The organism is Paenibacillus sp. BK720 (assembly GCF_011761545.1).
Classification (GTDB): domain Bacteria; phylum Bacillota; class Bacilli; order Paenibacillales; family Paenibacillaceae; genus Pristimantibacillus.
In genome coordinates, this window is the sequence record NZ_JAASRQ010000001.1 from 829,536 (window position 1) to 887,206 (window position 57,671).

General features: G+C 51.0%; 48 protein-coding genes and 1 riboswitch (2 of these 49 cut by a window edge). Of the genes, 23 read left to right on the top strand and 25 right to left on the bottom strand.

What is annotated here, in order from left to right:
* Both FHT67_RS03525 and FHT67_RS03530 read left to right on the top strand, forming a co-directional pair.
* A protein-coding gene (locus tag FHT67_RS03525; RefSeq protein WP_167195745.1) for an FAD-dependent oxidoreductase crosses the window boundary here: on the top strand, positions 1–1,345 show its 3' portion. The gene continues 38 nt to the left of window position 1, outside the view; only the last 1,345 of its 1,383 coding nucleotides appear in the window; the start codon falls outside the window, past its left edge; it ends in the stop codon at positions 1,343–1,345.
* Positions 1,346–1,619: 274 nt separating this feature from the next.
* Positions 1,620–7,367 carry a DUF7507 domain-containing protein gene (locus FHT67_RS03530; protein ID WP_167195748.1) on the top strand — a complete coding sequence of 1,916 codons (5,748 nt, stop codon included), beginning with the start codon at positions 1,620–1,622 and terminating at the stop codon, positions 7,365–7,367.
* 57 nt (positions 7,368–7,424) lie between these two features.
* Here the strand turns inward: FHT67_RS03530 and ptsP are convergent, their stop codons facing one another.
* From ptsP to FHT67_RS03555, 5 genes are all read right to left on the bottom strand, one after another.
* Positions 7,425–9,188, bottom strand: coding sequence for a phosphoenolpyruvate--protein phosphotransferase (gene ptsP, locus FHT67_RS03535; protein WP_167195751.1), 1,764 nt, complete (start codon positions 9,186–9,188; stop codon positions 7,425–7,427).
* 12 nt (positions 9,189–9,200) lie between these two features.
* On the bottom strand, positions 9,201–9,464 hold the full coding sequence (locus tag FHT67_RS03540; protein WP_207918095.1) for an HPr family phosphocarrier protein: 264 nt from the start codon (positions 9,462–9,464) through the stop codon (positions 9,201–9,203).
* A gap of 100 nt (positions 9,465–9,564) precedes the next feature.
* Complete coding sequence (nagE, locus tag FHT67_RS03545; protein ID WP_127493934.1) at positions 9,565–11,016, bottom strand: N-acetylglucosamine-specific PTS transporter subunit IIBC; 1,452 nt, start codon at positions 11,014–11,016, stop codon at positions 9,565–9,567.
* A gap of 24 nt (positions 11,017–11,040) precedes the next feature.
* Positions 11,041–11,526 carry a PTS sugar transporter subunit IIA gene (locus FHT67_RS03550; protein WP_132303984.1) on the bottom strand — a complete coding sequence of 162 codons (486 nt, stop codon included), beginning with the start codon at positions 11,524–11,526 and terminating at the stop codon, positions 11,041–11,043.
* Positions 11,527–11,567: 41 nt separating this feature from the next.
* The gene (locus FHT67_RS03555; protein WP_132305274.1) at positions 11,568–12,461 is read right to left on the bottom strand and encodes a PRD domain-containing protein; all 894 of its coding nucleotides are present in this window, start codon (positions 12,459–12,461) and stop codon (positions 11,568–11,570) included.
* Positions 12,462–12,996: 535 nt separating this feature from the next.
* Between FHT67_RS03555 and FHT67_RS03560 the strand changes: the two genes are divergently transcribed.
* The 4 genes from FHT67_RS03560 to FHT67_RS03575 all read left to right on the top strand — a co-directional run bounded on the left by FHT67_RS03560 (position 12,997) and on the right by FHT67_RS03575 (position 17,302).
* Entirely contained in the window at positions 12,997–14,058 is a 1,062-nt protein-coding gene (locus FHT67_RS03560; protein ID WP_167195754.1) for an LLM class flavin-dependent oxidoreductase, read from the top strand.
* A gap of 91 nt (positions 14,059–14,149) precedes the next feature.
* Positions 14,150–14,311: riboswitch (FMN riboswitch) on the top strand.
* Positions 14,312–14,490: 179 nt separating this feature from the next.
* Positions 14,491–15,423: a DMT family transporter gene (locus tag FHT67_RS03565; RefSeq protein ID WP_167195757.1), complete on the top strand. Its 933-nt coding sequence runs from the start codon at positions 14,491–14,493 to the stop codon at positions 15,421–15,423.
* A gap of 76 nt (positions 15,424–15,499) precedes the next feature.
* Positions 15,500–16,486 carry a Gfo/Idh/MocA family protein gene (locus tag FHT67_RS03570; RefSeq protein WP_167195760.1) on the top strand — a complete coding sequence of 329 codons (987 nt, stop codon included), beginning with the start codon at positions 15,500–15,502 and terminating at the stop codon, positions 16,484–16,486.
* A gap of 249 nt (positions 16,487–16,735) precedes the next feature.
* On the top strand, positions 16,736–17,302 hold the full coding sequence (locus FHT67_RS03575) for an NUDIX domain-containing protein (RefSeq protein WP_167195763.1): 567 nt from the start codon (positions 16,736–16,738) through the stop codon (positions 17,300–17,302).
* A gap of 256 nt (positions 17,303–17,558) precedes the next feature.
* Here FHT67_RS03575 and FHT67_RS03580 read toward each other — a convergent pair whose 3' ends face one another.
* The 4 genes from FHT67_RS03580 to FHT67_RS03595 all read right to left on the bottom strand — a co-directional run bounded on the left by FHT67_RS03580 (position 17,559) and on the right by FHT67_RS03595 (position 21,859).
* Positions 17,559–18,503, bottom strand: coding sequence for a ribose-phosphate diphosphokinase (locus FHT67_RS03580; protein ID WP_132303994.1), 945 nt, complete (start codon positions 18,501–18,503; stop codon positions 17,559–17,561).
* Positions 18,504–18,643: 140 nt separating this feature from the next.
* Complete coding sequence (locus tag FHT67_RS03585; protein ID WP_167195766.1) at positions 18,644–19,957, bottom strand: ABC transporter substrate-binding protein; 1,314 nt, start codon at positions 19,955–19,957, stop codon at positions 18,644–18,646.
* Between the two features lie 183 nt (positions 19,958–20,140).
* Complete coding sequence (locus tag FHT67_RS03590) at positions 20,141–20,971, bottom strand: carbohydrate ABC transporter permease (RefSeq protein WP_132303998.1); 831 nt, start codon at positions 20,969–20,971, stop codon at positions 20,141–20,143.
* Positions 20,972–21,859 carry a carbohydrate ABC transporter permease gene (locus FHT67_RS03595; protein ID WP_208403101.1) on the bottom strand — a complete coding sequence of 296 codons (888 nt, stop codon included), beginning with the start codon at positions 21,857–21,859 and terminating at the stop codon, positions 20,972–20,974.
* Between the two features lie 130 nt (positions 21,860–21,989).
* Between FHT67_RS03595 and FHT67_RS03600 the strand changes: the two genes are divergently transcribed.
* Both FHT67_RS03600 and FHT67_RS03605 read left to right on the top strand, forming a co-directional pair.
* Complete coding sequence (locus FHT67_RS03600; protein ID WP_167195769.1) at positions 21,990–23,822, top strand: cache domain-containing sensor histidine kinase; 1,833 nt, start codon at positions 21,990–21,992, stop codon at positions 23,820–23,822.
* Positions 23,819–25,432: a response regulator gene (locus FHT67_RS03605; RefSeq protein WP_167195772.1), complete on the top strand. Its 1,614-nt coding sequence runs from the start codon at positions 23,819–23,821 to the stop codon at positions 25,430–25,432. The genes FHT67_RS03600 and FHT67_RS03605 overlap by 4 nt, the downstream gene beginning before the upstream one ends.
* A gap of 294 nt (positions 25,433–25,726) precedes the next feature.
* Here the strand turns inward: FHT67_RS03605 and FHT67_RS03610 are convergent, their stop codons facing one another.
* Positions 25,727–26,488 carry an SDR family oxidoreductase gene (locus FHT67_RS03610; RefSeq protein ID WP_167195775.1) on the bottom strand — a complete coding sequence of 254 codons (762 nt, stop codon included), beginning with the start codon at positions 26,486–26,488 and terminating at the stop codon, positions 25,727–25,729.
* Positions 26,485–26,859: a MerR family transcriptional regulator gene (locus tag FHT67_RS03615; protein WP_132304008.1), complete on the bottom strand. Its 375-nt coding sequence runs from the start codon at positions 26,857–26,859 to the stop codon at positions 26,485–26,487. Before FHT67_RS03615 ends, FHT67_RS03610 begins: the two co-directional genes overlap by 4 nt.
* Positions 26,860–27,004: 145 nt before the next feature.
* Here FHT67_RS03615 and FHT67_RS03620 point away from each other — a divergent pair, with 145 nt between their 5' ends.
* Entirely contained in the window at positions 27,005–27,526 is a 522-nt protein-coding gene (locus tag FHT67_RS03620; RefSeq protein WP_167195778.1) for a GNAT family N-acetyltransferase, read from the top strand.
* Between the two features lie 14 nt (positions 27,527–27,540).
* On the opposite strand, the gene FHT67_RS03625 is transcribed toward FHT67_RS03620, so the two are convergent.
* The 5 genes from FHT67_RS03625 to FHT67_RS03645 form a co-directional block, all read right to left on the bottom strand.
* Entirely contained in the window at positions 27,541–27,768 is a 228-nt protein-coding gene (locus tag FHT67_RS03625) for a hypothetical protein (RefSeq protein ID WP_132304012.1), read from the bottom strand.
* 208 nt (positions 27,769–27,976) lie between these two features.
* Positions 27,977–28,861, bottom strand: coding sequence for an oxygen-dependent tRNA uridine(34) hydroxylase TrhO (gene trhO / locus FHT67_RS03630; protein WP_167195781.1), 885 nt, complete (start codon positions 28,859–28,861; stop codon positions 27,977–27,979).
* Positions 28,862–28,865: 4 nt separating this feature from the next.
* Positions 28,866–29,120, bottom strand: a complete 255-nt coding sequence (locus tag FHT67_RS03635; RefSeq protein ID WP_132304016.1) for a DUF1450 domain-containing protein — start codon at positions 29,118–29,120, stop codon at positions 28,866–28,868.
* A gap of 6 nt (positions 29,121–29,126) precedes the next feature.
* Positions 29,127–30,047, bottom strand: coding sequence for an oxygen-dependent tRNA uridine(34) hydroxylase TrhO (gene trhO / locus FHT67_RS03640; protein WP_167195785.1), 921 nt, complete (start codon positions 30,045–30,047; stop codon positions 29,127–29,129).
* A gap of 189 nt (positions 30,048–30,236) precedes the next feature.
* A complete protein-coding gene (locus FHT67_RS03645) occupies positions 30,237–31,130 on the bottom strand; it encodes a LysR family transcriptional regulator (protein ID WP_167195788.1) in 894 nt (297 codons plus the stop codon).
* Positions 31,131–31,237: 107 nt separating this feature from the next.
* On the opposite strand from FHT67_RS03645, the gene aroC reads away from it, so the two are divergent.
* From aroC to FHT67_RS30295, 3 genes are all read left to right on the top strand, one after another.
* Positions 31,238–32,293, top strand: coding sequence for a chorismate synthase (gene aroC, locus FHT67_RS03650; RefSeq protein WP_167195791.1), 1,056 nt, complete (start codon positions 31,238–31,240; stop codon positions 32,291–32,293).
* Positions 32,294–32,419: 126 nt separating this feature from the next.
* Entirely contained in the window at positions 32,420–33,085 is a 666-nt protein-coding gene (locus FHT67_RS03655) for a TerC family protein (protein WP_481856670.1), read from the top strand.
* A gap of 268 nt (positions 33,086–33,353) precedes the next feature.
* A complete protein-coding gene (locus FHT67_RS30295) occupies positions 33,354–37,034 on the top strand; it encodes a rhamnogalacturonan lyase family protein (RefSeq protein ID WP_167195794.1) in 3,681 nt (1,226 codons plus the stop codon).
* Positions 37,035–37,083: 49 nt separating this feature from the next.
* On the opposite strand, the gene acnA is transcribed toward FHT67_RS30295, so the two are convergent.
* A complete protein-coding gene (acnA, locus tag FHT67_RS03665; protein ID WP_132304026.1) occupies positions 37,084–39,792 on the bottom strand; it encodes an aconitate hydratase AcnA in 2,709 nt (902 codons plus the stop codon).
* 271 nt (positions 39,793–40,063) lie between these two features.
* Between acnA and FHT67_RS03670 the strand changes: the two genes are divergently transcribed.
* Positions 40,064–41,083 (top strand): LLM class flavin-dependent oxidoreductase, encoded by a 1,020-nt coding sequence (locus FHT67_RS03670; RefSeq protein ID WP_167195797.1) that lies wholly within the window; start codon positions 40,064–40,066, stop codon positions 41,081–41,083.
* 277 nt (positions 41,084–41,360) lie between these two features.
* On the opposite strand, the gene fabV is transcribed toward FHT67_RS03670, so the two are convergent.
* Complete coding sequence (gene fabV / locus FHT67_RS03675) at positions 41,361–42,551, bottom strand: enoyl-ACP reductase FabV (RefSeq protein ID WP_132304030.1); 1,191 nt, start codon at positions 42,549–42,551, stop codon at positions 41,361–41,363.
* Between the two features lie 194 nt (positions 42,552–42,745).
* Positions 42,746–42,952, bottom strand: coding sequence for an alpha/beta-type small acid-soluble spore protein (locus FHT67_RS03680; protein ID WP_132304032.1), 207 nt, complete (start codon positions 42,950–42,952; stop codon positions 42,746–42,748).
* A gap of 195 nt (positions 42,953–43,147) precedes the next feature.
* Here FHT67_RS03680 and FHT67_RS03685 point away from each other — a divergent pair, with 195 nt between their 5' ends.
* Positions 43,148–43,447: a phasin family protein gene (locus FHT67_RS03685; RefSeq protein ID WP_132304034.1), complete on the top strand. Its 300-nt coding sequence runs from the start codon at positions 43,148–43,150 to the stop codon at positions 43,445–43,447.
* A gap of 14 nt (positions 43,448–43,461) precedes the next feature.
* Positions 43,462–45,129, top strand: coding sequence for an ABC1 kinase family protein (locus FHT67_RS03690; protein ID WP_132304036.1), 1,668 nt, complete (start codon positions 43,462–43,464; stop codon positions 45,127–45,129).
* 64 nt (positions 45,130–45,193) lie between these two features.
* On the opposite strand, the gene FHT67_RS03695 is transcribed toward FHT67_RS03690, so the two are convergent.
* The 4 genes from FHT67_RS03695 to FHT67_RS03710 all read right to left on the bottom strand — a co-directional run bounded on the left by FHT67_RS03695 (position 45,194) and on the right by FHT67_RS03710 (position 48,121).
* Positions 45,194–45,367 (bottom strand): hypothetical protein, encoded by a 174-nt coding sequence (locus FHT67_RS03695; RefSeq protein WP_167195800.1) that lies wholly within the window; start codon positions 45,365–45,367, stop codon positions 45,194–45,196.
* A gap of 53 nt (positions 45,368–45,420) precedes the next feature.
* Complete coding sequence (locus FHT67_RS03700; protein ID WP_132304038.1) at positions 45,421–46,113, bottom strand: metal-dependent hydrolase; 693 nt, start codon at positions 46,111–46,113, stop codon at positions 45,421–45,423.
* A 12-nt stretch (positions 46,114–46,125) separates the two neighbouring features.
* Positions 46,126–47,013 carry a VOC family protein gene (locus FHT67_RS03705; RefSeq protein WP_167195803.1) on the bottom strand — a complete coding sequence of 296 codons (888 nt, stop codon included), beginning with the start codon at positions 47,011–47,013 and terminating at the stop codon, positions 46,126–46,128.
* A gap of 331 nt (positions 47,014–47,344) precedes the next feature.
* Positions 47,345–48,121: a Cof-type HAD-IIB family hydrolase gene (locus FHT67_RS03710; protein WP_132304042.1), complete on the bottom strand. Its 777-nt coding sequence runs from the start codon at positions 48,119–48,121 to the stop codon at positions 47,345–47,347.
* A 214-nt stretch (positions 48,122–48,335) separates the two neighbouring features.
* On the opposite strand from FHT67_RS03710, the gene FHT67_RS03715 reads away from it, so the two are divergent.
* Positions 48,336–49,265, top strand: a complete 930-nt coding sequence (locus FHT67_RS03715) for a manganese-dependent inorganic pyrophosphatase (RefSeq protein ID WP_132304044.1) — start codon at positions 48,336–48,338, stop codon at positions 49,263–49,265.
* 118 nt (positions 49,266–49,383) lie between these two features.
* Here FHT67_RS03715 and FHT67_RS03720 read toward each other — a convergent pair whose 3' ends face one another.
* Positions 49,384–49,887, bottom strand: a complete 504-nt coding sequence (locus FHT67_RS03720) for a GNAT family N-acetyltransferase (protein WP_167195806.1) — start codon at positions 49,885–49,887, stop codon at positions 49,384–49,386.
* A 107-nt stretch (positions 49,888–49,994) separates the two neighbouring features.
* Positions 49,995–50,450 carry a C40 family peptidase gene (locus FHT67_RS03725; protein WP_243866891.1) on the bottom strand — a complete coding sequence of 152 codons (456 nt, stop codon included), beginning with the start codon at positions 50,448–50,450 and terminating at the stop codon, positions 49,995–49,997.
* A 354-nt stretch (positions 50,451–50,804) separates the two neighbouring features.
* On the opposite strand from FHT67_RS03725, the gene FHT67_RS03730 reads away from it, so the two are divergent.
* The 7 genes from FHT67_RS03730 to FHT67_RS03760 form a co-directional block, all read left to right on the top strand.
* Entirely contained in the window at positions 50,805–51,290 is a 486-nt protein-coding gene (locus tag FHT67_RS03730; protein ID WP_132304050.1) for a MarR family winged helix-turn-helix transcriptional regulator, read from the top strand.
* Positions 51,284–53,011 (top strand): ABC transporter ATP-binding protein, encoded by a 1,728-nt coding sequence (locus tag FHT67_RS03735; RefSeq protein WP_167195812.1) that lies wholly within the window; start codon positions 51,284–51,286, stop codon positions 53,009–53,011. The genes FHT67_RS03730 and FHT67_RS03735 overlap by 7 nt, the downstream gene beginning before the upstream one ends.
* Positions 53,008–54,870 carry an ABC transporter ATP-binding protein gene (locus FHT67_RS03740; protein ID WP_167195815.1) on the top strand — a complete coding sequence of 621 codons (1,863 nt, stop codon included), beginning with the start codon at positions 53,008–53,010 and terminating at the stop codon, positions 54,868–54,870. The genes FHT67_RS03735 and FHT67_RS03740 overlap by 4 nt, the downstream gene beginning before the upstream one ends.
* Positions 54,871–55,264: 394 nt before the next feature.
* Entirely contained in the window at positions 55,265–56,002 is a 738-nt protein-coding gene (locus FHT67_RS30485; protein WP_132304054.1) for a DUF3221 domain-containing protein, read from the top strand.
* Positions 56,003–56,638: 636 nt separating this feature from the next.
* Positions 56,639–57,040: a DUF4362 domain-containing protein gene (locus FHT67_RS03750; protein WP_167195819.1), complete on the top strand. Its 402-nt coding sequence runs from the start codon at positions 56,639–56,641 to the stop codon at positions 57,038–57,040.
* 11 nt (positions 57,041–57,051) lie between these two features.
* Positions 57,052–57,525 carry a GNAT family N-acetyltransferase gene (locus tag FHT67_RS03755; protein WP_167195822.1) on the top strand — a complete coding sequence of 158 codons (474 nt, stop codon included), beginning with the start codon at positions 57,052–57,054 and terminating at the stop codon, positions 57,523–57,525.
* A 15-nt stretch (positions 57,526–57,540) separates the two neighbouring features.
* On the top strand, positions 57,541–57,671 hold the 5' portion of the coding sequence (locus FHT67_RS03760; protein WP_132304060.1) for a hypothetical protein. It continues 169 nt past the right edge of the window; only the first 131 of its 300 coding nucleotides appear in the window; it begins with the start codon at positions 57,541–57,543; its stop codon lies beyond the right edge, outside the window.

Genomic DNA, 57,671 nt, shown 5'->3' on the forward strand with positions numbered 1-57,671 from the left:
CGGATTTGGCAAGGGCGGAAAAACGCTGGCGCCATTCCTGGCTTCGCAAGGATTAAAGGTAACTCTCGTAGAAAAATCTCCGACGATGTATGGAGGAACTTGCATTAATGTGGGTTGCATTCCGACTAAGGCATTGGCGCATGAAGCCCATTTCATTTCGCTGAACGAAGAGCATACCCTCGATGAAAAGAAGAGTAAATATGCCAAAGCGATTATGGAGAAAGATGCTCTTGTTTCCCTCCTCCGCACAAAGAATTTCAACAATGTAAACGAACAGCCAGGAGTAAAGGTAATAACCGGAACGGCTTCTTTTTTGTCGCCTAATGAAGTGCAAGTCGATACGACTGATGGAACAATAATTGTGGAAGCGGACCGAATCTTTATTAATACCGGGGCTAAGCCGGACGTACCGGGAATCCCTGGCATTACGAGCGATCTTGTCTATACAAGTGCGGAGCTGTTGGATTTAAATCAATGGCCTGCTCGCTTGGCCATCATTGGCGGTGGCTACATCGGAATGGAATTTGCCTCGATTTATGCGGGCTTTGGTTCGAAAGTGACGCTCCTGATAAGAGGTAATCGCTTCATGCCCAAAGAGGATTCCGACATAGCCACGGAAGTGCGGCGCACTCTCGAAAACAAAGGCGTTCAAGTCTTATTAGAGACAGAAGTTAGCGAGATCGTAGATACGGGACCGACGGCGAAGCTAATTGTGAAATCTGCCGATGGAACAGTGGGAGAACTGGAGGCGGAAGCCGTTCTGACAGCAACGGGACGTTCGGCCAATACCGAAGGGTTAAACCTCCAAGCTGCAGGCGTGGAAGTTACGAACCGCGGGTTTATTAAAGTTGACGATAAACTCCGGACAAATGTTCCGCACATCTGGGCGATCGGCGATGTTAACGGAGGACCTCAGTTCACGTATATCTCTCTTGATGACTATCGCATCATAAAGGATCAATTGTATGGCAAGGATCTCCGCACAACGGAGGATCGTAAAAACATCCCGTATTCCGTCTTTATTGATCCTCCGTTATCGCATGTCGGATTAACGGAAGAGGAAGCGATAAGAAGGGGATATTCCGTAAAAGCGGCAAAGCTTGCTGCCGCAGCCTCGCCAAGAGCCCGTCAGCTCAAACAGACCGAAGGTTTGTTGAAAGCCGTAATCGACGTGGAGACCAATGCGCTGCTTGGATTCACAATGTTTGCTGCGGAATCAAGCGAGATCGTTAATACGGTTTCTACCTTTATGAACACCGGGCAGCCTTATACGGTGCTTCGAGATACGATTTTTACGCATCCTTCCATGTCCGAAATTTTGAATGATCTTTTGAGTACGATCTAAACCATTGTGCAAACATGAAGGGGCTGTTCCATTTGTGGCATATTAATGCCTTATGGGGACAGCCCCTTTTTACTTTGCTGCCACCGGGAATTTTCGAGTGAGAGCGCAAAAGGTTCATATAGCCGTCCATTTCAGGACGGCTTATTTTTTCAACAGGCCGCCACTTGTTAGACAGCTGTATATTTTTAACAATTTGGAAAAGCAATATAGAAAGGTTAGGCGCATACAGTTATGACTGAGTGTTTTATAGATTGCTATTACAGGAGGGAAGAGGTTGATACCCATCGAAACGAAGCGTAAAGCCGTTATGAGCCACTGGAACGCTCCACGGACCTTTGTGCGGAACGAAGGACAAACCCGTGGTGACATTTGTTATTATTCCAATAAGTCCGGAAGCCAGATTGCGTTCTCCTCTGATCAGGTGCTTTTTGTTTTCACCGGTAACATGCAAGAACAACAGGTAGGCATGGCGCTATCTCTCCGATTTCTTAATGCGAACAAGGATGTACTCCTTGATGGTCTTCATCAAACTTCAGAAAAGGTTCATTATCTTGTCGGAAACGACCCTCGAAAGTGGCATACCGGCCTTTCGGCTTACAAGGAAATTATGTATCGTGAGCTGTGGCCTGGGATCGACTTGGTCTTCTATGAAGATAAAGGGAATTTCAAGTATGATGTTGCGGTAAAGCCCGGCGCTAGAATCAGCGATATCCGATTTGAGTACCAGGGTTCGGAAGGACTCATGCTAAGTGAGGAAGGAAATCTTCACATTCGCACCTCGCTTGGCCTTCTGACAGAAGAGAAGCCCGTTTGCCACCAAATCATTGATGGTCAGAAAGTGCAAGTGGCAGGCCGATTCCTTCTACAGGAGGATGCTGCTATCTATGGCTTTGAGGTTGGCGAAGAATATCGGCCGGACTATGAACTAATCATTGATCCGGCACTTGCTTATTCCACTTACCTAGGCGGAAGCGATACGGATATCGGTTCTAGCATCGCGGTAGATGGTCAGGACAATGCCTATGTGACCGGTCAAACGTTATCGCTGGATTTTCCGGTCACGCCGGGAGCCTTTCAACCCTTTAAAGACGGCTCTTCGAGCGTATTTGTCACTAAAATAAATCCGGAAGGCTCCGCGCTTATTTACTCAACCTTCCTTGGCGGCAGCAGCTCAGATCAGGGACGCGGCATTGCCGTTGATGCATCCGGTCAAGCCTATGTTACAGGGCAAACTCTTTCCCCGGATTTCCCCACAACGCCGGGGGTATTCCAGCCTTTTCTAAGCGGCGGTCAAGATGCATTCGTTACCAAGCTAAGTCCGGACGGCGGCTCTTTAGTTTATTCTACTTATCTTGGCGGAGAGGGAGTAGATACCGGGTTCGGCATTGCGTTGGACGGCATAGGCAACGCCTATATTGCCGGTGGAACTTCTTCGTCCAATTTTCCGAATACGAGCGTGGTTCAATCCTTTATTGCAAATGAGCATGCGTTTGTTACGAAAATAAACACGACCGGCAGCGCCATTGAGTATTCCGCTTTACTTAGCGGACACGGGCTTGATGAGGCGCATAGCGTAGCGGTAGACGGAGCCGGCAGCGCGTACGTGACAGGATCTACGACTTCGGTAGATTTTCCAACGACGCCGGGAGCCTTTCAGATTTCATTAACCGGGGTAATTGCCGCATTCGTGTCCAAATTAAACAACAATGGATCGCTATTATACTCTACCTATCTGACCGGCGGGGGAGATGACGAGGGCAACGGCATTGCGGTAGACGACTTTGGTCAGGCTTACGTTACGGGGAGCACAACTTCGCATGATTTTCCGATTACCCCCAATTCTTTTCAACCTTTCTACGGCGGCGGATCATCTGATGCTTTTGTAACGAAGTTAAGCCCAGACGGCAATTATTTGGTCTATTCCACTTTCCTCGGCGGAAGCGAGTCCGATGCCGGCAATGGCATAGCGGTACGATCGGGCTTTGCTTATGTGACGGGAAGCACGGGATCGTTTAATTTTCCAATCACTCCCGATGCGTTCCAGCCATTCCAAGCGGACGGGGGAGACGCATTCCTTACGCAGCTGAATATTATGGGCAACGAGCTTGTCTTCTCCACTTACCTGGGCGGCAACGCAAGCGATGTCGGCAATGCTGTCGCTGTCGACAATTCGGATTGCATCTTCTTGACCGGTCAAACTTCCTCTTTCAATTTTCCGGTATCGCCGGGAGCGTATCAACCGTTCTTGCGTGGCGGCAGCGATGCCTTCGTGCTGCGATTCTGCTTGAGTCTTGGAACGATAGTTAAAAAGTTTCCGGACCGGTTCGAAGTGGCTAGAGGAGAGCAAGTCGTCTACACAATCGATATTCAAAATCCAAGTGCGGCAACACTCACGAATGTGGTTGTTCATGACCCTTTCCTTGGCCTATTCGAAGTCATTCCCGTCATTCCGCCGTTCTCCAATCATATCGTCCAATTTGTATATAATGTCCCTCTTGATCAGCCGTTTGGGGCGATTACCAATACGGTGTTTGTAACCTCAGATCAATTCTCGGAACCGCCTCTTACGGCCGAGTCGGAAGTTCTTGTGACGGGAACCCCGCTTCTTGTCGCCAGCAAAAAAGTAAATCCGCCTGCAGCCTTTCCAGGAGATACGGTTATTTTCACCCTTATTGTCGAAAATCACGGTGATAGTGATTTGTTAAACGTCCATATTGTGGATCCGCTGCTTGGATTGGATCAATTTATCGGCGATATTCCGCCGGGCGGTATCTATGATATAGATTGGCCGTTTGTAATTCCTCCCGAAGCGCAGGCTGGACTGTCCATCGCGAATTTCATGACGATCACCTCGGATAATTTGCCCCAGCCGGAGGAAGTGGGAACCGTAGTTGAAGTGCTGCCTGTTCCTAGACTGGAGATGATTAAGGAAGCGGATCGGAATATCGTGTTTCCTGGAGAAAGCGTTCGTTTTTTCATCACCGTTATCAATTCGGGCAATGTGGAGCTTACGAACATCCGGATATTCGATGATATTACCGGATCGGAATTTTTCATTCCGGTGCTTTTTACCGGGGAGAGCAGAACAATCGATTTCGTCTTTGACATTCCGCTTGAAATGCCGCCTCAAATCTATATAAACACGGCTTCGGCTATCAGCGACCAAACGGGGGAACCCGTCTTCGATAGTGCGGAGGTAAACGTACTCGCCGATGCGAGGCTTGGCATCATCAAATTTCCGGAGACGTCAAGCGTAGCGCCGGGGCAAACGATTCTTTACACGGTAGTTCTGGAGAATATCGGCAACGTGCCGCTTACCGGAATTCGCATTATCGATCCGCTACTTGGCATTGATGAATTTGTGCCCGATCTGGCAGTAGGCGAGATTCGACACCATGTCTTCTCATTTATTGTTCCAAGGGAAGCTTCGATCGGAACGGATATCGTGAACCTCCTGACCGTTGAAACGTCCGAGACCGGTCCTCAAGAAGCGGAATCCGTTATCTCGGTAACGGGGGTAGGTCTATCGCTGCTGAAGGAGCCTGATCGAGCGATTGCCCTTCCGGGCGATCTGATCACCTATACGCTTACGGTTACGAATTTGTTAAACACCCCGCAGACGAATGTCGTATTAAGCGATTCGCTGCTTGGGATAAGCGAAACGGTCCCTGTCCTCCAACCGAACGAAACCATTACCCTGACTCTGACGCTCACCGTTCCCGTGGACGCATTGGAAGGCAGTGTTATCCGCAATACCTTAATCGTTGAATCGGACCAATCGCCGCAGCAGGAGACGAATGCCGATGTTGTCGTTGTACTGCCGCCGGGGCCGGCATTATTAATTCAAAAGCTCCCTGACCGGAATACGGTGCATCCGGGCGAGACGATCACCTACACGTTAACCGTAACGAATTTGTTTAATATTGCGCAGACGAATGTCATTCTTGTCGACGAACTGCTGGGGCTGAATGAGAGGATAGCATTACTTCCCGCAAATGACACCGTCACGTTTACGTTGACGTTTACCGTTCCCGTCGATGCGGCAATCGGCAGCATTATCCGCAATACATTCAGGGTCTCTTCGGATCAATCGGCTGAACAGGAGACGGCAGCCGAGGTTATTGTAGAAGCGTTTCCCGGCCCATTGCTGCTTGTTCTAAAGGCTGCCGATCGCAATACGGCGGCGCCGGGCGAGACGATTGCCTACACCGTTTCGGTTACGAACCTGCTTAATGTCCCCCAGAATAACGTCCGGTTAATCGATCCTTTTCTAGGTGTAGACGAGACGATCCCGGTACTTCCGCCGAACGGAACGGTAACACTGACCTTTACGTTTACGGTTCCTTTGAGTGCGTTACCCGGCACTATTCTTCGCAATACCGTTGTAGCCGCTTCGGATCAATCCCCGGAGACAGAGACGGTTGCCGAGGTCATCGTAGAAAATCCGCCGGGACCCGCTCTATTCATTCGCAAGGTTGCCGACCGCAATACGGCCTCGCCGGGCGAGACGATCACCTATACGCTGACCGTTACAAATCTGCTTGGCACACCTCAAACGAATGTTGTGTTGACGGATGTATTGCTGGGGCTTAGCGAGACGATCCCGTTACTCATTGCCAATGGATCCGTCAGCCTGACGTTGACGTTTACCGTTCCTTTGGATGCCGTGCTTGGCAGCACGATCCGAAATACGTTCATAGCCGCTTCCGATCAATCGCCGGAAGCGGAGACGGTTGCGGAAGTGACAGTACAAGAACCGCCGGGCCAGACGCTTCAAATTCAAAAGGTTGCCGACCGCAATACCGCTGTGCCGGGCGATACGATTACGTATACGCTAACGGTTACGAATCTGCTGAACGTGCCGCAGACGAATGTCGTATTGACCGATGCCTTGCTTGGGCTCTCTGAGACAATTCCGACCTTGCCGGCGAACGGTTCTATTACTCTAACGCTGCCGTTCACCGTACCTTTGGACGCCGTCGTTGGAAGTGTCGTCCGGAATACGTTTATCGTATCGTCGGATCAATCGCCGGAGCTTGAGACCATTGCCGAGGTTCAAGTCGAGTCTTCGCCTGGACCGGAAACAACGCTTATCGTTCGCAAACGGTCCGACCGGAGCTCCGCATTACCCGGCGATACCATTCGATATACAATCGAAGTGATCAACACCGGTGTAATACCGGCTACCAACGTTGTTGTAAATGATTCGCTAACCGGTCAATCATTCACCATTCCGGTGATTGCGCCGGGCGGGACGGAGAGGGTGAGTTTCGAGTTCGCGGTGCCGCCAGGAACAACGCAAGGAACGGTAATCGCGAATCGCGTTACCGTTACCTGGACGGAAAAGCCTCCTGGTTCCCTGCCTGTTGTGGATGAACAAAGAGTTATTGTGGCTGATCCCGTAGAACTGCCGGAATTGGAAGTCGAAGCAACCCCGGAATTGCCGAAGCCCGGAGAGACGGTAACCAAGACCATTACCGTCACGAACGTCACCAATAACACGCTGACCAATGTTCGCGTCTTCGATACGCTGCTTCGTTTCCAGACGACAATACCGTCGCTCGCGCCCGGAGAGAGACGGGTGTTCACCCTTCAGCTGCCAATCGCGCCTGGAACACGGGGCGGTACCCGCTTCAGAAACATTGTCACTATTTTCTCCGACCAAACGCCTCAGCAGCAAAAAGAGGTTGATATCGAGGTGCAGTCCATCCCTGACGCATCCTTGACCGAGTCGGTTGATCCGTCAATCGGAAAACCGGGCGATACGGTGGTTTTCACCATTAAGTTCTGCAACACGGGGAACGTCTCTCTGTTTAACGTAAAGTTGAACGCACCGCTACTGGGCATCGAGGTACGTATTGTGGAATTCGAGGCGGGCGCATGCGAGACGATTCGGATCCCGTTTGTGCTTCCTGAGGTGGAGGAAGATACCGTCCTTGTAAGTCCGGCAACGCTCGTATCCGACAACGGTCCTACTAGGCAAGCAAGTGCCTCGGTAACGATCATTGTAGAGGAAGAATAGAAAAAAATCGCCCAACTCTCTGAAAAGAGGAGGGCGATTTTTTACATCTTTATTGATTTAAACCCGAAGCTCCGGAACCTGCCGCTCCACGTAGGACCGCACGGCTTCCGCATCGTCCATGTCCAGCACGGCTTCCGCGAGGGAAGACAGCTTCGCGCGGTCAAGGCGCGAGAGAAGGGCGCGGGCGGGAAGGACGGCGGATGCGCTCATGCTAAACTCGTCTAGTCCCAGGCCAAGCAGAATCGGAATCGCGATAGGGGTTCCGGCCATCTCGCCGCACATGCCAACCCACTTGTTCTCCTTATGAGCCGCTCGGATAACCAGATGAATCAGCCGGAGGACGGGAGGATGGAGCGGATCGGATAAATAGCCAAGCTTGGGATTCATCCGGTCTGCCGCCATCGTATATTGGACAAGGTCATTGGTGCCAATGCTGAAGAAGTCGACTTCCCGGGCGAACCGGTCCGCCATTTGGGCGGCTGCCGGGATTTCGATCATGATGCCGGCTTCAATCCGTTCGTTAAAGGCGACATGCTCGCTTCTGAGTTCTTGCTTGGCCTGCTCGAGCAGAGCTTTGGCTTGGCGCCATTCGCCAAGCGTCGCAATCATCGGGAACATGATCTTCAGATTTCCGTACGCGCTTGCTCGCAATACGGCACGCAGCTGCGTCTTGAACAGGTCCGGACGGTTCAGACAAATCCGGATCGCGCGGTAGCCGAGGAACGGATTGTCTTCCTTCTCGAGCTGCAGGCTTGGCAGCTCCTTGTCGCCGCCGATGTCCATCGTTCGAATAACGATGGGAGCAGCTTGCCCGAATGCTTCGGCTGCCTCTTTGTAGGCCGTGAACTGTTCTTCTTCCGTTGGCAGGTCAGGACGGCCCATATACAGAAACTCGGTGCGGAAGAGCCCCACGCCTTCGGCGCCTTGCTGCTGCGCTTGACGGGCATCCTGCACGGAGCCGATGTTGGCCACAAGCTCCACCTGATGTCCGTCCGCGCTGACCGAAGGCTGTCCGCGGAATTGCTCAAGAAGCGCGCGCTGACCCGCCGCCTGTTCTTGCAAAGCTTGATAACGGGCAAGCTCTTCGTCTTCGGGATCCACCAGAACAAGTCCGGCAGCGCCGTCTACGATAACCAGCTGACCGTCCTCGATACGCAGTGCTTTGTCTCCGGCGCCAACAATCGCAGGAATGCCGACCGAGCGGGCAATGATCGCGGAGTGGGAGGTGCGTCCGCCAACAGCCGTAACGAATCCGCCAATGACCGAAGGATCCAGCTGAGCCGTATCCGACGGCGTCAGATCGAAGGCGAACAGGATAGACTTCTCGTTTGAACTTGTTGCAGCTGTTGCTGCGGCCGGAACGGCATCGGCGTCGGTGTCGTGACCAAGCTTGCGGATGACGCGGCGGCTGACATCGCGGACATCCGCCGCGCGCTCCCGCAAATATTCGTCATCGAGGGAGGCGAGCATTGCCGCTACTTCTTCGCCGGACTCGTTTATTGCCGCTTCCGCCTTGTAGCGTTGTCCGCGGATTCGCTCCTGTGCCGCACCAATCAATTCTTCGTCTTCGAGCAGCATCAGATGCGCTTCGAAAATCTCGGCTTCTTTCTCGCGCCCGCCGGCAATCATGCGGGCATGAAGCTCTTCAAGCTCACTGCGCGCTGCCGCCACAGCTGCATCTAAGCGGCTGAGTTCAGCCGCTTCTTCGCCTGCTTCGACATAAGTTACCCCTTGAGGAACAGCCTCTTCGCGGAGGATAACCGCCCGGCCGATTGCATAACCTTCCGACGCGGCGATCCCCTTTATCTCGGTTGCCATCATTAGCGTGCCTCCTTACTCTGCTTCCACAGAAGCCAGCACAGCGCCAATAGCGTCAACCGCAGCTTCGGCTTTCTCTCCTTCGGCACTGACAGTAACCGTATCGTTGTGCTTGGCTCCGATCGACAGCACGTTAACCAGGCTTTTTGCGCTGACTTTACGGCCGCCTTTCTCGATATAAACCGTACCTTCGCAAATTTTAGCAGCTTCAACGATTTTTTTAGCGGGACGGGCGTGGACGCCCGTCGGGTTCATAACCACGTATGCTTTCTCCACCATAAGTCCTCCTAAAGGAATTGCCGCCCGAATGGCCTTGTTGGGCCATTCGTCGTAATTCTTACTTCGTAAGTTTAAGCAAATGTTCATCCTATTTATCTGACTACATGCGTTTTTTGATTTGTTCTTTCAACCGTTCCGACTGCGTACCGAAAATCGCCTGCACGGCGCCTTTGCCAAGACGCATAACGCCTGCCGCGCCAAGACGCTTCAGTTCAGCGTCATTGACTGCTTTCTCGTCTTTCACGATCAGACGGAGACGGGTGATACAAGCGTCAATGCTCTCGATATTGCCGGAACCGCCAAGCGCCGCGAGAACTTGACTCGCTTTATCGTCGCCTGCGCCCGCCGGCGCTCCGTCCTTGCCGCCTTCTTCAACCAGATCATCGTCTTCGCGGCCAGGCGTTTTCAGGTTCAGCTTCACGATTACGACGCGGAACAGGACGTAGTACACTACCGCGTATACGAGACCAATCGGGATAATCATCCAGCCTTTTGTCGAGAGCGGATAGTTGATCGCGTAGTCAAGGAAGCCGGCCGAGAAGCCGAAGCCGTGGTGAATGCCAAGCTCAACGACGAGCCAAGCGGAGATACCCGTTAATACGGCATGGATCACGTACAGGACCGGTGCCACGAACATAAAGGCGAATTCAAGCGGTTCCGTAATACCCGTCAGGAACGAAGCAAGAGCGGAACCGATAAAGATCGAAGAAACAAGCTTGCGCTTTTCCGGTTTGGCCGTATGAATAATCGCGAAGGCGGCAGCCGGAAGAGCGAACATCATGATCGGGAAGAAGCCTGTCATGAACATGCCTGCAGTCGGGTCTCCTGCAAAGAAGCGGTGCAGGTCGCCGTGAACCACGTTGCCTGCAGCATCCGTGTAATCGCCGATTTGGAACCAGGCGATCGCGTTGATAACATGGTGCAGACCGAATGGAATAAGCAAACGGTTGGCCGTCATGAAGATAAACGCGCCGACGCCGCCAAGATCAACAATCCAGCGTCCGAACGTATCGAGCCACGATTGGACGGGCCCCCAGATGAGACCAAAGATCAGACCGACGATAACCATCGCAAACGAGGTGATAATCGGAACAAAACGTTTGCCGCCAAAGAAGCCGAGCCAATCCGGCAGCTTAATGTCGTGGTACTTGTTATAGAAGTAGGAAGCGACAAGACCCGCAATGATACCGCCCAGTACACCCATGTTAAGCGTTGTGTCTTTATCCACGAGACCCGTGAATACGGTTGGGATTTTGCCCAGCACGTTTGTCAGAACAAGATACGCAATAACGGCGGCAAGCGTTGCAACCGCATCGCCGGCCATCCCGATCGCAACGCCGATCGCGAAGATGAGAGGCAGGTTGTCAAAAATCGCGGAGCCGCCCGCCGCAAGGAACGGAGCGATATAATGGTTGAGGAAGTCGCCGAACTGGCCGAATCCGAAATCCTTTACATAATCGATGTTGCCGAAACGCAATAAGAGGGCTGCCGCAGGCAAAGCTGCGACAGGAAGCATTAGAGATTTACCGATCTTTTGCAAAAATGCGAGCATCTTATCTCACTCCATGTCCATAGTTTAGGTTTTCAGAACAACCTTAATCGTATCCGGATCTCCGGCAGTTACGGTTTTGAAGGTGCATTCCACTTTCTCCGCGCCGTCTTCGTTCGCAACGATGATCGGCGTGACTACCGGATAACCCGCATCGCGGATTTTGTCCAGATCGCATTCGAGAAGGGTTTGACCAGCCTTGAAGGAATCGCCTGTCTTTACAAGGGCTTTGAAGCCGTCGCCGTTTAAGGCAACGGTATTGATGCCAACGTGAATAAGCAGCTGCAGTCCGGACGAATGCTCGATGATCAAGGCATGATGCGTGTCGATTAAATGGCTCACAACGCCGTCAAACGGCGCGATGACGCGTCCTTCCGTCGGCTCGATTGCAGCGCCTTCGCCCATTAAGCCTTGCGCGAACGCTTCGTCGGGTACTTCGCTGAGCGGAACAAGCTTGCCGCTAATCGGTGCGGCTACGCTAACGGAATTCGATTTTTTGCCAAACCATTTCATATGATCTACTCCTTGCTATCCATGTTGTTGTCTGTCTATGTTCATTCTGCATTCTCCGAACGGAACAACCGGTACAAATGCATGGCGAGGTAACCAATCTCATCGGAGGAGACCTTGACGTTTAGTCTTTCTCCAATCATCTGCGCGATTAATTCCGCCTTCTGATGCTCGGCAGGTATTTTGTGTTTAATTTCTGCGGAGAACGGATTTTCAGATTCCTTATTCTGCAAAATTCGTTCCATCATATAACGCAAATGCATAATCAGCCGGGCATAATCCGAGCTCTTCTTGGACAATGGCGCTTCCCGCCAGCCCTCGATCCGCTCTACGATCTCGTTCATCAGCTCCGTCAGCTGAACCATTTGTCCCGCGGTAACGGACCCTGCTGCCGAATACACGTGATACGTAAGAAAGCCGATTTCATCTTCAGGGATAATGACGTCGAATTTCTCGCTGATCATCTTGGCTGCCTTGGCGGCGATTTTGAACTCTTGGGGATAACACATCTTCGTTTCGTACAGGAAAGGATTGACGATTTCCATGCCGTTTCTTAACCGGTAGACGACAAACTGAATATGGCTCGGTAAGGCGAAATACACTTTCGGATCGACGGGCGTTCCCAGCCGTTCCCGAATCTCATCAATGATCTGCTCGGAGATTTGCACCACCTCCGGGTCCAATTCCTCAAGCAGAGAATGGTAATGCAGCGCTTTATCCCGGTCGTCCAGCCGGTACCGCTTCTCGATTCGCGGGTCTTCGGCATCGATAAACTTCCGGCCTTTGCATGAGAAGCCAATGCCCTTGCCAAACAGCACGTATTCCCTCGATGAGTTCGGCTCCATCGTTAGGATGACATTGTTGCCAACGATCCGATCGATCCGAAGTTGTCCCGTGAGTCCCACGTCAATCCCTCCTCTCAGTAGTAAATTCCCCATTTTGAGCACAAAAAAACCAAGAAAAGACACCGCCGTCATTCGGGCGGATACTCTCCTTGGCTCATGCCTAGTCGAACTAGTAACATGCCAAAAGGCTTGTTATATATTTGGCTCGTTATCACTATAAATCATGCAAACGTTTACGTCAATTGAAAATTATTCATCCCTTTAATTTTTCGCGGTGATTCTTGAGACCTACCCTGGAAGAACCCTCGCAGCTGGCTTTCATATAATAATAGATAACGTATCCTCTAAGTTTGAGAGGGTGACGAACATCAGGTTTGGCGCTGAGGAGTCGGAACCGTAAAATGGTATTCGAACCAAGCTTAACGGCAGATGCTGCTGCCCTGTCATAAATGAAGGGTCTTTTTTTGCAAGCAAGCTTGACGTTTGCTATATAATTAGGCACAATTACTTACTAGATACTTCACTTACTATACGTATATTACTTACTTTACGTACATGAATAGGAATGGAAGCAATGTCAATCATTAGACTATCGGATCACGGTGGCATTGCTGAGGAGGACATATGGATGGGATCATCAGGGTATGACGGTCATTTTGAATTCGGCATTTACACATTAGGCGATCTTGCGGTGGATCCCCGTACGGGCGGGCTCAAAAACGCGGGAGAACGAATGAAGGAAATTATCCGGGCAGCCAAAGTTGCGGATGAGGCGGGCATTGACGTATTCGGAGTTGGCGAGCATCACCGTCTGGACTTTGCTTTATCCTCGCCGCCGGTTTTGCTTGCCGCAATCGCGCAGGCGACCTCGCGCATTCGTCTTACAAGCGCAACTACGGTACTTGGGACGGCGGACCCGGTACGGGTATTCGAAGACTTTGCGACGCTTGATCTCATCTCGGACGGGCGCGCGGAGATTATCGCCGGCCGCGGCGCATATATCGAATCTTTCCCGCTCTTCGGCTTTGAGCTGGATGACTATAAAGAATTGTTCGCTGAGAAGCTTGAATTAATGAGGCAGCTCAATTTATCGGAACGGATTACATGGAGCGGCCGTCTTCGCAGTCCTTTGGAGAATGCTGAAATCGCACCGCGTCCGGCGCAGTCTGCGATCCCGGTCTGGGTTGGCGTAGGCAGCACGGCGGAAAGCGCGTCTCTGGCCGGTCGGCATGGGGCGGGCATGGCACTAGCGATGCTTGGCGGAGAACCGTCGAAATACAAGCATCTTGTAGATTGTTACAAGGCAGCGGGCATCGCAGCAGGCTATCGGAGTGAAGAGCTGAGGGTAGCGATTACCGGCCACTGCTATGTTGCAAAGACAACCGAGCAGGCGCTGGACGAATTTTATGCCGGCTATTCGGCATACTATTCCCAGTTCATGGGCGGCAAGGAGAACGGAACTCCGCTCTCGCGGGGGGATTTCGAGAAGCTTGCGGGTTCGCTTGCGATTGGAAGTCCGGAGCTGATCGCGCGGAAGATTATCGAACAGCACAGGCTGTTTGGCCATTCCCGCTTTATGGCCCAGATGGACATTGGAGGCATGCCTGCCGCACAGGTGGAGTCATCCATCCGATTGCTTGCTAAGGAAGTTGCGCCGATTGTCCGGGAAGCCCTGCAAGTAAAGGTCTAATCCAAGATTGTTAAAAGTTGACTATTCACACTAGACAACTCGGAAAAACAGCGTTATACTCAATCCAATCATTTTAAAAATTTAATGGAATAAGGATCTTCGGGGCAGGGTGAAACTCCTGACCGGCGGTAATCGTTAATCCCTGCCTGGCAGGATAACAAAGCCCGCGACTCCCTGAGCTGACAAACAGCAAGGGGACTGACTTGGTGCGACTCCAAGGCCGACGGTATAGTCCGGATGATAGAAGATCGCTGAAGTAAGCCTGCAGAAGGCGGAAAACCGCCGATATGCATGTTTATTTGAGTTGGCCCCGATTCGCGTATAACCAAGCGGATCGGGGCTTTTTATTTGAGCGAAACCGACTGCTGACCTTCCGGCTGAAGGCGCAGCCGTAACGCTTGCTCCGTCCTGTATTCAGAAAGGGTACTTATTATGAGCAATGTTACCGCATCACCACTTATCCGCACCAAATCTCCCGTTCGGCCGGAGTTTTGGCTGGTTGTCCTTGGAGCAGCGCTATGGGGCGTGGATCCGGTATTCCGCATTATCTTACTGAAAACCTTAACCTCTACCCAGATCGTTCTGCTGGAGCATATCATTTTGTTCATTGCCGCAGCTCCCGTGTTATGGAAGTTCCGTGCGGATCTACGCGGCGTTCGTCTCCGCCAGCTTGGCGCATTGCTGTTTGTCTCGTGGGGCGGCTCGGCGCTTGCCACGATTCTTTTCACGCAAGGTCTGGTTCACGGCAATCCCAATGCGGTTCTGCTGCTGCAGAAGCTGCAGCCGCTCTTCGCCATTGTAATGGCAAGAATCTTATTGAAGGAGCTTCTGCCCAAAAAAATCGGACCTTTACTCGTTCTTGCCATTGTCGGAACCTATTTGCTGACGTTTGGCTTTACGCTTCCTTTTGGCCATGTCAATGAATTTGTCCAGGTTGGCAGCCTGTTGTCGCTGGGCGCGGCTGCTCTATGGGGCGGATCGACGGTTATGGGACGTTATCTGCTCGGGAGCATGAAGTACGAGACGGTTACATCCCTGCGATTTATGCTGGCTTTGCCGCTGCTGCTTGTAATTACCTGGTCGGAAGGAGCGGCATGGAAGCTGGCGGAAGGGACGGACCTGGTAGCCGTTATCGTTAATCTGCTTCTTCAGGCCTTGCTTCCGGGGTTGGTCAGCTTGCTTGTCTACTATAAAGGTCTAAGTAAGATCAAGGCTTCTTACGCGACAATCGCCGAGCTAAGCTTCCCGATGGTAGGCGTTCTCCTGAATTGGACGGTATTCGGCCAAGTGATCACTAGCGCCCAGATCGCAGGCTTTGTGTTTATCTGGTTTACGTTATTTTTCATTTCCAGGCAGCAGAATTAAGCGTGGATATTTCTCCTTTAACCGCTTTCACATCTGGGCGATTGCTGATATACTGCGGTTGGAGGTGTAGGAAACAATGGAGAATAGAACGATCAAATGGGGCATTCTTGGCGCCGGCTGGATTGCCTCCCAATTCGCACGCGATTTGGCTTTTGCCCGGGATGCGGAGCTTCGCGCGGTAGGCTCCCGCTCGCTGGCGAAAGCGGAAGAGTTCGCCGGCAAATTCGGCGGCAAACGCGCGTACGGAAGTTATGAGGAGCTGGTGAACGACGCCGAGATCGACATTATTTATGTCGCGACTCCTCATCCGTCCCATAAGGAGCATGTTCTGAAATGTCTGCGCGCAGGCAAAGCGGTATTATGCGAGAAGCCGTTTACGGTCAATGTAAAAGAAGCAGAGGAAGTCGTGCAATACGCAAGAGATAACCGCATTTTCTTGATGGAAGCGATGTGGACGCGGTTTCTGCCGGTCATCCGCAAGGTCCGTGAATGGATCGCCGAGGGACGTATCGGCGAGGTCCGGCTGCTGAAGGCGGACTTTGGCTTCCGTACAGGCGTTAATCCGGAAGGACGCTTGTTTAATCCGGCCCTGGCAGGCGGCGCGCTGCTGGATGTCGGCATTTACCCGCTATCCTTCGCTTCCATGTTATTTGGCGCAAAGCCGAAGCAGATTCTAAGCACCGCTCATCTCGGCGAAACTGGCGTAGACGAGGAAAACAGCATTCTGCTATCCTATGAAGGCGGCGGAACCGCCATGCTGAGCTCGGCGATCCGTCTTTGCTCGGGCAGCGATGCTTACATAATGGGGACGGAGGGCTCCATTAAAATTCCTTCCTTCTTTAATGCCAAATCCGCAACGCTTGTTGCCGCGGACGGTACGGAAGAAACGTTCTCGGATGACCGCACGACGCTTGGTTATGTATACGAGGCCGAAGCAGCCGGACAATATCTTCGTGAAGGCAAGGTTGAGAGCGAGGTTGTACCTTTGGACGAAACCCTGCAGCTGATGCGGACGATGGACGAAATCCGCGGTCAATGGGGACTGCGTTATCCATTCGAATAATAAATAAAAGGACTGGTTCTGTAAACCGGTCCTTTTTGTTTTAGAATAAAAAAAAGCGGCCCGCATTCGGGATACGGGCCCAAGAGACAAGCTATATCAAATAGGGAGTATGGTCATTATGTTCTCCCAAGATTAAACAAAGCTGAAAAGTACATTAGTTTCACATAAAAAATAAGGGCTATTGTCCATTGCGCTAAGGTATAATGAGTTCTATATTGTTTGCCATTAAGCCGGAGGGGGAAAATCCAGATGGAAAATATTAATTTTTGTATGGCTTGCGGAGATAAGCTGGAAGTTAGAGAGATTGGCGGGGAGGACCGCAAGGCTTGCCCAAGCTGCAGCTTCGTTCATTGGGGAAACTACAGCATCGGAGTAGGAGCATGCGTCGTTAAAGAGAACAAGGTGCTTCTGGTTCGCCGCGCCCACGAGCCGGGGAAAGGCTATTGGACAACGCCGGGCGGTTATATTGAACAGTTCGAGCAGATTAGAGGCTCGGTTGCCCGCGAGGTATGGGAAGAAACGGGCGTCCGCGCGATCGTGTCCAAAATTATCGGCATACGCGACCGGCCGCATTCGGTGCATGACGTCTACATTACCTTCGAGATGGAGTACATAGACGGGGAGCCTCGCCCGGACGGCGTGGAAGTAGACGGCGCAGGCTTCTTCAGCCTCGAGGAAATGGAGACCATGAACGTCGCCGACTTGACCGCCTGGCAGGTGGATCTCGCTCTGAACGGCAGCGGGGGCGGCTTGACCGAGGACACCAAACCCATCCGCGAAAGCCTTAAGAAATACGGCCTCTACCGTGCCAAGTAAGCCGGTTCAGGCAACAAAAAGCCCCGGATTAATTTCCGGGGCTATTGCTATATTCCCACTTCCCACTCCCACACCCGATAAACAGGTGTGAGAAGAAGCATTTGTGATTTTAGTAGTGCGGAAGGGAAATATCTTCTGGAGGAGCGCAGCGCTTGCCTTTGGTCTCGTGGGAATACCTTAATAAATTTCATTCGGAATCCCACGAGACCAACAGCAACCGGAAGAAGATGTTTTCCTGTAGCATGCTCCTACTAAATCACATCTGCTTCGTCTTAAACAACCGGTTTATCGATCCGCCATTATTAATGATCCGCAAAGCATTCGCCAGCAGATCCGCCATCGGCAGAACGATAAACTTGTCCGAATGGTTCGGGTCAATCGCGATCGTATCCGTAATAACGACCTCTTTAATGAAAGGATGCGTCAGCTTCTCGAGCGCATTTTCCGAGAACAGGCCGTGCGTGGCGCAAATAAAGGCGTCGTTGGCGCCGCGCTTGTTCAAGGCTTCCACAACCTTGATAATAGTGCCGCCCGTATCGATCAAATCCTCGATGATAATCGGCGTCATGCCTTCGACTTCCCCGATAATATGCGTAATTTTCGACGTGTTGTGGGCTGGACGGTTCTTGATCATAATCGCGAACGGACAATCCATGTAGTTGGCCAGCTTCTCCGCCGTTGTTGCGCGTCCGGCATCCGGCGAGACAACGACGGGGTTTTTGATGTTTTTGCTCTTCAAATAATCCGTGATCAGATCAAGGGCGGTAATATGATCGACCGGAATTTCAAAGAAGCCCTGGATCGGATCGGCATGCAGGTCAACCGTAATGAGACGGTCGGCGCCAACGGTTGTCAGGACATCGGCAACCAGCTTGGCGGAAATCGGCTCGCGCGGAGCGGATTTCCGTTCCTGACGGGCATAACCGTAATAAGGCATAATGATATTGATGGTTTTTGCGGAAGCCCGTTTGGCCGCATCAATCATAATCATAAGTTCAACGAGATGCTCATTCACCGGATGAGACAGGGATTGAACGATATAAACATGGGCCGAGCGAATCGACTCTATGTAACGAAGGCTGATTTCTCCGCTTGCCAGCCTGGAGATCTCAATGTCTCCTAGAGGAACGTCAAGTTTTCGGCATAGCTCTTCCGCCAGCGGGCGGTTCGAGGAGCCGGAAAAGATTTTTACATTTTGCATCCGCTTGTCTCCTTACGTTCATTGTACAGATAGTCCCATTATAGCTTTTCCCGAGGCAAATTCAAAATTGCGATAGGCCCAAAAAAGAAAAGCGGTCTTGAAAAGTCCGCTTTGGACCTCTCAAGACCACGGTTTGCCGTTTATTTCGCTACGATATCCTGGATTGCTTTTTCCAGCTTGTCGAGGAGCTGGTCCTTGTCAATCGATCCGCCTTGGTACTCCTGCATGGCAGCGCCCCAGCCTTGCGGTACGCCGTCCGGGTAACGGCCCCAATGCCAGCCGCCGGCCGTTGCTGCTTGCTCGGATACGGCAACGCCCATTTGACCGATTTCATCCGCCGTAGGCTTGATGGAGGTCAGAGCAGGGATAAATTTGAATTCTTTTGTCAGGTACGATTTGCCCGTGTCCGAAGTAACCATCCAGTTCAGGAACTTTTTCGCTTCTTCGGCGTTTTTGGATTTGCTGTTTACGATCCAGAAGTTAGCAGGACCCGTGTAGATATGCGCGTTGCCGCTGTCGTCAATCGGAATAGGGAGCAGGCCGACGTTCAGCTTCGCTACTTTGTCCACGTCGCCTTGGATCCAGTTACCTTGTTGAATCATCGCTGCCTTGCCGGATGCGAAGTTAGCCACTTGCGTCGCATAGTCCGTTGTCAGCTTGTCTTTTTGGCTGTATTTGAAGACCACGTCAACGTAATTAATCCATTTCTTGAAGACATCGTTGTCTTTGAAGTTTGCGCTGCCGTCTTTTGTTCCGTTAATGAAGGCGATTGGATCCGGCTGCTCGGCGAGACCAACGTTGATCGTGTGGTGACCGATCGACCACCATTCGTTTGTTGTCGAGAATGGCGTGATGCCGGCCGCTTGCAGCTTTTTCGCTGCATCTTCAAGCTCGGTCAACGTCTTGGGAAGAGTAGTGATGCCGGCTTTCTCGAACAAATCCTTGTTGTAGAAAATGCCGTAGCCTTCGATGTTCATCGGCATGCCGAGCAGCTTGCCGTCCACTTGGGCAGGACCGGCCGCTGCCGGAATAACGTCTTTCGCCCACGGCTCGCCGGACAAGTCCGTCGCGCGGTCATAGTAAGCTTCAAGCGCCGCGTAGCCTTCGGAGTTAAAGATCTCCGGCTCGGAGCCGGAAGCGATTTCAGCCTTGAGCAGGGCATTGTAGTCTTCGCCGCCGCCATGCGTTTCGACTTCGACTTTAACGCCGGTCTCTTTCTCATATTCTTCAGCCATGCGGTTAAGCGCGTCGGCAATTTCCACTTTGAACTGAAATACTTTGATTTTTACGTCTTTCTTTGGAGCCGTGGAAGCCTCCGTTGTCGCATTGGCGGATTCGGCAGGCTTATTGCTTGCTTCGGAGCCCGAATTATTGCCGTTGTTGCCGTTGTTGCCACAGCCGGCTGCTGTCAAAGTCAGGATCGCCGCGGCGAGAAAAATAGAAAGCCTTTTCATTTTGTTAACCTCCCCATTTTTGTCAAAAGGTTGTTTCTCTTTACAAGTTTGATTATATGGAAGCTTAAAGCCAAGAAACACAGACGTTTTTGTCATGAAAAGTGCAAAATATTGATATTACCACAATAGAATTTATACGTTTCGGAGAACTCGAAACATAGAGAAGCCTCGATAGAGGTTTTCTCACCCTTTGAGAGATCCCGAAGAGATCCCCTCGATAATATGCTTTTGCAGCATAAGGAACATGATAATGATAGGCGTAATGCCCATGGTCAAACCGGCGAGAGCCAGATCCCATTGCTTCGTATATTGCCCAAAGAAGCGGGTAATCGCAAGCGGGATGGTCGTCAGATCTTTATTCGAACCGATAATCAGCACCGGCAGCAGGTAGTCGTTCCAGATCCAAAGGCCGTTCAAAATGATGACAGTTACCATAATCGGACGCAGCAGCGGGAACACGATCCGCCAAAATACGCCGTATGGCGAGCATCCGTCAACGACAGCCGCTTCTTCAATCTCAAGCGGGACGCTTTTGATAAAGCCGTGGAACAGGAAGACCGAAAGCGATAAGCCAAAGCCGAGATAACAGATGACAATCCCGAACATGTTGGCCCGGAGCTCCAGGAAGCTTGTTACGCGTACCAGCTGCAGCATGACCGACTGGAACGGAATGATCATGGCCGAGATAAACGCCGTGAACAGGATTTTGTTGAACACGGTTGGCTTGCGTACAAGCCGGTAGCCCGTCATGGCGCTGATGATCACAATGCCGGTTACGCTGATACCGGTAATCAGGACCGAGTTCAGCAAGGCTTTCGGGAATTTAATAATATCCCATACCTTCGAGTAATTCGAGAACAGGTACTTGTCCGGAAGAGAAGCGGCGTCCACCATAATCTCGCCAAGCGCTTTAACCGAATTGACAAGGACGAAATAAAAAGGAGCTATGAAAAGCAGAGCGAGCAATATTGCTGCAGCTGCAACGGCCCAAAGCCGGGAACGGGAAGCTGTCATTTACGCTTCTACCTCCTTCCGTTTGGTCAGCCACACTTGCGTGACGGCAATGATGGATACGGCAAAGAAGAACAGCATCGCTTTGGCGGTGCCAAGCCCGTAACGGTTGTTGACAAGCGCCTCGGCATAAATGTTATAAGCAAGCGATTGGGTGGAAGTGCCCGGACCGCCTTTGGTTAGCGAAAGGTTCAGGTCGAACATTTTGAACGCGCCGGATGTCGTCAGGAACAAGCAGACGGTAATGGCCGGCATCACAAGCGGCATGATCACTTTGCGGACGGTTTGGAAATAGGTCGCTCCGTCAATCGTTGCGGCTTCCATCAAGTCCTTCGGCACGCCGACGATCGCCGCGATGTAAATAACCATCATGTAGCCGGTCGTCTGCCAGACGAAGACGATAACGAGTCCCCAGAAGCCGGTCTCCGGCGTACCGAGCCAAGGAAGCTCGAAGAAATGCCAGCCGGTCATTTCGCCGATGGTTTTGAAGCCTTTGGTGAAAATGAATTGCCAGATGTAACCAAGCAGAATGCCGCCAATCATGTTCGGCAGGAAGAATATCGTGCGGAGCGTATTTCGTCCCCGCATCGGCCGGGTCAGCAGAAGTCCTAGTATAAGGGCGAGAATATTGGTCACGACCACGGTAACGACGGTAAACTCCAGCGTGAATTTAAAGGATGCCCAAAATTTGTCATCGTTCGTAAAGATGCGGTGGACGTTGTCCATGCCGATCCATTTCGCTTTGTCGAGATCCAGGCCATTCCACTCCGTGAAGGAAAAGTAGAAGCCAAGCAGGAACGGAATAAGCACGATAATCGTGAAGACGATCATGCCCGGTCCGACAAATACAAGCTGCTGTATCCATTCGTTTGATCTTTTTCGTAAGTTCAATTGGAGTCCCCCTTCGTAATGCGGCTATCAGCATCGGTGTATAGCTAGACTATAAACAGTTATTGAAATTTGAACCACCGATAGATATGATGGGTTAGGTGTAATATATTGACCTTGGGGGTAGGACGTCATGTTTGCGTTCGCAACAAGCATTAACCGGAAGCTGATGGCGCTCTTGCTTGCCGTCACGATTATTCCGATTACCGTATCGATGATTATCTCGAATTATTACATCAAGGATAAGGTGACCCAGCAATCGATTCACGAGAATCAGAACCTGCTTGCGCTGGGCAAAAACAACATCCTGGGCTACATGGACAAGATCAACGAGAACTCGCTCGACGTGTACCTGAACATCAACAAGTCCAATTCGCTCTATGCCTTGATTGAGCGGGGCCAGTCGCCAAGCGTAAACGTACCGTTATTCGACGAAAAAAATAATTTGCAGATTTACTCCCATATGCTGAACATTTATCAGTCTACGAACGGGATTCATCAAATCCAGCTGCAGATCGGCGATGGCAAGCTGACCTATCTGATGGCCCGCGGATTTTTCCGCAGAGGAATCAATCAGCCGCTGGAATGGCCAACGGAGCATGGTGCAAGCCCGAAGCCGTTTGTGGAGGCTACGCACACGAGCGAGCATTACAATCTGGACTGGAGCCATGCCGTCAAAGAGGAAAGCGTTTTCACTCTGCGCCGGCCGATTATCAGGACGCCAAGCGACGAAGTGATCGGTTATTTGTCGATGGACGTCAAGTCGGATGAGTTGAATCAAATCTGCAGGCAGCTGACGATGTCGGCCGAGGAGCAGCTGTATATTATCGATCGCAGCCGCAATTTTGTATGCTCGGTGAATGGGCAGGAGGACCAGGCCCAGCTCAAATGGACGGACCAGGTACTTGCCTCCCAACAGGAGAATGGCGTGATCAAATGGAAAGACCAGTCTTTTTCCGGCATTGTCATTTATGATACACTCAGTACCAATTACATGGACTGGGTTGTCGTAAAGCAGCTTCCGTACTCGTATCTGTACGAAAGCGCAACGGCGATCCGGACGATCAATACGTCGGTTATCGCGATCTTTATGGTGCTTGCCGTCATCGCGAGCTTCCTCGTCAGCTATCAGTTCACGAAGCCGATCAAGCGGCTGATCGGGCATATCAATCAAGTGCAGTCCGGGAATTTCAATGTCGTGGTGCCGGTGGACCGGAAGGATGAGATCGGCATATTGGCAAGGCGCTTCAACACGATGATCCAGACGATCCGGGAATTGATCAACAGCGAATACCGGCTTGAAATTGCCAACAAGACGAATCAGCTAAGGGCCATGCAGGCGCAGATCAATCCGCATTTCCTGTACAATGCCCTGCAGTCCATCGGAACGCTGGCTCTTCATGCCGGAGCTCCTAAGGTGTATTCGCTTATCACTTCCATTGCCAAAATGATGCGGTACAATATGAACACAAGCGAGTCGATCGTGCCATTTGCCACGGAGCTCAATCACGCGAAGGCCTATCTTGAGCTGCAGCAGCAAAGATTCAATGAACAGCTGACCGTGCATTACGATATCGATCCGGCTTCTCTTCCGGTGCAGGTGCCCAAAATGCTGCTGCAGCCGCTCGTCGAGAACTACTTCAAGCATGGCTATGAAACCTCCGGGCGGAACGGCGTATTGCGTTTGTTCTCGGAAGTGACGGATGAAGGCACATGGCTGACCGTTCGGATCGAGGATAACGGAAGCGGGATGGATCCGGACAAGCTGCGGGAGCTGAGGCAGCTGTTATTCCGTTCCACCGGAGCGCTGCTTGAGGAGCAGAAGAGCATCGGCATCAGCAACGTATGGATGAGGCTGAAGCTTTATTACAACGAGGAAGCGGAAATGAGCATGGACTCTTCGCCGTCGGGCGGATTTACCGTGACCTTGCGAATACCTGTGCAAGAGCTGGAGGAACGAGCATGAAAATACTCATTGTAGACGACGAACAGCATGTGCGCGAAGCGGTCAAGCTGCTGATTGATTGGGAGCAGCTCGGAATCAAGGAAATTTATGAAGCCGATAACGGCGATTCCGCCATTGAAATGCTGGGGAGCATGCAGCCGGAAATCGTCATTACCGATATGCGAATGCCCAATCGGGATGGGGTAGAGCTGCTGGCCTGGATGAAGGAGCAAGGGCGGAAAAGCAAAACGATCGTTATCAGCGGCTACGATGATTTCCACCTGGTGCGCAGCTCGATGAAATACGGCGGACAAGATTATTTGCTCAAGCCGATTGATCCGGAACAGCTGACGGAAGCTTTGCAGAAAGCCAAGCAGAGCTGGGAGCAGGAGGATCGGGCCCGCCGGCTTGACCAGCAGCGCAGCATCGAGATCAACCAGATTAAGCCCGTATACCGGGATAAGCTGTTCTCGACGATGATCAGCGAAGCCGGGGCCGGCGGGCAAGTGACGGTTCCGGCCGTGCTGAAGGAGGAGTTTCGGCTTGACCGCGCCACAGAGTGCCGGGTTATTATTCTTAGCACGGGAATGCTGGAGCCTCAAATCTCCCGCAAATTTGACGGAAACCGCGATTTGCTCACTTTTTGCCTGATCAATGTGTGCAACGAAATATTAAAGCAGAAAAATGGCGGCTTTGCGTTCCGCTATTGGAACAGCGAGCATGAAATTATTATCCTGCTGTGGGACCGGCTGGCAGAATGGGAGGACTTGCTGGCGCTTATTACGGAAGGAATCGTGAATTCGATTCATGGCCGATTCCACTACGGTGTGGGGCATAAGCAGGCTTTTCCAGCCGGGTTATCGTTATCTTACCAGGAGGCAAGAGCCGCGCTGAAGCAGCGCAACTTGCTCGAGGACAACAGCTATATCCATTGCAGCGAGAAGGGGTATAAATCGGGTATTCATTCCTTAAGCATTGCCGCTTATGAAGAGCGGTTCCGTCTTGCGGTGTGGAGCGGCAAGGAGAAGGAGATCGAAACGGCCGTCGAGGGCTTCCTGGAGGCGGCTCGGCAGCTGCCGGTCATCACCCAAGAGCAGATTGAGCTGTGGCGCTTCGAATATGAATCCATGCTGAGCCGCTGGCGGCAGGAGCTTGCGGCCAAGCAGGATATTCAGGCAGGAGCGGAGCCGTCTCCCGGTCTGCCGTTAGTCGTATTGCTGGACGAGCAGGGCAGGTTATCGCTGGAGCTCTGCAGGCGTGAGCTGTTGAACGGGCTGATGGCGTTTGCGGCATTAACCGGGGCAGGCGGCAATAAAGAGCATAGCATTATGCGGGATATCGCCCGATACATGGAGCAGAATTATAACCGGGAGGTTACCTTGCAGGATATTTCCGAAAGATTCTATTTGAGCAGAGAGTATATTTCACGCCGCTTCAAGCAGGAGATGGGCGAGAATGTCTTTGATTACCTGGGCCGCATCCGCGTCGAGAAAGCAAAGCTGCTGCTGCAAAATCCGAATCTCAAAATCGCGCAGATCGCCGAAATGGTCGGCTATGACGACGATAAATATTTCAGCAAGGTGTTTAAGAAGTTTGAGGGGCAGTCGCCTAACCAGTACAGGAAATTGTGATGCGCATGGTCAAATTATGATCAAATGGTACTGTAAAACTGCGCAGTCGAATGTTCTTCCAATCGCTGTTGTTCCCGGATTCCTTGAATTTATATTGTAACGGTGGGAATCCGGGAACAAAGGCGAACGCTCCGCTTTTCCAGAATCATTCAAGCAGCTTCGTTTTACCAACCATTTTGAAATTTGAAAAAGCCATCACAAAAAAAGAATAAAAAGAAAGAAGGAGCTGGCCATTGCGGCAGCTCCTTTGCTGTGTTAGTTAGTTAGTTATAGTGGGATAGCAGGATCGGTTGGTTAATCGATCATGTTTTTGGTGGCTTGATACATGCTTTCGGAGTACTTGTCGATATCGTCGCGGGACATGCGGAGACGGTCGACCGAGGTGCCGTAGCCAATCTCGGATTTGCCTTCCCGAAGTCCTTGGAAGATACCGTCGGCAAAGGCGTCGAGAGGCTCGCCATGGACATGGAGACCCGTGCCGCCCAAGTCGGTATTAACGGCCGGAGGGGCAACCTCGATGACCTCTACGGAAGTTTCCGAGAGCTGATGTCTCAGGCTTATCGTAAAGGAATGGAGAGCTGCCTTTGTAGCCGAATAGATCGGTGCGATGGCGAATGGCGTAAAGGCTAGGCCCGATGTCACATTGATAATGGCCGCGTTCTCTTTTTCCGTAAAAAACGGAGCAAACAGGATCGCAAGGTGAAGGGGGGCTTCAATGTTGGTGGAAATTTCTTTGTTGAAATACGCCCAGTCGTTTTTCGCATCCGCTTTTATCACGCTGAACCGCTGCTGAATCCCCGCATTGTTCACCAATACGTTGATGTCCGGGTAAGTTGCCGTGACCCAATCAAACAGGGCAATCCGCTCGGCTTCATTGCTCAAATCGCTGACTTTTGTTATGAGGCCGGGCAGCTTGTCTTGCGCGTCCTGAAGGACTTGTTCACGCCGTCCGGTTACAATAACCGTATTTCCGGCTTTCATGAAGCGTTCCGCAAATGCCAATCCAATCCCCGTGCTTCCGCCCGTAATGAGAATCGTGTTTCCTGAAAGTTTCATATTAGCGCCTCCTGCGTTTGTTTGATGTAACGTTGTATTTTTACTTCGATTCCCTCGAGGGATTCGGTCATTAAAGCCATTTGCGCCAGCACAGCCTGCTTATGCCTGTTCAGCATCTCAAGCCGAAGAGGAACCGTGCCGGCGCCTTCAACGACCCAATCGATATATTGCTTGATATCATGAATAGGCATATTCGTGTTTTTCAAACACATGACCGTTCCAAGCAATGCCATTTGATTTTCCGAAAACAACCTTCTGCCCGCATGATCACGCTCCATCAGCGGCAGCAGCCCTTTTTTCTCATAATAACGAATCGTTGATTCCGGTATGTCTAACTTGGCAGCAGCTTCGCCAATGGAATAATAGTTCATCTGGAGTCCTCCAATTTGTTGTCGACGGGAATATCATACGACTTAAACCTTGGTTTAAGTCAAGCGGATTGAAAAAAATTATTGTGCCTTTAATCTGCGTGGTAAAATACTCCATATCGCTTTATTTCAAATGGAGGTGTATCCATTGATCAATCGGATTTCACTGAGACAGCTATCCAGCCTGGACGAGGCCGAACTGTTGAATAAGGAATTTGCCGCGCATTTTCCGTGGTACCGGCAAGGCGAATATTATATCAGATGCTTGGAAGAGAACCGCGCAGGGAAACGAATAACCTTGATAGCCTTTTACGGAGATGAGGTGGCGGGTTGTTGTCATCTGATCTATGAATCCAAATACCCGTATTTTGCCGAGCGGAAGATACCGGAAGTAAATGATTTGAGCGTATTTGAGGAGTACAGGAGAAAGGGAATCGCCAGCAAACTGCTGGACGAGCTGGAGCGCATAGCATCAGAAACGTTCAGGACTATCGGGCTTGGCGTCGGATTATATAAGGATTACGGGAATGCCCAAAGGTTGTACGGCAAACGGGGATACGTCATGGACGGCAACGGGCTGACCTGCAATAATGTCGAGGTTCAACCCGGCACAGACGTATTTGTGGATGATGAGCTGTTGATCTACATGGTCAAAGAGCTAGCCAAATGATGTCACTGTCCTTTTTATGCCGGATCCGAGCGCAGCTTGACTGGAATAACGGGGTTATTCACATCTAACCCGTTAACCTCCCAGCGTTGCTTGGACGTATCGAAGCGATAGTGAACCGTAATCGTCTGTTTAGTTTCCGATCTCCATTGCCGATCACCGATAAAGGCCGATACCTCTGCCTCCATCTCTTTGTCCTTATGCGTAATATGTACTTCACTCTCTTCAAAAATCAACGAAGCCAATAAGAATTGTTCAGCCGTACCCGTTTGATTACCTATGTAGATGTTGTGAGCATGGTCAGCCGCATCGCGAGTAATTATTTTCCATTTTCTATTATAACAGTTGCCTTAACGGCAATGCTATTGAGTGAGCTTTATACCTTATTCTGTTGTTGAATCGGTCTTTAGACGAAAAAAAGCGCCTCAGGAATCATCCTGCGGCGCTCATGGATTAATGCGGTTTGCACTCTTCCGAGCAATGACGATTATGCTCCGCTTCGCATTCCTCGCAGCAGATATGACGCTTGTCGCAGGTCACATTCGCGCAGTTGACGTAACGGTCCTCCGGCTTGCCGCAATGATGGCATTTGCCGATAACGATATCCTCTTCCGTCCGGTTGATCGGCACGGAAATCCGGTCATCAAACACATAGCATTTGCCGTCCCATAAACGGCCCTTTACTTCTTCGTCCTTGCCGTAAGTAACGATACCGCCCTCCAGCTGGGCTACATCCGTAAAGCCTTCCTCCAGCAGAACGCCGGTCAGCGTCTCGCAGCGGATCCCGCCGGTGCAGTAGGTGAGGATCGGTTTGTTCTTTGCATCCTCCGGCAGGTTCTTGCGGATCCATTCGGGGAATTCGCGGAACGATTCAACCGTAGGGCGAATTGCGCCGCGGAAATGTCCGATATCGTATTCGTAATCGTTCCGTCCGTCGATGATAATGACATCATCCTGCTGAAGCTGCTCGTAAAATTCCTTCGGAGACAGCCGTTTGCCCGTCAGAACATTCGGATCCATCTTTTTCTTATAGCGCAGAGTGACAAGCTCGTTCTTGTGGCGGACGAACAGCTTTTTGAACACATGTCCTTCGGACTCGTCGATCTTGTAAGTGATATCCTTGAAGAGCGGATGCTCGTTCATATACGCCATGTAAGCATCGGTCTGCTCGGTGGTGCCGGAGCAAGTACCGTTAATGCCTTGATCGGAGATGAGAATACGGCCCTTAACGCCAAGCTCTTTGCAGAAGCGGAGATGCTCGGCCGTTACCTGCTCGGGGTTCTCGATATGCACGTATTTATAATAAAGCAAAATTCGGTATGGTTTATTTTCGCTCATTTGGTTATTCTCCAAAAAACTGTTTGATTTCCTCTTGCACGGCTGCCTCAACCTGTTTGAGGCATTCTTCCTTGGTGCCCGCGTAAATCCGGGTTTCGTTCACCATCGCATAAGGTCTTGCGCGGCACAGATTGCACATATTGAGGCAATCCGTTCGCATGACCGCCGCTTCCGGAAATTTCTCTTCCAGCTCCTCAAGAGGCAGAAGGGCCATTTCGTTGCGGGTGCATACCTCAACAACAACCAGTCCTAGTCCCATTGCTAATCACCGACCAGAAATAACTTTCAATTTACGTGCTTCGTCATTCGCTTTGCATTCCGGCGCGCAGTAGCTTTCATGCTCCGCTTCGCACTCCGGGCAGCAAATATGCTTGCGATGGCAAAGATCGTCGGCACAGTTAATATAGCGGTCTTCCGGCTTGCCGCAGTGGTAGCACTTGCCGACGATAATATCTTCTTCCGTCCGGTTGATCGGCACGGAAATACGCTCGTCGAATACGTAACATTTACCGTCCCACAGACGGCCTTTAACGGTTTCGTCTTTTCCGTAAGTGACGATGCCGCCTTCCAGCTGGTTAACATCCGAGAAGCCTTCTTCCAGGAGAACGCCGGTCAGCGTCTCGCAGCGGATGCCGCCCGTGCAATACGTCAGAATCTTTTTGTTCTTCGCGTCTTCGGGCAGATTCTTGCGAATCCATTCCGGGAATTCGCGGAACGACTCAACCGTAGGGCGGATGGCGCCGCGGAAATGTCCGATATCGTATTCATAATCGTTGCGGCCGTCGATAATAATAACGTCATCGCGCTGCAGCTGCTCGTAGAATTCTACCGGCTTCAAATGCTTGCCCGTGCGGACGTTCGGATCCAGCTTCTTGTCGTAACGAAGGGTAACAAGCTCTTTCTTGTGACGGACGAAGATCTTCTTGAATACATGACCCTCGGAATCGTCAATCTTGTATACCATATCGGCAAACAGCGGATTCTGGCGCATATGCGCGATGTAGGCATCCGTCTGTTCAACCGTACCGGAGCAAGTACCGTTGATGCCTTGCTCGGAGATGAGAATGCGGCCTTTAACGCCAAGGTCCTTGCAGAATTGAAGATGCTCCGCGGTAAACTCGGCAGGGTTGTCGATGTGAACATATTTATAGTACAAAAGAATACGGTAAGGTTTGTTTTCGCTCATGTCTAACGCTCCATTATATAAGATTATCACTATATGTTAAAACTCTTAAACACGCAAGTCAACAACGATTCAAGGACATTCCGTTGAACAATTGCGCCTATTTCCTGCAATAGAAATATTTGTTTCCAAGCATTCGAAAAAGGGATTCGATTAGGCATACACCGAACCTCCAAATGCGGTTGCAGAGCCTCATTGATTCATGACGTCTTTGAGAAAAACGGACGAGCTGGTCGGCAAAGTAGCGTCTTTACGGGTAACGACGCCGATCGCTCGGGATGGCAAGGCCTCCGTCAATGTCACCTCGAACAACGATTCGCTATTCAGCTCCTGCTGGGCAAACCGGCGGGTAAGGAAGGCCGTCCCGTAGCCCCTCTGCGCAAACTCGATAATCATCTCCGTGCTGGTCAGCTCAATATCCGGTTCCTTATATATACCGTGTCCGGCGAGCCATTGCTCGACAAAAAGCCGGGTACTGCTGCCCGCCGTAGGCAATAATAAAGGAAGCTTTAGCAGCTCGCGGACCGAGACCGCATGGCTTGCCAGCTCCTTGTATGCCTCGCCAACAAGGAAACAGTCCTGTATGGACATCAACGGCTGAATCGCCAATTCCTGATCGTCAAAGGGCAGGTGGACGAAGCCAAGGTCGATATTTTCTTCCTTCAGCTGCTTGGAGATTTCGTTTGTCTTGCTTTGCTGGAGGCGGATCCGCACATTCGGATGCTCCGCATGAAACTTATCTATATAAGGAAGAAGGATATGCTTGATAATCGGGCCGCTCGCTCCGATGCGCAGATCGCCTCCGTGCAAGTTGGCAAGCTCCAGCAGCTTGCGCTCGCCGCGCTCGATCAGATGGAAGGATTGCTCGATATAGTCCAGCAGCGCTTTCCCTTCCATCGTAAGCTTCACGCCCTTGGAGCCGCGGTCAAACAGCTTCACGCCAAAGCAATCCTCCAGCTGCTTGATCGCATAGCTGACCGATGGCTGCGTAACGTGAAGAAACTCGGCAGCTTTCGTGAAGTTGCCCGTTCTTGCCGTGTACAAAAATATCCGATAGCTTTCCAAGCTATTTAATCTGTTTGACATAAACCCTCTCTATCGCAAGGCTATTGAATTATGATTTCATTTATTGCACATTTGAAATTATAATGAATTTAATCGAGATAGTCAAAAGAGAAAGGTTGGTTTTTCATATGTCAGGAAGCAGCTTTGGCACACATTTCAAAATGACCACGTTTGGCGAATCGCACGGCGAGGCTGTAGGCGTTATTATTGACGGCGTTACGCCGGGAGTAGAGCTTACGGAAGCGGATATTCAAATACAGATGGACCGCCGCAAGCCGGGTCAATCCTCGGTTACGACTCCGCGCAAGGAATACGATATTATCCGCATTCTGTCGGGTGTCTTCGAAGGCAAAACAACAGGTGCTCCCTTGGCCGTCATGCTGAACAATACCGACATGAAATCCAAGGATTACGAGGCGAACCGCCGGTTGTTCCGTCCGGGTCACGCCGATTTCACTTACGTGCAAAAATACGGCCATCGCGATCACCGCGGAAGCGGCCGGGCTTCGGGCCGCGAAACGGCGGGCCGCGTGGCTGCAGGCGCTATCGCGCGCAAGCTTCTGGAACGCCGCGGCGTTTCCATCGTAGCCTACACGAAAGAAGCGGGAGGCATTAAATGCGAGACGTTTGACGAATCCGTTATCGAGAAGAATCCGATGCGCACAGCCGATCTAAACGCAGCGGAAAGAATGGTAACGCTCGTCGAGGATCTTGCGGCGAAGGGCAACAGCTGCGGCGGCGTGGTGGAATGCATCATCCGCGGCGTGAAGCCGGGTATCGGCGAGCCGGCGTTCGACAAGCTGGACGCGGAGCTTGCGAAAGCGATGCTGTCCATCGGAGCGGTTAAAGGCATCGAGTTTGGCGCAGGATTCGCGGCAACAACCATGTTCGGCAGCGAGCATAACGACGAGATGGACGCAAACGGCTTTTTGACCAATAATGCCGGCGGCATCGTTGGCGGCATTAGCACGGGTCAGGATATCGTTTTCCGTATCGCGGTAAAACCAACGTCGTCGATCTCGCTTCCGCAGCAAACGGTTGACGAAGAAGGCAACGAGCATACGATCCAAACGCTTGGACGTCACGATCCGTGCATCTGCCCGCGCGTTGTGCCGGTCGTGGAAGCGATGGCTTGCATGGTGCTGGAGGACTTGTACAAACGCCATACGGCTTTGCATGATTAACATTAATTTTATTTTATCAATAAATATTACATCCCTCGTGAAAAATAAACTATAATAATTGATGTTATTGTTTATTATGCAAGAAAGAAGGGGAATTGGACATTGGACTTGACGCCGTTTGAATTTTTGACCACACTACTGTCCATTGTATTTATTGATCTTATTCTCGCCGGCGATAATGCGATTGTGATTGGGATGGCGGCAAAACGGCTCCCGAAGGAGACGCAGAAGAAAGCTATCCTTTACGGAACCTGCGGAGCCATTCTGCTTCGGATCGTTGCAACCGTGCTGGTTGTGTATGTGCTTAATATTCCTTGGCTGCTTGTTGCCGGAGGCGTCATTCTTCTCTGGATCGCTTACAAGCTGCTTGTGCAGGAAGAGGATCATGAGAACATTAAGGCGGGAAACACGCTTTGGGCTTCCGTGTGGACGATTATCGTAGCGGACGCGGCAATGGGGCTGGATAACGTCATTGCCGTTGCGGGCGCCGCTCAGGGACATACGCTGTTAGTCATTATAGGTCTGATTATCAGTATTCCGATTGTGGTCTGGGGGAGCACTTTGTTTATCAAGCTGCTCAGCAAATTCCCTTGGATCATTTACGCGGGCTCGGCCGTGCTGGCCTATACCGCATCAAAGATGATTACCCATGAGCCGGCGTGGAAGGCTTGGTTCGAAGAAAACCAGGTCGTCAAGTGGCTCGTGATCGCCATTGCGGTTGTTGCGGTGCTTGGCGCGGGACTTTGGACGAACGAATGGAAGAAGAAGCATCCGCAAGCGGCACACGAATAAGCGGAAAAACCGACGTTGGAGCGGACAAGCTCTAACGTCGTTTTTTTGTTTTTTCGAAAGAAGAGTTCACTGATATTTATACCTTTAAGTCGGATATTTGCATAGCGGTTTACCAGTTGTTCCCTTACAATGGGCATGGTTCGGATTTCAACAAGACAAGCATACCGTGATATTCAGGTAACAGGTACAAGTCAACAGGATAAGAAAGGAGGAGCAGACGGATTCCCCATCTTTACCTATGATTGTTACTATGAATTGGAGGTTGAAAATGATGCAGGCCATACGCCGCAAAAATCCTTTGGCAAAATTTCTCCTTATATGCTTACTCTCTACCTTCCTCTTACCGCTGCATATTACTCCAGTACTAGCCGCAGACACGGCTGTTGTCGATGAAAATTTCTCTGCCTATCCTGTTGGGGCGCTTACAATTGGAAGCGGTAACAACTGGACAAAGGAAGGGACGGCCCCGGTCATCGAGGTTGTTAACAATCCGGATACCAATCAGCAATACGCTTCAATCAGCCATGATCTGACCGGCTCCTCTTATTTCGGACAACGCTTTACGCCTCAGACCGGAGGAATGATTCTGCAGTTTGACGTCAATATGCCAACGAGCAAAGGCGGAACCTTCTGGGTGATGGAAGGGAAGGTCAATGCGACAAACGCAGCCGTTACCCGCATGGTGATGGATGGCGGCGTGATCAAAATGCAGAACGGACCGACCCTCGTCTCGTATGACACGACGCATTGGTACCGGTTTACGTTCGTTTATAATATCCCGCAGAAAAGATACACCTTATCGATCAAGGACTTAAATACAGGAAGTACGGTTAACTCAAGCGAAAATTTCTACAGCGCCAGAGAACGGATCAGCAGCATCGGCTTCTTCACCAATGCGGGCGGAGGACGCTACAATCTGGCGAATATGAAAGTAACGGCGCTTGATCTGGCTTTGGCGAGTGTTCAGCTTAAAGCCGGCGATTATGCTCCTTCCTTTGCTTTTGACCCGACAAATGATAACTACTCCATCGATATGCCTTATTCCGCAAACGTCCTTACCGTAACGCCAACGGCGAGTTATGCGGAAGGCGTTCAGTTGAAGGTTGGCGACTCTTCGGTTGAAAGCGGTTCCTCGGTTGATGTGCCGATTAACGGTGCTTCATTGCCCGTAAGCATTACGGTTGCTTCCAAGCAATATACGGATGTAGCCCGTACTTACACAATTAATGTCAAAAAATTGGACAAGGCTCCCGATGTTACGCATTTGGCAGCGGAAGGCCATGACGGAAAGGTACTGATTGGCTGGAAGGCTCCGATCGATCCGGCTTACCAAGAAGCCAACATCTACAATGTAAAGGAAGACGGTACGGAAACACTGGCCGCAACGGTACCGAAAGGAACGTATATCGCTTCCGTTGGCGGTCTGGATAATGGCAAGGAGTATACGTTTCACGTCAAGGGGGTTTATGCTTACGAGGGAGAAGAACTGACAGAGTCAACTCCTGTAACCGTGACGGCCACACCGCAGCTGCTGCCGGCCCGGCAGATGGAGGACTTGGATCGTGGTCTGGTTGCCGTCGAGCAGGAAGGCCATGTCTTCCTCTCCTGGCGGTTCCTTGGCACTGAACCGGATCATATCGGCTTTAACGTATACCGTGACGGGGTGAAAATCAGCTTCGCTCCGGTTCAATCCAGTACGAACTATGTGGATGAAACCGGAACGGCAGATTCGTCCTATTATATCCGGGCGGTTGTGAACGGAACGGAGCAAGAGCCTTCCGAAACGGTGCGGCCTTGGAATACGAATTATTTGAGCGTAGCGCTCGACAAGCCTGCCGATGGCGTAACAAGCGTGGGAGAAGCTTACACGTATCGGGCGAATGACGCATCCGTAGGCGATCTGGACGGGGACGGCAAATACGAAATCGTGCTGAAATGGGATCCAAGCAACTCCAAGGATAACTCCCAAGCAGGCATTACCGGCAATACGTATCTGGATGCTTACAAAATGGACGGTACACGCTTGTGGAGAATCGACATGGGTCCAAATATTCGTTCAGGAGCCCACTACCTGCATCCGATGGTCTACGACCTGGATGGAGACGGCAAGGCGGAGGTAGCAGCCCGTACTGCCGACGGAACGGTTGACGGTATGGGAAACGTGATTGGCGACGCTAATGCCGATTATCGCAATTCCGGCGGTTATGTGCTTGACGGGCCGGAGTTCTTCACGATTTTTGAAGGCGTGACAGGCAAGGCGCTGGAAACGGAGGATTATGATCCGCCAAGAGGCAATATCGGAGATTGGGGAGATACGTACGGCAACCGGATTGATCGGTTTGGCGCAGCGATTGCCTATCTGGACGGGGTGCATCCAAGCCTGATTCTGCAGCGCGGGTATTACACGCGGATGGTGCTGGCAGCGTACAACTGGAGAGACGGGGAACTAAGCAAGCTGTGGAAGTTTGATTCTCCGAATCCTGGTTACGGACAAGGCAACCATCAGCTGAGCGTGGCGGATATCGATGCGGACGGCAAGGATGAGATTGTAACCGGCAACACGGCGGTTAATGATGACGGAACTTTACTGTGGAGTACGAAGCTGGGACATGGCGACGCTATGCATCTCGGGGACCTGAATCCTTCCCATCTTGGACTTGAGCTATGGACGGTGCAGGAGGAGACGGGAGCTCCGTATTCGGCTACCATGCTTGACGCGCGGACGGGAGAGCCGTTATACGGTCAGCCCCAGGTTGGCGCGGATACGGGCAGGGGCTTGTCGGCGGACGTGGATCCAAGATACGAGGGCGAAGAGTCCTGGGCCATTGACGCGACAAAGTCGGCCGCAACGGAAAATAACTTAAACGGCTTTATGTTTAACTCGGAAGGTACCAAGATCTCTACCCAAATCCCGACCTCCAACTTTGCGATCTGGTGGGACGGCGACCTAAGCCGAGAACTGCTGGATCATAACTGGAATACCGCAACCGGCAACGGTGTTCCGAGAATTGATAAATGGGATTACGAGAATAACTCGCTAATTCGGTTAGAGACGTTTACCGGTACGTATTCCAATAACGGAACAAAAGGCAATCCGTCTCTGCAAGCCGATCTGCTGGGCGACTGGAGAGAAGAGGTCGTTGTGAGAACCGAAGACAGCAGTGCGCTTCGCATCTATACAACGACGGACGTAACGGATCAGAAGATCCGCACGCTGATGCATGATCCGGTATACCGGTTAGGCGTAGCTTGGCAGAACACCGGCTATAACCAGCCGCCGCATACAAGCTTTTACCTGGGGAACGGAATGGAGAAGCCGGATGCTCCTAACATTTACCTCGTGGACAATACGGCTCCAACTACAACCGATAATGCGCCATCAGGCTGGATGAATCATAATGTGACGGTAACCTTAACGGCGAAGGACATTATTTCCGGCGTTGACGCGACTTATTACACGTTAGACGGAGGAGATGTACAGAAGGGGACTACCGCTCAAGTGACGGAGGAAGGTGTCCATACCCTTGTCTATTGGAGTGAAGATCGTAAAGGGAATGCAGAAGTTCCCCGTACGGTGAAGATCCAGATTGATAAGACAGCTCCTGAACTGAATGTCGTTCTGGATAAATCAGAGCTCTGGCCGGCTAATCGTAAGCTGGTTGACGTAACAGCGGTAGTGAAAGGCACAGACCTTTTGTCAGGCATCGATTCGGTCGTATTAACCTCCATTACAAGCAACGAGAAGCTTGCGGAAGGAACGAACGGAGATATTCAAGGCGCCGAATTTGGTACGTTTGACGAGGCGTTTAAATTGAGGGCAGAGAAGTCCGGCAATAAGAATGGACGAACGTATACGATTAAGTACACGGCAAAAGACAAAGCGGGCAACGCGGCGGAGAAATCCGTTACGGTTACGGTCCCTCACGATCAATCGAGCAATAGGGGATAAAATAAAAAAGGTGAGCCCGAGGGCTCACCTTTCTTGCTATAAGAAGGAATTAGTTCTTGATCATTTGACGCAGAACCGTTTGCAGGATACCGCCGTTACGGTAGTAGTCAACGTCCACGAGGGAGTCGAGGCGTACGATAACTTTGAACTCGACTGTCGAGCCGTCTTCTTTCGTAGCGATAACCGAAACGAGATCGCCAGGCTGAACATCGTTCGAAAGACCAACGATATCGAAGGTTTCGAAGCCAGTCAGACCAAGCGCCTGCCAGCCTTGGCCAGCTTGGAACTGGAGCGGAAGTACGCCCATGCCAACCAGGTTGGAACGGTGGATACGTTCGAAGCTCTCCGTAATAACGGCTTTAACGCCGAGGAGGAACGTACCTTTAGCTGCCCAGTCACGGGAGCTGCCTGTACCGTACTCTTTACCGCCGAGTACAACCAGGTTTGTTTTGTCCGCTTGGTATTTCATCGAAGCTTCGTATACGGAAGTCACTTCGCCTGTAGGCTGGTAAGTCGAGAAGCCGCCTTCTGTACCAGGAGCGATGTGATTGCGGATACGGATGTTCGCGAATGTACCGCGAACCATAACTTCGTGATGACCGCGGCGGGAGCCGTAGGAGTTGAAGTCTTTCTTCTCAACGCCGTTAGCGATCAGGTATTTACCGGCTGGAGCATCTGGACGGATGCTGCCTGCTGGCGAGATATGGTCAGTTGTAACCGAGTCGCCAAGAGCAAGCAAAGTTTTCGCTGCTTTGATGTCTTCAACGTCGCGGATGCCGTCAGCAAGGCTGTCGAAGAACGGAGGGTTGGCGATGTAAGTCGAATTCGGATCCCACTCGTACAGTTCGCCTTCCGGTACCGGAATCGCGTTCCAACGTTCGTTTTGCGTATATACGTTTTCGTATTTCGCCTGGAACATTTCAGGAGTCAGGGATGCGCTGATGGCATCGGCGATCTCTTGGTTTGTTGGCCAGATGTCTTTCAGGAAGACAGGTTCGCCTTGCGGATCGAAGCCGATTGGCTCGCTAGCGAAATCAATGTTAACTGTACCAGCCAGCGCGTAAGCAACAACAAGCGGCGGCGATGCCAGGTAGTTCGCTTTGATTTGGGCGTGGATACGGCCTTCAAAGTTACGGTTACCGGACAATACGGCAGCTACCGTCATGTCGTTGTCAGCGATCGCTTGGCTTACGTCGTCCGGCAATGGACCGGAGTTACCGATACATGTCGCACAGCCGTAACCGGCAACGTGGAAGCCGAGTGCTTCGAGGGACTCGAGCAGGCCAGCTTTTACGAGATAGTCGGTAACAACCAGGGAACCTGGAGTCAGCGAGCTCTTCACGTATTCAGGCTTCACGAGACCGCGAGCGACAGCTTTCTTCGCTACAAGGCCTGCGCCTACCATTACGCTAGGGTTGGAAGTGTTCGTGCAGGAAGTGATCGCGGCGAGTACAACTGCGCCAGCTTTCATCTCGCTTACTTTGCCGTTAGCGTGGTTGATTGTAACGACTTCTTCCGTTTTCTCCTCAGTCAGGCCGTAACCGCCTTTGTCCACTGGCTTGCGAACGATTTCGTTCCAAGCTTCCTTCATCGAAGTCAGCTCGATACGGTCTTGCGGACGTTTAGGACCGGCAAGGGATGGAACCACAGTCGACAGGTCGAGTTCAACCACTTCAGTGAAGACAGGGTCCGGCGTAGCGTCCGTACGGAACATGTCTTGAGCTTTGTAGTAAGCTTCAATAAGAGCGATTTGCTCTTCTGTGCGGCCTGTTTGGCGCAGGTAGTCGAGCGTAGTTGCATCAACCGGGAAGAAGCCGATTGTTGCGCCGTACTCAGGAGCCATGTTTGCAACCGTTGCACGGTCAGACAGGCTGATGTTGGACAAGCCGGAACCGAAGAACTCGACGAATTTGCCGACAACGCCTTTTTTGCGAAGCAATTGCGTGATGGTCAGGGCAAGGTCAGTCGCCGTAGCGCCTTCTGCCAGGCTGCCAGTCAGTTTGAAGCCGATAACTTCAGGAGTTACGAAGTAGAGCGGTTGGCCAAGCATGCCGGCTTCCGCTTCGATACCGCCAACGCCCCAGCCAACGATACCAAGACCGTTGATCATGGTTGTGTGGGAGTCGGTACCAACGAGGGAGTCCGGGAATACGAAAGTTTCGCCGTCAACCGTCTTTGTAGCCGCAACGGAGGCCAGATACTCGAGGTTTACTTGGTGAACGATACCTGTATCCGGCGGAATCGCACGGAAGTTATCGAATGCTGTTTGCGCCCAACGGAAGAACCGGTAGCGTTCAGCGTTCCGTTCGAACTCGATGCGTTGGTTGATTTCAAGCGCGTCCGGGGAACCGAATGCATCAACCATGACGGAGTGGTCGATAACGAGATCGACAGGTACAAGCGGGTTGATTTTTTTAGGGTCGCCGCCTGCTTTTTTAACCGTTTCGCGCATTGCCGCAAGGTCAACGACTACTGGTACGCCAGTCAAGTCCTGCAGTACGATACGGGATGGGATGAAAGGAATTTCTTTGTCGTCGCGGTTAGCCGCCCAATCTGCGAGTTGTTTGACATGCTCTTTCGTGATGCCGCGGCCGTCAAATTGACGAACAGCGCCTTCGAGCAATACTTTGATTGAAAATGGAAGCTTGGAAATGTCGCCGAGCCCTTGCTTTTCAAGTTCCGGCAGGCTGTAGTAAGCGTAGGACTTGCCGCCGACTTCCAGGCTGGACCGTACGGAGTAATGGTCTTGATTTGCCATGTTCGGGTATTCCTCCTTGAATGAAGTTGACGATTTTGTTGTTTCATTCTGTGAAACTCTATTTCAAAAATCGTTATGACTATATTATAGCTCGTGATGTGAGGTTCGTAAAGCAGATTCAGACCGACAATCGCGGAAATTCACGGATTTTTCGAGCGGGCAGCCGGCGGAATGCATCATTGCTTTCCCCTAGTCACTTACTATTGTATAGCAGTTGCGATAGAACTTCGTTATAATGGACATGATGTCTTCATGAGAAGGAGAGTTGGACATGACAACAACGAAAAAGCTTGGCAACGTCAAGCTGTCTATATTGGACCTTGCGCCGATTATCGAAGGCTCCACGGCCTCGGATGCCTTGCGCAACAGCCTCGACCTGGCCCGGCATGCCGAAAAATGGGGCTATACCCGTTATTGGGTAGCCGAGCATCACAGCATGCCGGGAATTGCCAGCTCGGCGACGTCATTAGTAATCGGGCATATTGCAGGCGGCACATCGACCATTCGCGTCGGCTCCGGCGGCATTATGCTGCCGAACCATGCGCCGCTTGTGATCGCGGAGCAATTCGGTACGCTGGAGTCATTGTATCCTGGGCGCATTGATCTTGGGCTTGGCCGCGCGCCGGGCAGTGACCGTCAGACGATGATGGCGCTTCGCCGCGACTTGCACGGCGGGGAGAATTTCCCGGCGATGCTGGAGGAGCTCCGAGGCTACTTCCGCGGCCCGGAATCGGAAAAGGCGGTACGCGCGGTGCCGGGCGAAGGCCTGGATGTGCCGATCTGGCTGCTGGGCTCCAGTGATTTCAGCGCAAGGCTGGCCGGCGAGCTAGGCTTGCCGTTTGGCTTCGCGAGCCATTTCTCCCCGGACTTTACGCTGCCGGCGCTTGATATTTACCGCAGCAGCTTCAAGCCGTCGGCTTATCTGGATAAGCCGTACGCGATGGTTGGCGTAAACGCCATCGCGGCCGATACGGACGAGCATGCGGAATGGCTTGGCACAACGCTCGAGCAGCAGTTCCTGAATTTGATCCGCGGCGGCGTGCCAAGAAAGATTCAGCCGCCGGCCGATCTTGAAGGCTTCGCGAATCCGTATGAGCTGACGGCCGTGCGCAATCAGCTTCGCACGGCGATCAAAGGCAGTCCGCATACGGTTGAAGCAAAGCTGAACGCGTTTATCGAGCAGACCGATGCGGATGAAGTGATCATTAACTGCGCGATTTACGATCATCAGGAGCGGCTGAAATCCTACGAGCTGATTGCTCAGCTCGGGTTAATCGGAAGCAAGGAATAAGCGGTGAGAGCAGCCTTCTGGGCTGCTCTTTTTTTGTGCGATAAAAAGCTAGCCATAAAGATGTACGGCATCGTTAAGGCATGCGAAAGGGCGATGCTGGTGGTCTTAACGATGTGGCGCATCGTTAAGAAGCGGGAAAGGCGTGGAACACGCGCAAAAGGGCCAGCAGACGGGGGCTTAATGCTGCATTGCATCGTAAGGACAGGTAACAAAATAAAGCTTCCCCCAAACAGAAAAGCAGCAGCAGATTAGCCTGCTGCTGCTTTTCTATTATCGTCTAACGGAGGTTGGGAACATCAACTTCCGGATTCGTGTCTGCTTCGTAGTCGATTCCGTCGGTCTCGAAGCCGAACAGCTGGAAGAATTCGCGGCGGTAGCCTTCAAGATCTGAAAGCTCGTAAACATTTTCCGAGGTAATTTCGCTCCACAGCTTGTCTACGGCAGCTTGCACGTCTTCCCGCATCTCCCAGTCATCCATGCGGATGAGGCCTTTTTCGTCAACCGGCGTAGGGCCGTCAACATACAGGCGGGTAGCGAACATGCGGTACATTTGCTCGATGCAGCCCTCGTGAATGCCTTTCTCCTTCATCACTTTGAAGAGCGCGGAGATATACAGCGGCACGACCGGAATGGCGGAGCTGGATTGCGTAACGAGCGCTTTGGCAACGGCTACATAAGCGCGTCCGCCCGTAGAGGACAACTGCTCGGTCAGGTTATGCGCCGTAGCTTCCAGATCGTTTTTGGCGCGGCCGATGGTACCGTCACGGTAAACCGCATGCGTAATTTCCGGGCCGATGTACGAGTAAGCAATCGTAGTGGCGCCTTCAGCCAGAACGCCCGCCGCCTGCAGATCATCAATCCACATTTGCCAGTCTTCTCCGCCCATAACGGTAACCGTCTGGCTGATTTCTTCTTCCGTAGCCGGCTCAATCGTAGCTTCGGATACAACGCCGTTATGGAAGTTAACGGTTTTGTTCGAATACGATTGACCAATCGGTTTGATCACCGAATTGAACACTTCGCCGGTCTTCGGATGAACGCGGCGCGGAGCCGCAACGCTGTAGACAACCAGATCAACGGAGCCAAGCTCGGTGCGGATCAGATCGATTGTTCTTGCTTTGGTCTCGTCGGAGAATGCATCGCCGGTGAGGCTAAACGATTTGAGGCCGGCTTCCGCGGCAGCTTTCTCGAAGGCAGCGGAGTTGTACCAGCCTGGCTTTGCTGTGCGGTTGCCTTCCGCGCCTTTGCTGGTAAAGACACCAATCGTATTCGCGCCAGCGCCAAACGCCGCAACGATACGGGAAGCAAGGCCGTAACCCGTAGACGCACCGATAACAAGCACATTGCGAGGCCCTTTTAATTTCGGTTGAGACTGTACGTATTCCACTTGACGGTTAACTTGCTCCGCGCATCCAGCCGGATGGGCGGTCGTGCAAATAAAGCCGCGGGATTTCGGTTTAATGATCATATGGTAAAATCCTTTCTTCCTTAAAATCATAATTATAGGTTCAGTCCAATAAGACAAGCCATTTCTCATTTTACCGATTTTTAGCTCTAAAGGGAAGTTCACGCACAAAGGAAATCATAAAAAACGGGGCTAAACCCGTTGAAACAGCGAATGCTGCGGGTTCAGCCCTGTGCGTGTAAGTAATGAACGGTTATCTAGTATCGGCCGGCGATTTGCTGCTCTGCCATTTGAATCAAGCGTTTGGTAATCGTTCCGCCAATAGATCCCATATCCCGAGTAGTCATATTGCCGTAGTAACCGTCAGCGGGAAGCTGGATGCCAAGCTCTTGCGCGATCTCGAACTTTAGCTGTTCAAGCGCTGCTCGTGCATTCGGAACCAATAAGGATTTGCGGTTAGCCATTCGATCATGCCTCCTAAAAAATGGTCGGAATTAGACGTTTGTTTATTTTTGTTATTATGCGATGCAAAAGTAAGAATTATCCGTAAATTCCTCCATTCTTTACCTTCGCAGGAATGGTTTATACAGGGCAATGACTGTAATCCGGCCAAGTTGCATAAACTGGATATATTCCATACTGTAGGAGATGTGATACAGATGAAGGATTTGTTCGGAAGAGCCGTATCGTTTGGACTGGGGTTTGCGGTGACAAGCAAGGAGCAAGTAGAGAAGCTGGCGGAGGAATGGGTGAGAAAAGGCGAAATCACCAAAGCCGAATCATCCGTCTATGTCGATGAACTGCTGAAAAAAGGCGAGGAAACACGCAATAAAATCGAAGAAATGATCCGCGAACGCGTTCAATCCATCATTGGCGAAAAATACGTAACAAGAGAGCAATACGAGCAGCTGGAGCAGCGGGTAAAGGCGCTGGAGCATAAAGAAACACCAGTGGACTGATCTGAGGCGGATGTATGAGCGTGAGATCAAAATTCCGTCACTTGCAGCGTTATCGGGAGATCGCGATTGCTTTTGTCCGCAACGGCTTCGGGTATATCGCTAAGGATTTGGGACTGCCGGATACGGGACTTGTGCTGCGCGGCGGTGAAAGGCAGGGCATTCGCAAACGCGGAGTCGGAGAACGGCTTCGCATGATTCTGGAGGAGCTTGGTCCAACCTTCGTTAAGCTTGGCCAAATGGCGAGCATACGTCCCGACCTGATTCCTGCCGGCATTATTGCGGAGCTGGAGCAGCTGCAGGATCATGTTCAGCCTTTTTCGTATTTGGAAGCCGTACATATTATTGAAGATGAGCTGGGTTCGCCGCTCGAGCAATTATTTGCCGAATTCAGCGAAGAGCCGCTGGCTTCCGCGTCGATTGGGCAGGTGTACAGGGCCAAGCTGGCCGACGGTACGGTAGTAGCGGTCAAAGTGCAGCGCCCGCATATTCAAAAGGTCATCGAGACGGATCTCGATATCCTGTCGGAGCTGGCGAGGGTAGCGGAGCATCGCCTGGAATGGGCCCGCAGCTACCGGGTCCGCGACATGATCGATGAGATTGCCCGGGCGCTTCGCGCAGAGCTCGATTACGGGCTGGAGGCGCGGAACGCGGAGCGCTTCTCGGCCCAGAGCAGCAGGCTTGACGGTATCATTATTCCTGCCGTCTATTGGGAGTATTCAAGCAAACTGGTTCTGACGATGGATTATGTGGAAGGCATCAAGCTATCCGACAGCGAGCGTCTCGAGCAGGGTGGCTATGACCATAAAAAGCTGGCGGAGCGGTATTCCAAAGCGATCTTTCACCAGGTGCTGGTGGACGGCTTTTTCCATGGGGATCCGCACCCGGGTAATGTGCTGGCTTTGCCTGACGGGAATCTGGCTTTTCTTGATTTCGGGATGGTTGGACGGCTTACACCGGACATGAAGCAGCATTTCGCTACCTTTGTCATCGGTTTGCGCAATCAAAGCACAAGTACAATCATCCGGGCGATTAACGGGATGGGCTTTATTCCCGACCATACGGACAGGAAGGCACTCCGGGCTGACGTGGACGAAATGAGGGACAAATATTACAAGGTTCCCCTTAGCCAGGTCAAAATCGGGGAGTCGGTGAATGAGCTGTTCGCGCTTGCTTTCCGCCATGGAATACGAATTCCGTCCGAGCTTACCTTGCTAGGAAAAACGTTTCTCACCCTGGAAGGGGTAGTGACGGCGCTTGACCCGGACTTCAGCGTGTTTGACGTGGCCGAGCCGTTTGGCCGGAAGCTGGTCATCGAGAAGCTGGATCCGCGGCGGATCGCGCGCAAATGGTTGGATGACATTCCGGACTATCTGGAGCTGCTCTCGGATGTTCCCCTAAGCCTGCGCAGCGTGCTCAATATGATGCGAAGGGGCCGGCTGGGGCTTGATCTTGCCATTCCGGAGCTAAATGCCGTGCTGAAAAAGCTGGATCAGATCAGCAACCGGCTCAGCCTCAGCATTGTGCTGCTCTCGTTCAGCATTATTATGGTGGGCCTCATTATCGGCTCATCAATGGGGCATCAAAGCACGCTGCTATGGGATATTCCGGCGATTGAGATCGGATTCGGGATTGCTTCGATTCTGTTTGTGTGGTTAATTGTTGCTATCATACGGAGTCGGTAGATTATTTATTGATTAGGAATAACGGAATGTATCTCCTTCCAGCCGCTGTTGTCAGCCCTTACCTTTAACAATTTTTAAAGGAGAGTAAAGTGCGTGGCAAAGCATAAAAAGGAGCAGGGGGGATTCCCTGCTCCTTTGCTTTTGAGAAAAGATTATACTCTTCTGCGGCAAGGATTGCGATGCCGGCCGTAATGGCTTCTTTAGAGTTATCCTGCATAGGCTGGTTGCCCATGCCCATGCCGCCGAAACCGCCGCCTAGAAGCCATCCGGCGGCTGGCCTATTGCCGTATATTAGATGGACAGCTTCTGGCCGGGCTCGAGGAGCTGGCCTTTCAGTCCTTTTGCTTCCAAAGCCTGAACGAAGGCTTCCGCATCCTGGCGGATAATCGGGAAGGAATTGTAATGAACCGGGATTGTCAGCTTGGCGCCGAACCACTCGGCCGCTTGAAGGGCATCTTCGGGGCCCATCGTGAAATGGTCGCCGATTGGGATAAGGGCAACGTCAATGTTATGGCGGTCGCCGATCATTTTCATGTCGCCATACAACGCTGTATCGCCGGCATGGAGAATCGTTTTGCCGTCTACGGTAATGATGTAGCCGCCCGGCATGCCGCCATAAATAATGCGCTGCTCCTCCGCGATTGTAATGCCCGAGCTGTGGAAGGCTTGAATCATTTTGGCTTTGGCAAAGCCAAGGTCGACCGTTCCGCCGATGTTCATGCCAATCGTCTCAAGGCCTTTCCAGGACATGTAGGTGGCAAGCTCGACGTTCGCAACAACGGGCGCTTTGTTCGCGCGGGCGATAGGCTCCGCATCCAGGATATGATCCATATGGGCATGCGTCAGCAGGACCGTGTTGACCTTAATGTCTTCCGGCTTCGTTACGGCAAGCTCGTTGCCTCGAAGGAACGGATCGATTACAAGCGAGTTTTCGCCGGAAGTAATTTGGACACAGGAATGGCCGTGAAAAATAATATCAGTCATTGTGGCAGCTCCTTAATGGTTGTTTTGTTGGACAAGCCTCGTGGTAAGTTTAACGCGTACGCTGGATGGATCGGTGACGAAGGCAGCGCCTTCCTGCTCTTCAACGGAAATGCCCGCGGCAAGAAGCCGTTCAAGAACCGACGACAGTTCGCCGGAATCGGGATACACGATCGTGAAATAGTCTAGTCCGGTTGATTGAGGGGACGGGGCGGGAGCTCCGATGCCAGCCCATACGTTGAGCCCGATATGGTGATGGTAGCCTCCTGCAGACACGAACAGCGCACGCATCTGGGCATAATCGCCGACAATATCAAAGCCTAGCAGACCGTTGTAGAAGGCTCTCGATTCCGGAATGCCCACCGTGTGAAGGTGAACATGGCCCATGACGGTTTCAGGCGGCAAACCTTTCGCTATATCTTCTTCGCCGGCTTCCTGCAATAGACCTTCCCAGTCGATAGGATCGGTTGCCATTACGTAATCTCCGTTAGCGTCGCGCTTCCATTCGGATCTTGGACGGTCGGCATAAATCTCGATTCCATTGTGGTCGGGATCGGATAGGTACAGCGCTTCGCTGACCAGGTGGTCGGCTTGACCAAGCGGGATGCGGTGAGCGAGCAACCGCTTAAGGACGAGGCCAAGCTCCTTGCGATTTGGGAGCAGCAGGGCATAGTGGTACAACCCGGTTGTTCCTCTGCGCTCAGGCGCCACGACGGCATCCGGTATTTGCTCAAGCAGAACGAGAGCTGTCTTGCCATCAGCCGTTAACGCGGCAGTCGTGCTCGCCTGCTCCAGAATTCGCAGGCCAATAACCTCGGTGTAGAAGCCGAGAGATTGCGCCAGATTGCTGATCTTGAGCTTTACAGCGCCAAGAACGGTATCCGGATGGATGCTTGTGGACATGATGTAGCCCCCCTTCTCCTAGTTACTTTTTGTAAATAAATATAAATAATATATTTAGTGTTGTCAAGTTATGAGTTTATGAAAACCAGGATACGGTCGAGGGGTAGGTGCGCCGGAGGCAGCTTATGTACCTGTGTTAGTGTGGAATAAAATCGCGAATAAGATACGCGGCCGTGCTTGGTCCGGTTGGGGAAGACCGCCGAATAAGAGGAGAAATCTTGTTACAGCGAGGTTTGGGGAGGCTGGAGGGGCGTTAAGCGGGGGGGAGCGTCCGCTATCATGCGGCGCTAAATATAAAAGCCCGCGCAATGGCGGGCTTGGCGGAATTTATTTATTTGATGAGTCCGGCATGAACGAGACCGTTGCGGATGCCGCTGTCGCTTACATGCGTCGTAATGTAATTCGCGAATGGCTTAAGCTCTTCATGGGAGTTGCCCATCGCAATGCCAAGGCCAACAACCTCGAGCATTTCTTTATCGTTCAGACCGTCGCCGAACGCAACCGCTTCTTCCGGAGCGATGTTGAGCAGCTTCAGCAAGGCCTTAATGCCTTGCGCCTTGGAGCCGTCAACCGTAAGCACGTCCATTGCCGTCTCGTGCCAGCGGATAAAGCGGAGTCCCGGATTGGCTTCGCCGTATAGATGCTCTTCATCAGCGGTGCAATGCAGGAAAATCTGATAGACGTCTTCCTTCTGCCAGAAGTCCGGATCAAAGCCCGGCTGCGCAACGCGCAGCGATGCTACGGAATTAAACACATGCGGGTGGGATTCCGTATTGCGGTAGAACGAATCATGTCCTTCGAATACAAGGGTATGATTGTGAGCGGAAGCATGGCTGACCAGGGTTTCCACGTCTTCCCGCGGAATAGGGCGCCGGTAGATAGCTTCTCCTTTGTATACGACATACGCGCCATTCAGGCTGACATAAGAATCAATGCCAAGCTGCTCGGCAATCGGAGCGAAAAAGTATGGCGCTCTGCCCGTTGCGATAACAGCGGGAACGCCGCTCGCCTGCAGGTCGCGAATTGCATCGATCGTATCCTGCGGTATTTGTTTTTCTTCATCCAATAATGTGCCGTCGATGTCAAAGAAAGCAATTTTGTATGGCATAAGCTAACCTCTCCTATCCCTATTTGCGGTTTCATCTATATATTGACGTACTATAACACCGAATTCCGCGATTAGGCAAGCTTTAAAGGCTGGGAGACCGCGCCGAGCAATGTGAACATTTTAAATGAATCGGCGCAAAGAAGTAGGAGTTAGGCGCATTATGCGATATAATCAGATGGGTATCTATAATTGGGAAATAAGGAGAATGCACGCAATGGAAAAAACATTGATCTTCGGGCACAAAAATCCGGATACGGACACAATCTGCTCCGCGATTGCCTATGCCGAACTGAAATCGAAACTTGGTTTTAACGTTGAAGCCGTACGCCTTGGCGACGTTAACGGCGAAACGCAATATGCTCTCGACTATTTCAAGACTGCAGCTCCGCGTTTTGTTGAGACCGTAGCAGGCGAAGTAAACAACGTTATTCTGGTTGACCATAACGAGCGCCAGCAAAGCGTTTCCGATATTGATCAAGTTCGCGTCGTTGAAGTTATCGACCACCACCGTATCGCTAACTTCGAAACCGCGGCTCCCCTGTACTTCCGTGCCGAGCCTGTAGGCTGCACAGCGACAATCCTGAACAAGCTGTACAAAGAAAACGGCGTTGCGATCAGCAAAGAAGCCGCTGGCCTGATGCTGTCCGCTATCATCTCTGACTCCCTTCTGTTCAAATCGCCTACTTGCACGGAGCAAGACGTCGCGGCAGCCCGCGAGCTGGCTGAGATCGCCGGCGTTGACGCTGAAGCTTACGGTCTGGAAATGCTGAAAGCCGGAGCCGATCTCCGCGATAAAACAATCGAGCAGCTTCTGTCGCTTGACGCGAAAGAATTCTCGATGGGCAGCGCGAAAGTTGAAATCGCTCAGGTTAACGCGGTGGATACTAACGACGTTCTGGTGCGTCAAGCGGATCTGGAAGCAGCAATCAACGAAACGATCGCGAAAAAAGGTCTGGACCTGTTCGTATTCGTTGTTACCGACATCCTGAACAGCGATTCCATCGCTCTGACGCTGGGTGCAAAAGCGAGCGCTGTCGAGCAGGCTTACAACGTTACCCTGGAAGGCAACAAAGCACTTCTGAAAGGCGTTGTATCCCGCAAATCGCAAATCGTTCCGGTTCTAACCGAAACGCTGAGCAAGTAATGCAGCGAATCGTTTCTGGTTCTAATTGAAACGCTGAGCAAGTAATACGCAATATAATAGAAGAAAGAGGTTGTCCCTAGTGGAACAACCTCTTTGTTTCTTCTTGCTGCCGTCGCCGCTACTTCAGCCTCAGCACCATATTTTCTTCATCCCAATATTGATCCTGCGCTTTCATGGCATTCCGTTCAATGCCGAACACCTCAAAACCGCAGCTGGCATAAAGCGCTTTGGCTGCCGCATTTTTCGAAATAACGGTCAGATTAATCTGCTCGAGTCCATCCAGCTTTGCGGCTTTATCAATCAGCTCCATCATCAGGCGCTTGCCAGTCCCTTGACCGCGTGCCTCCGGTGCGACATACATCGCGTAGACATTCTCTTTATGAAGGATCTTTGGTTTACTCTCTCTTACAAAAGTAACCATACCTACCAGCTTGCCCTCTAGAAACGCGCCTAACGTGAAGCGTCCTTCATCCGGCTTCAGCCCGCTTGCGATCTCGGTAAGCGATCTTACGACCTGAATTTCGTAGGTTGTCAGGAACGCTTCGGGACTTTCAAGCAGGGACTGCAGACGAAGCTCATGATAGGCTTCAACATCGGCTTCGGTTAAAATTCTAATGTCCACTATGACACCTCCACTATTGATTGAAATTCCATGAGGAGGGGAGCATTCCTTCGCCATGCTAATAAAAAAATGGCTGAGCTTTAGGCTCAACCATTTTAAAAGTTCAGTTAGTTAACGACACGGCGTGCGGTTACGTATTTGTTGGACCAGTAAGAGCTGGTCATGTCGGATACGGTAACGCCTTGGCTTGTGGAGCTGTGAAGAATTTTTTTGGAGCCGGCATAAATCGCCACATGGCTGATGCTGATGCCGTTTGTGCGGAAGAATACAAGATCGCCCGTGCTTAATTCCGTCTTTGGAACTTTTTTGCCGACCGTTGCTTGCTCGGCCGCTGTGCGTGGCAGGTTAACGTCAAGGCCTGCAAACATGAATTTCGTAAAGGACGAGCAGTCAAAGGCATATGTAATTCCGACTGGAGCGCCGTATTTGTAAGGCACGCCTAAGTAATTTTTACCTTCGCTGATCAATGCCAGCGTTTTCTCCGTTGCAGCGTTTGCATGATTTGTTGTAGTGGCAAGAGTGAAGACCGATGCAGCGATTGTTGCAACCAGGCTAAATGTCATTAATTTTTTGAGGGACTTGAATGTGTTTTTCATGGTAGTATGGTTTCCTTTCGCTTGGAAGTTCATTCGAATATAGATTCCATCTTTCGCTGAAATTACTATAACATAACCGAAACCGCACAAAATTTTACAATTAGAGCGAAAGATCAATGAATTGTAAAGAAAGACACCTTTATGAGAAATAAATGAGAATCTCTTTAGAAAAGCTCTCAGAAAAGTCTCCTCAGAAAAATCTCCTCAGAAAAATCTCATCTTCTTGACGAGTCATAGCGGAGTGAAATATAATTAGGTAGCCTATTATTAAGAGTACTAAAATAATTAGCGGCTTACTTATTTAAAGGGTGAGGTGATCAAATGGCCGGCGGTGGAGAAGAGACCGCAGCACGAAGACTGATTGAAGTATTTATGCTGTTCAACAAGATGAACTGGAACCATCAGCCGATGGATCTGAAGCAGAAGCACAGCGAGCTGCGGCTGCTAGTTGTAATCAAGCGTATGGGCAATGGAGAAGAAGGGGTCAAGGTATCCGATTTAAGCAAATTTCTAAAGGTGACGTCACCAACGGTTACGCAGCTGCTTAACCGGCTTGAAGAGATGGGGCTTATTGTCCGCAAAGAGGATCCGAGAGACAGAAGAGCGGTCCGCGTGTCACTGACGGAAGAGGGTGAATTGACCGCCAAAAAGGCACTGCAGGGTTTTATGCAGCGGATGAACGGTCTCGTTGATTTTTTGGGCGACGAGGATACGGAGCAATTAATCCGTCTGCTCAGGCAGACAACTACTTATTTCGAACAAATGAATCTGAACGATTCAAATGGAGATGATGTTAACAAATGCTGAAATTATTCCGCTATTTAAAGCCGTTTCGGCTTTTTGTAATCGGTGTCTTGGTCTTTGTCTTCTTGCAGACCTTATCTGACTTATACCTGCCAACCTTGATGGCGGATATCGTGGATAAAGGCGTATCCCAAGGCGACAAGTCTTATATTTGGAAAATCGGAGGCTTCATGCTGCTTGTTGCGGCAGGAGGCGGCATTTGCTCCGTGCTGGCCAGTTATTTCTCCTCGAAATCCGCAATGGGTTTCGGACGGGATGTCCGCAGCAAGGTGTTTAAGCATGTCGAGAACTTCTCGCTGCAGGAGTTCGACAAGATTGGCACAGCTTCGCTGATTACGCGGACAACAAACGATATTACGCAGGTACAGCAAGTGCTTATCATGATCCTGCGAATGATGATTACCGCGCCAATGATGTGTATCGGCGGGATCATTATGGCGATCTCGAAAGATGCCAAGCTGTCGCTTGTTTTTGTTGTCGTTATTCCGGTACTGGCAGGCGCGATCTTCCTGGTCGTGCGCAAAGGCATTCCGTTGTTCAAAGCGATGCAAGTGAAGATCGATAAATTGAACCTGGTATTGCGCGAAGGCTTGACGGGTATCCGCGTTATCCGTTCGTTTGACCGGATCAGCCACGAGAGTAAGAAATTCGACGCGGCAAACGCCGATCTGACGGATACGGCAGTGCGCGTAAACAAAATCATGGCGGTCCTTATGCCGCTGATGATGCTGATCATGAACATTTCGACGATCGTCATTATTGCGATCGGCGGTATCCGCATTGACCATGGCAATATGCAAATCGGTTCGCTGATGGCTTTTATCCAGTACGGCATGCAAATCATGTTCTCGCTACTCATGATGTCGATGATGCTGATTATGATTCCTCGCGCGCAAGCATCGTCTGTCCGTATAAATGAAGTGCTCGATATGGTGCCAACGCTGTCCGACAAAGAAGTAACGAAGAAAAACAACGGCAAAGAAGGCTATCTGGAATTCCGCGGGGTGACTTTCAGCTATCCGGGCGCGGAACAACCGGCGTTGTCGGATATTTCGTTCCAGGCGGGCCCAGGCGAAATCACTGCCATAATCGGCGGTACCGGTGCGGGTAAATCCACGCTGGTCAGCTTGATTCCGCGTTTCTATGACGTGGATGCGGGTCAGATTATGGTTGACGGCATGGACATTAGAGATATGTCCCAAGAGGATCTCCGTCATAAAATCGGCTTTGTTCCGCAAAAGGCGGTTCTCTTTACGGGAACGGTAGCGGAAAATATCCGTTACGGGCAAGAGGATGCAACCGACGAGGAAGTTGCCCATGCCGCGGCTATCGCGCAGGCGTCCGAGTTTATCGGCCGGATGGAGCAGGGCTACGATTCCATGATTGCCCAAGGCGGCAACAACGTATCCGGCGGGCAGAAGCAGCGCTTGTCCATTGCGCGGGCATTGGTCAGAAGGCCGGAGATTTACGTGTTCGACGACAGCTTCTCGGCGCTGGACTTCAAGACGGATGCGAAGCTTCGGGCGGCACTGAAGTCTGAAGTAGGCCATTCGACCGTTATGCTGGTTGCGCAGCGGGTAAGCACGGTTATGGATGCGGACCGCATTATCGTTCTTGATGAAGGACGTATCGCGGGGATTGGCAACCATAAGGAGCTTATGCAAACTTGCGAGGTTTACAAGGAAATTGTATCTTCGCAGCTGTCAGAGGAGGAGATTGCATGAGCCAGCAAAAAGGAAACGGCCGCCCTCCAAGCGGACCCGGCAGAGGCCCGGGCATGGGTGGTCCCGGCGGATTCGGGATGCCGGTGCAAAAGGCGAAAAACTTCAAAGGAACCCTGTTTCGTTTAATGGCTTATTTGAAGCCGCATCAAACGAAGCTGTTGCTGGTGCTGCTTACCGCGATTTTGAGTACGGTATTCAGTATCGTAAGCCCGAAAATCATGGGTCATGCGATGACCAAGCTGGCCGAAGGCTTTATTGCCAAGCATATCGATTTTGACGCGATAAACCAGATTCTGCTTATTCTCGTCGTTCTCTATATCATCAGTTCGGTATTCAGCTACATTCAGCAGTATCTGATGGCGGGCGTAGCCCAGAATACGGTTTACGATTTGCGCAAGCAGGTGAATGCGAAGTTCAACCGGCTGCCGCTGAAATATTTCGACTCCAAATCCAATGGCGAGATCTTGAGCCGGGTCGTCAACGACGTGGACAATATCGCCAATACGTTGCAGCAAAGCTTAACTCAGCTGATTACGTCCGTTATTACGCTTGTCGGCATTATTATTATGATGCTCACCATCAGCCCGCTGATGACCTTGATCGTCTTCCTGACGATTCCGCTCAGCTTGGCAGCGACGGCCGTTATCGCGAAGCGCTCGCAGAAATATTTCGTGAAGCAGCAGGCGGAGCTTGGCAAATTAAACGGACACGTGGAAGAGATGTATACCGGACACAAGATCGTTAAAGCTTTTGGCCGCGAGCGCGAATCCATGGAAAAGTTCGAAAAGATGAATGAGCAGTTGTACGATGCAGGGTGGCGCGCCCAATTCATCTCCGGCATTATTATGCCGATCATGAGCTTTATCGGAAATATCGGCTATGTATTTGTCAGCATCGTTGGCGGTATCCTCGTGACTAGACGCGCGATTGAAGTCGGGGATATCTTGGCCTTCATTCAGTACACCAGACAGTTCACTTGGCCAATCACGCAGCTGGCGAATATCTCGAACGTTATTCAATCGACTATCGCTTCCGCGGAACGCGTCTTCGAGCTTCTGGACGAGGAAGAAGAAGTGACGGAAGCAAATCCTGCGAAAACGATCACCCGTCCGAGCGGTTCCGTGCACTTTGATCATGTGAAATTCGGTTATACAGCCGATAAAACCCTGATCGATAACATGAACATCAATGTGCTGCCCGGTCAGACCGTGGCGATCGTAGGTCCAACGGGGGCAGGCAAAACGACGCTCGTAAACCTGCTCATGCGGTTCTACGAGCTGAATGACGGGAAAATCACGATTGACGGCGTTAATATTACGGATTTGAAGCGCAGCAATCTGCGCGGCATGTTCGGTATGGTGCTGCAGGATACATGGCTCTTTAACGGCACAATCCGCGACAATATCGCGTATGGCCGTGAAGGGGCTACCGAGGAGGATGTCGTTAACGCAGCGAAAGCGGCTCATGCCGACCACTTTATCCGGACGCTGCCGGACGGTTACGACACGATTCTTAACGAAGAGGCGTCCAATATTTCGCAAGGACAAAAGCAGCTTCTCACTATTGCCCGGGCAATTCTGGCCGATCCGTCCATTCTGATTCTCGACGAGGCGACCTCCAGCGTCGATACCCGGACAGAGGTCTACATCCAGAAGGCGATGGGCCATCTGATGGAAGGCCGTACAAGCTTCGTTATCGCGCATCGTCTGTCCACTATCCGCGACGCGGACCTGATTCTCGTCATGAACCAAGGCTCGATTATCGAGCAGGGTACGCATGAGGAGCTTCTGGAGCAGGGCGGCTTCTATGCGGATTTGTATAATAGCCAGTTTACGGGGAAGGCGATTGAGGCTGTGTAGTTTTAAAAGCAAGGGATTACGGGTTTGTATCTCTTCCGGCCGCTGTTGCCATCGTGAAATTTTGAATTAACTCGTTTTCAACGAGATTTCACGAATGGCAAAGGCGAACGCTTACAAGCTTTCTGCAAGAAAGCTGCTTCGAAAGCATATGCTTTCCTCCAGAGATACAAACCCTCCATCCCCCTATACCCTTAGACTACAATAGCCTCAAATTTAGCCTCCCCGTAATGGCTATTGGTTGAGGGAGGACGATTAAAAGAGAAAGCGTTTAAGCTGCGCTTTCTCTTTTTGTTTTATAAGGTCATAAAAGGCAGTGATGCGCAACAAATGTTATCGGATGGCGTCTTAATAGGTAATTCCAAAGATCGGAAAATGATAAGTGGGGGTACACCATGTGAGAAAGACCTTTATTTTCATTGTTGTGGTTGTTTTAATGGGGGGCTCGTATCTGTACCTTCGTTTTGGACCATTGTCGCCACAGCATGCATTGAAAAAACAATTGGAACAGATTATTGAAGTTCATGATCAAGTGTCTATTCAAGCTCTTTCATTAGACAAACCAACAATGGAATATTTACTTGAGTTGCCGATGGATACAAAAGTTGAATCTGCAACGGATTTTCAAGGAGGTTCAAAACAAGTGGGTTATTTGGTTAGCAAGGTGGGGACCAAGCCGCTTCATGTATATATGACATCGGCTACCAACTCCATATACCATAAGCTTTTTCCTAAATGGACTTTATATAAAATAACAACGGCGCCAAACGGAACATTACCATCCATTCGTGATCTTCAAAAGACTGTTGTATCGGAAAGAAATCAACACGGGACGGAGAAATTAGAAGCGGATAAAGGCGACTTTATTGTTGGAAAAACAGTCGATAGTAACATACCGAAAATTTACGTCGTACATAATATCTCGGAAAAAGAAGCTAGGACAAAGTCCCTTTCTGACTTTTTGACGAATGAGGATAAGGACGATGTGATGATCTACCATGTAAAAGATATTCAGCTTTATAATGACCTTAATATTGGCGAGAAGGTAATGGTAAAAGCAGCGGGGTATATCATGCAATCGCAGCCGCCTCAAGCGGTAGCCGAAGAGATTATTAGATTGAAAGGAGGATGGTAGGCGTGTCCAGAACTATAAATCTATTTATTGGGTTTATCGTTGGAGTAATTCTAATGATACTACCTCAGCCTCATATTTTCGTTATTAGCGATTTGTTGAATGCATTAAGCGGGGGAGACATCATTGACGGTCCAATTCATAAACTTTTGGGAACGATAGGTTTCGTTCTCGTATGTGTATTTGGATATAAAATAGTTACATCGGTTCTTCGCGAGAATTAAAATATAGCAACGGAAAGCAGGGGCGAGACGCAAGTTGACTCAATCGGATACTTATGCCGTATACATATAGATGAGAATACAATCATTCTCAAAATGAACAAGGCGAGCGTATACAGCTAGCAGAGCTGACTACGGAAGATGTGGTTCGGATCATCCCCGTGAAGCCCCAAAATGTGAAAAAAGGGAAAAGAGAATGTACAAATATATAGGGGAGATTGAGGCAAGCGGTAGTAAGAGAATGTCTCGAGGAGATTGGAGAAGAGGTAGAGGTTCAAGATCTTGTCAACAGAATGCATCTTAAAAATAAAGATAAAAGCATGCGTTATCCGGGTGATGTGAATTAGACATTCCACGTTATAGGGGAGGCTAAAATATTTTTAAATACATTTCAGTCATAATACTTATCGTTATGAGTATGAGTTTATCGGCATGTTCAGCCTCTGCTGGAGAGAATAAGTCCCAGACTCCATTTGGAAATGATATTTTGAAAACCTTCGGAAATGAAGATGTTTTGCGCATGCAGCGGTTCATTAATCGATTTCAAGATCACAAATTTGATTACGTTCTTGCCATTCCTCCATTTATCGATGGGGGTTACGTCATCTATGATTTGATCGCGGATGATGGCGATGTCAAGGTCAGAGTGGATACGACACGGGACATGTACAGTAGTGACGCCGGTTTGGAGTTAACCTGCAAAGCTATAGAGTTCGATAACAAAGGAACTGTAGCAGTCGAGCAGTGCACAGGTCCAGAGGGTGTTGAAGTTCCCCATTACTCTTTGTTCTCATTTGATCAACGCGAAAAAAAGGAATAGGAGCATGGATTGTGAAGGTCGTAAACGCAGCGAAAGAGGATATAAAGCAGTGGTTGATATTGGCTGTTGAAGTGGAAGAGTTGTTTGGACCGATGGTGAATGATCCATTGTTTGTTCGGACGCTTGAACGCAATATTTGCGAGGGCAGGGCATTTTGCATACGGGAAAATGACGGGGTGCCTGGAGAACCGTTGCTTGGAGGCATCCTGATCTCAACGAGAAATGCTCCTTCCTATAAGATAGGCTGGCTGGCAGTATCTGAAAAGGCAAGAAATCAAGGAGCGGCCTCCGCGCTTATGAGGCATGTCCTTGAACTTTTTCAATCCCCGGCAGAGGTGTCAGTCGTTACGTTTGGCGAAGATTTGGAGGGTGGACTTCCGGCAAGAAAGCTGTACGAAAAGTTTGGTTTTGTACCTCAAGAAGATCCCGTTCCGCGTGGACCGGAAGGCGGCGGCAGGCAGTTATACATATTAATGTTGGATTAAAGAGGAGGGGATGCCATGAGACTTGAAGAACATCAGATTTCTGAATTGTACAACAGTCTAGCGGCGGCAGAACAAGATGAATTAATCAGGCTGCTATCGAAGGCTTTTAAAACTGAAATTTCGCTGATGCAGGAAGCATTGGCCTC

Excerpts from the sequence above, each read along its gene's own strand:
- ptsP (WP_167195751.1), bottom strand. The coding sequence starts at position 9,188 with ATGATGGCAACCGAGATAAAGGGGATCGCCGCGTCGGAAGGTTATGCA.
- FHT67_RS03540 (WP_207918095.1), bottom strand. The coding sequence starts at position 9,464 with ATGGTGGAGAAAGCATACGTGGTTATGAACCCGACGGGCGTCCACGCC.
- nagE (WP_127493934.1), bottom strand. The coding sequence starts at position 11,016 with ATGCTCGCATTTTTGCAAAAGATCGGTAAATCTCTAATGCTTCCTGTC.
- FHT67_RS03550 (WP_132303984.1), bottom strand. The coding sequence starts at position 11,526 with ATGAAATGGTTTGGCAAAAAATCGAATTCCGTTAGCGTAGCCGCACCG.
- FHT67_RS03555 (WP_132305274.1), bottom strand. The coding sequence starts at position 12,461 with ATGGGGAATTTACTACTGAGAGGAGGGATTGACGTGGGACTCACGGGA.
- FHT67_RS03560 (WP_167195754.1), top strand. The coding sequence starts at position 12,997 with ATGGGATCATCAGGGTATGACGGTCATTTTGAATTCGGCATTTACACA.
- FHT67_RS03565 (WP_167195757.1), top strand. The coding sequence starts at position 14,491 with ATGAGCAATGTTACCGCATCACCACTTATCCGCACCAAATCTCCCGTT.
- FHT67_RS03570 (WP_167195760.1), top strand. The coding sequence starts at position 15,500 with ATGGAGAATAGAACGATCAAATGGGGCATTCTTGGCGCCGGCTGGATT.
- FHT67_RS03575 (WP_167195763.1), top strand. The coding sequence starts at position 16,736 with ATGGAAAATATTAATTTTTGTATGGCTTGCGGAGATAAGCTGGAAGTT.
- FHT67_RS03580 (WP_132303994.1), bottom strand. The coding sequence starts at position 18,503 with ATGCAAAATGTAAAAATCTTTTCCGGCTCCTCGAACCGCCCGCTGGCG.
- FHT67_RS03585 (WP_167195766.1), bottom strand. The coding sequence starts at position 19,957 with ATGAAAAGGCTTTCTATTTTTCTCGCCGCGGCGATCCTGACTTTGACA.
- FHT67_RS03590 (WP_132303998.1), bottom strand. The coding sequence starts at position 20,971 with ATGACAGCTTCCCGTTCCCGGCTTTGGGCCGTTGCAGCTGCAGCAATA.
- FHT67_RS03600 (WP_167195769.1), top strand. The coding sequence starts at position 21,990 with ATGTTTGCGTTCGCAACAAGCATTAACCGGAAGCTGATGGCGCTCTTG.
- FHT67_RS03605 (WP_167195772.1), top strand. The coding sequence starts at position 23,819 with ATGAAAATACTCATTGTAGACGACGAACAGCATGTGCGCGAAGCGGTC.
- FHT67_RS03610 (WP_167195775.1), bottom strand. The coding sequence starts at position 26,488 with ATGAAACTTTCAGGAAACACGATTCTCATTACGGGCGGAAGCACGGGG.
- FHT67_RS03615 (WP_132304008.1), bottom strand. The coding sequence starts at position 26,859 with ATGAACTATTATTCCATTGGCGAAGCTGCTGCCAAGTTAGACATACCG.
- trhO (WP_167195781.1), bottom strand. The coding sequence starts at position 28,861 with ATGAGCGAAAATAAACCATACCGAATTTTGCTTTATTATAAATACGTG.
- FHT67_RS03635 (WP_132304016.1), bottom strand. The coding sequence starts at position 29,120 with ATGGGACTAGGACTGGTTGTTGTTGAGGTATGCACCCGCAACGAAATG.
- trhO (WP_167195785.1), bottom strand. The coding sequence starts at position 30,047 with ATGAGCGAAAACAAACCTTACCGTATTCTTTTGTACTATAAATATGTT.
- FHT67_RS03645 (WP_167195788.1), bottom strand. The coding sequence starts at position 31,130 with ATGTCAAACAGATTAAATAGCTTGGAAAGCTATCGGATATTTTTGTAC.
- aroC (WP_167195791.1), top strand. The coding sequence starts at position 31,238 with ATGTCAGGAAGCAGCTTTGGCACACATTTCAAAATGACCACGTTTGGC.
- FHT67_RS30295 (WP_167195794.1), top strand. The coding sequence starts at position 33,354 with ATGATGCAGGCCATACGCCGCAAAAATCCTTTGGCAAAATTTCTCCTT.
- acnA (WP_132304026.1), bottom strand. The coding sequence starts at position 39,792 with ATGGCAAATCAAGACCATTACTCCGTACGGTCCAGCCTGGAAGTCGGC.
- FHT67_RS03670 (WP_167195797.1), top strand. The coding sequence starts at position 40,064 with ATGACAACAACGAAAAAGCTTGGCAACGTCAAGCTGTCTATATTGGAC.
- fabV (WP_132304030.1), bottom strand. The coding sequence starts at position 42,551 with ATGATCATTAAACCGAAATCCCGCGGCTTTATTTGCACGACCGCCCAT.
- FHT67_RS03680 (WP_132304032.1), bottom strand. The coding sequence starts at position 42,952 with ATGGCTAACCGCAAATCCTTATTGGTTCCGAATGCACGAGCAGCGCTT.
- FHT67_RS03685 (WP_132304034.1), top strand. The coding sequence starts at position 43,148 with ATGAAGGATTTGTTCGGAAGAGCCGTATCGTTTGGACTGGGGTTTGCG.
- FHT67_RS03690 (WP_132304036.1), top strand. The coding sequence starts at position 43,462 with ATGAGCGTGAGATCAAAATTCCGTCACTTGCAGCGTTATCGGGAGATC.
- FHT67_RS03695 (WP_167195800.1), bottom strand. The coding sequence starts at position 45,367 with ATGGGCATGGGCAACCAGCCTATGCAGGATAACTCTAAAGAAGCCATT.
- FHT67_RS03700 (WP_132304038.1), bottom strand. The coding sequence starts at position 46,113 with ATGACTGATATTATTTTTCACGGCCATTCCTGTGTCCAAATTACTTCC.
- FHT67_RS03705 (WP_167195803.1), bottom strand. The coding sequence starts at position 47,013 with ATGTCCACAAGCATCCATCCGGATACCGTTCTTGGCGCTGTAAAGCTC.
- FHT67_RS03710 (WP_132304042.1), bottom strand. The coding sequence starts at position 48,121 with ATGCCATACAAAATTGCTTTCTTTGACATCGACGGCACATTATTGGAT.
- FHT67_RS03715 (WP_132304044.1), top strand. The coding sequence starts at position 48,336 with ATGGAAAAAACATTGATCTTCGGGCACAAAAATCCGGATACGGACACA.
- FHT67_RS03725 (WP_243866891.1), bottom strand. The coding sequence starts at position 50,450 with ATGACATTTAGCCTGGTTGCAACAATCGCTGCATCGGTCTTCACTCTT.
- FHT67_RS03730 (WP_132304050.1), top strand. The coding sequence starts at position 50,805 with ATGGCCGGCGGTGGAGAAGAGACCGCAGCACGAAGACTGATTGAAGTA.
- FHT67_RS03735 (WP_167195812.1), top strand. The coding sequence starts at position 51,284 with ATGCTGAAATTATTCCGCTATTTAAAGCCGTTTCGGCTTTTTGTAATC.
- FHT67_RS03740 (WP_167195815.1), top strand. The coding sequence starts at position 53,008 with ATGAGCCAGCAAAAAGGAAACGGCCGCCCTCCAAGCGGACCCGGCAGA.
- FHT67_RS03750 (WP_167195819.1), top strand. The coding sequence starts at position 56,639 with ATGAGTTTATCGGCATGTTCAGCCTCTGCTGGAGAGAATAAGTCCCAG.